Below are 55009 nucleotides of genomic sequence, written 5' to 3'. Positions count from 1 at the left end.
CGCTCGCTGCATCGCGAGTCAGAGATCCCAGTTGCCGATGTCGGCGTCGGTCCCCTCGCCGCCTTCCTGGCCGTCGGCGCCCAGCGAATACAGGTCGATCTTGCCGCGGGTGCCCGGCGACAGGTACAGGTACTGGTTGCCCCAGGGGTCGACCGGCAGCTTCTTCAGGTAGCCCTCGGCGTTCCAGTTCTTCGCCGCCGGCGTGCCGGTGGGTTTCTTCACCAGGGCCTCCAGGCCCTGCTGAGTGCTCGGGTAGTTCTGGTTGTCCAGCTTGTACATGTCCAGCGCCGCGCCGATGGCGCGGATGTCGTTCTGCGCCGCGGTGACCTTGGCCTGGTCCGGGCGGCCCATCACCTGCGGCACCACTAGGGCGGCGAGAATGCCGAGGATGACCACCACCACCATGATCTCGATCAGCGTGAAGCCTTTCTGTTTGTACATCGCTATCAACCCACCAGTTGGTTCAGAGAAAGAATCGGCAGCAGGATGGCCAGCACGATCACCAGCACCACCGCGCCCATGAATACCAGCATGAACGGCTCGAACAGCCCCACCAGCAGGCCGATGGTGGCCGCCAGGTCGTTTTCCTGGTTGCGCGCCGTGCGCGCCAGCATCTGGTCCAGCTCGCCGGAACGCTCGCCGCTGGCAATCATGTGCAGCATCATCGGCGGGAACTGCCGGCTGGCTTCCAGAGCGCGCGACAGGCTGCCGCCCTCGCGCACGCGCTGGGTGGCGTTGGCCACGTCGCTGCGAATGATCAGGTTGGACACCACCTCGGCGCCGATGGCCAGCGCCTCCACCAGCGGCACGCCGCTGCGCACCAGGATGGCCAGGGTCGAGGCGAAACGCGCCGTCTCGGTGGCGGCGATCAGCCCACCGACCAGCGGCACGCGCAGCAGGAAGGCGTGCCAGCGCCGGCGCAGATCCTCGCTGCGCAGGGCGCGGCGAAAGGCGATCACGCCGAGCACCGCCAGGACGATGGCCAGGGCGCCCCAGGACTTGACCAGCTCGCTGAGGAAAATAAGCCCGCGGGTCAGCGCCGGCAGGGTCTGCCCGGAGTCGACGAACACCCGCACCACATCCGGCACCACGTAGCCGAGCAGAAAACCGACGATGCCCAGCGAAGCGAGCATCAGGATCACCGGGTAGAGCAGCGCCATCTGGATCTTCTGCCGCGACTGCTGGCGCTGCTCGGTGTAGTCGGCCAGCTGCTCCAGCACCGGCGCCAGGTGCCCCGCATGCTCGCCGGCCGCCACCGTGGCGCGGTACAGCTCGGGGAAGGCCGCCGGGTAGGAGGCCAGGGCCTTGGCCAGGCTGTGGCCCTCGAGCACCTTGCCGCGCACCGCCAACAGCATCGACTGGATGCGCGGCTGGCGCGACTGCGCGGCGGCGGCGCGCAGCGCCTCCTCGATGGGCAGCGCGGCGCCGATCAGGGTCGCCAGCTGGCGGGTGACCAGCGCCAGGTCGCGGGCCGACAGGCCACGGCGCAGGCTGAAGCCAACACCCTCGGCCTGCTCCCTGCGCTGTACCGGCTCGACCTGCAGCGGCGACAGCTGTTTGTCGCGCAGCAGCTGGCGCACCTGGCGGGCGCTGTCGCCCTCCAGTACCCCTTTCTGCTGGCGACCCCTGGCATCCAGGGCGATGTATTCGAAGGCGGCCATCAGTCTTCCCGGGTCACGCGCAGCACTTCTTCCAGGGTTGTAACCCCTTCCAGCACCTTGCGCCGGCCGTCGTCACGGATGCTCGGGCCGAGGCTACGGGCGTGGCGCAGCAGCTCCTGCTCGCCGACGCCGTTGTGCACCAGGGTGCGCATCTGGTCGTCGAAGATCACCAGCTCGTAGATGCCGGTACGGCCGCGGTAGCCCTGCTGGTGGCACTCGGGGCAGCCCTTGGCGTGGTAGATCAGCGGCTGGCTGTGCGGGTCGAGGCCAAGCAGGCCGCACTCGGCCGCGTCGGCCGGACGCGCCTCGCGGCAGTGCACGCAGAGCACGCGCACCAGGCGCTGGGCCAGCACGCCGAGCAGGGAAGAAGACAGCAGAAAGGGCTCGACGCCCATGTCGACCAGGCGGGTGACGGCGCCGACGGCGCTGTTGGTGTGCAGGGTGGAGAGCACCAGGTGGCCGGTCAGCGAGGCCTGCACGGCGATGTCGGCGGTTTCCTGGTCGCGGATCTCGCCGACCATCACTACGTCCGGGTCCTGGCGCAGGATGGCGCGCAGGCCGCGGGCGAAGGTCATGTCCACCCGCGGATTGACCTGGGTCTGGCCGATGCCTTCCAGGTAGTACTCGATCGGGTCTTCCACCGTGAGGATGTTGCGCGAGCGGTCGTTGAGGGTGACCAGGCCGGCGTACAGGGTGGTGGTCTTGCCCGAGCCGGTGGGGCCGGTGACCAGGATGATGCCGTGGGGCTTGCGCAGGTTCTCGTCGAGCAGACGGCGGTCGCGCTCGCTCATGCCCAGGTGTGTAAGCGACAGGCGCCCGGCCTGCTTGTCGAGCAGACGCAGCACCACCCGCTCGCCATTGGCCGACGGCAGGGTGGAAACACGGATGTCGACCTCGCGGCCGCCGACCTTGAGCGAGATGCGCCCGTCCTGCGGTACGCGCTTCTCGGCGATGTCCAGGCGCGCCATGACCTTGACCCGCGACACCAGCAGCGCGGCCAGCTCGCGGCGCGGCTCGATCACTTCGCGGAGGATGCCGTCGACGCGAAAGCGCACCACCAGACGTTTCTCGAAGGTTTCCAGATGGATGTCGGAGGCGCCGGCCTTGATCGCCTCGCTGAGGATGGCGTTGATCAGGCGGATGATCGGCGCGTCGTCCTCCTGCTCCAGCAGGTCACCGGATTCGGGAGTGAGCTCGGCCAGGCTGGCCAGGTCGAGCTCGGCACCCAGGCCCTCGGCCATCTGCCGCACTTCGGAGGAATCGCGCTGGTAGGCCAGGGCCAGCTCCTGCTCGAAGGCCTCGGGCTCCAGCCAGTGCAGCGGCAGCACACGACCGGCGAAACGCTGGGCCTCCTGCACGGCCGCCAGGCTGGCGCCCCGACGCACCTGCAGCTGGGCCTGGCCGAGGGGCTCGCGCAGCAGCACGCCGTGGCGCTTGGCGAAGTGGTAGGGGATGGAGCGTGAGAGAGAGGAGTGCTTCATAAGACAAGGCGAGCCAGACATGACCTGAGCACGCCCGAAAGAGGGAAAAACAATGGCGGCGATGTTAATCGGGGCGACGGGAATGGAGACCACTCAAGAGTGCATCTGGGCAGGCTTTTGCACTGGCTGTGTGGAAGGTGGGGCTGGGGCGACAGTGCAGGCCTAGTGGTGGATGAGGCTGCGTGCCTTACAAATCGTGCAAAAGAGACTGTTAAGAGTGCGGTTCCTAGCCTCGCGGGCGTTGGCATTAATAGCGCTGTGATAGCTTCGGCCGCCTGTAAAAGCCTCAGATGTACGTTGTGATGAGCGGTGTTGTATTAGCCCATGTGGCTGCCTATGTCTTGATGCTCACTATCGGTGCCTATTTTGTCCATTGGGCCCGAATACTGACTGGTGGGCGTTGGCAGCATTTTTTGATCGGTGCTGCGGGCTTTGCCCTGGCGGCGCTGCTTTTAAAGCCGGTTATTAACGCTGGTATCAGTCTGTATACCAGCGATGCTTCGGTCTGGATTCGGGCCGTTAGCTATGCCCTTGCTGCCGCGTCGGCAGAGACTGGGGTTAAGGCGCTTTTGCTGTTGTTTGTTATGCGGAACCTACAGCACTACCAGTTCAAGGCCATGGCCCTATGTGCCGCTGTTGGGTATGCATTGGCTGAGGTGGTGGTGGTTGGATTTGTGGCCAGTGCTGGGGATCTGTATCTGAGACTAAATCCCCAGGTGCTGAGCGCCGTGATGCAGTCTATTGAGAGCGTACAGGATCAGCAGGTGCTGTCTGCGCGCATCAGTCTGCTATCCGAATTGACGGCTTGGCTCATGCTGTTGGAGCGCCTCGGTGTAGTGGTGTTGCAAGCCGGCCTTTTTGCTTTGGTCTATCTGAGCATATCAAAAGGTCAGCTCCATTATTTTGGGGCGGCAGTTGCTGCCCATTTCCTTATTGATGTACCTGCGGCCATGTACCAATTAGGTCAGATCGACTTGATGGCTGTTGAGATGTGGTTGCTGGTCCTGGTCATGATTTCAGTGTCGTTTATCTATCGATTCTGGAGTGAGCTTGATGCTTGAGCGACCAATGGATGCTGTAGAGGTAGTGCAGTTCGCGCCAGAAGACCTTGAGGTGTGTCTAGGTCTCTGGGCGGAGGCCGTTGCCATCACTTATGCATTTCTCTCGGATGAGGCCATCCAGCATCAGCGAAAGGTTGTAGCGCGGCTTTCAGGCGTCGACACCTACATCGCTCGGGTGCGTGGCCTCGTCGTTGGCTTTGTCTCGATTAATAACTTCAGCCTGCTGGGGTTGTTTGTGACTCCTGCCTTTCAGCGTCGAGGAATAGGTAAAGCACTGGTAGAGCACGTTGCTCAGTGCGCTCCGAGACTTTCTGTTGTGGTCTATCAAAGCAACATAGGTGCTTTAGCGTTTTATCGAAAGTTAGGCTTTGATATGACTGATGTCCGAAACATGGATGGGGATGGGTTTCCTTACCCAGTTTTCGAGATGAGGCGAGGTATTTGGGATGCGTAGGAATATCTTGGCGAGCAACCGAATCCTCAAAAGTGATACTAATGGTCGGCAAAGAAGATTTTTGTGATGTGGAAGGGTAGTGGTTCAACCAAGTCGCAAGAAGACGTTTTCTCGATTGCTCATGTCCTGCTTGAGTTCTCGGCCGATCTGGATCGCGTCTTTGTCTACAAAGTGGCGAAGATTATTTATGGCTCGCTGGATACCGCTGTGGGTGGTCTATCGCAGCAGCTGAAGGTGCGGCGAATAAACTCCATCAGCAGCATTAACCTCATACTGACCTTGGAGCATCAGTGCGAGCACCAAAAGAAAATTGACGTCAGTCGCATCGTGTTGAAGCGCCTGGAGAAGGCTGGACTGAGGGTTAAGAACTTCTCGATCGAGATGAAGGCGCCTGGTGATGCAGGGCGCCTGGGCTCGAGAGTCTCAATGTGCATTCCGACAATCGACTTTCAGCGCTGGTCTAAGGTTTCCTGACAGTCTCGAGCCACCCCAAGATTGCCATACACATCTGTGGGGCCATGCGGTTAATTTCCTGCCCGGTTACCAAGCCGATTCCAAGCAGTAGGCCCGTCGTCGAGCTCTGCTTGGTCAAGTCGCTGATAGGTGCAGTATGAAAGCCATGACCGAATAGGTAGCGCGACAAGGCTTTGTCATCGATAGGGCTCTTCGAGATAAGGGCATACTGCAAGCCACCCTTGGGGGGGATCAAGTGGAAGACCTCCTTGAGGGCCGGCTGGAGCAGACTGTAGAGGAGGTCCATCCTCTGGCTGTACTCGGCAGTCATCTTTTTGATGTGCTTTCTGAAGAGGCCTAGCTCGAGAAAGTCCGCCAGTGCCACCTGAACATGTACGGGTACGCTATGCCCGGATAGCGCGGCGATCGACTCCGCGGCTTGCGTCAGGTGCTTGGGAGCGATGAGGTAGGCTGTGCGCAGCCCAGGCGCCAGCGTTTTGGAGAATGTCCCCACGTAAATGACATTCCTGCCCTTATCGAGACCTTGCAGGCTCGCAATGGGAGCCCCGTCGAATTGGAAGTCACTGTCATAGTCGTCCTCGACGATCAGTGCTCCGTGCTCGCGTGATAGCTCAAGCAGGTTCAGCCTTCTCTCCAGTGAGAGCATGGCGCCGGTTGGGTATTGGTGGGACGGGCTCACGTAAATGAGCTTTGGCTGGCCCGGCAGGTTATCGAAATTGGCGCCGAACTGATCTACGGGCGCGCGCTCAATGGCCCCATCGTACGCTTGAACCAGGTTGATAAAACCGGGGTAGCCCGGGTCTTCTGCCCACACACAATCACCATGTACCAGCGCAAGCTTAGCGATGACATCGAAGGCTGCCTGTGAGGACGGAACGATGATGACTTGCTCGGGCTCAGCCGTGACGTAGCGCGCGTGAGAAACGTGTTCAATGATCTGTGCTTTGAGGGGCGTGTGCCCCGTGTAGCCGCAATAGCTGAGGTCATAATTTACGCGCCTCTTGATGGCGCGTGTGAGGCAGGCATTCCACTCTTCTTTGGGAAACAGACTGATGTCTGGTAGACCAGGTCTGAATGCAGTTAGCGAAATGGCTGTGGGCGGGTCGCTGTTGTGCCAGCGATCAAGGTTGAGGTGTTCGGTGCTTGGGTGCGGAGGCTCATCTAGGCTCGCATGCCGAGCATGCTTGAAGTGCTCAGATGCCACGGAGGAGACCCGGGTCGCAGCCCCCTGAGACGCCTCGAGGTAGCCCTCCATTTTCAGCTGGTCGAAGACGTCGACGACGGTCGAACGCGACATTCCCAGTTCCGTTGCAAGGCGTCTTGTCGAGGGTAATTTAGTGCCCGAGGGAAGCTTTCCTTGGACGATGAGCTCACGCACTTTCAGGTAGAGAGCGTCGCGGCTTGATCGGGTCTGAGTGCTGGATTCAAGCCCCAGCAGAGAGGTGAATGGCAACAACTGGTCTGGGGCTTCTGGCTGAAGTGGATCTGGCAGAGTCTAGGGAGGCTGTAGAGGATTGCAATGCCATGTGGCATGTAACCCAAGGAACAAACCGTGACCCTAACCGTAAGCCGAGCAGGTATTGATGATATCGATGCTGTTTGCTCTCTTTTCTCTGGCTACTTGGCGTTCTATGGCGTCGAGCGCGATGCCGGTGCCGTACGCGATTACCTGGCTGCAAGGCTGGGTGCCAATGAGTCGGTGATCTTCCTCTGCTCTGATGGTGCGGGCCGCAATGTCGGCTTTGCTCAGCTGTATCCCTCGTTCAGCTCTCTTGGCTTGCAACGTATCTGGATCCTCAACGATCTGTTCGTTGAGGAGGCCAAGCGCGGTCTCGGTGGCGGCCTGGCATTAGTTTTGGCTGCTCAGGGGTTTGTTGTCCGCAATGGACAGCAACGCTTGGTGCTCGAGACGGCGGTTGATAATGCGGCAGCCCAGGCGCTCTATGAGCGCTGCGGTTTCGAGCTCTCAACTGGCTTTCACTCTTACTGCTGGACTGCCCCCCGGTCCTGATGCAGAGCCTAGTGGCTGCTGCCTTTGCGCACTTAATTAGCCGCAGATGCGTCGGATGGTGGCCCCTGAGTTGAGCCACCATCCATCGGTGCACAGAACGTTTTGATTGAAAAAATTATCGTGCTGCATTAATTTCTAGATGCTTTGCATGATTCTATCTTCGTAGTGGGCATGCCCGGAGCGCAAATGGACGGTCCCAGGACCGGCTGCTGGAATGCATTTGCGTCATAACCGATACGGGTATCTGCCCGAGGAGCGGTATCAAGATGTTCATCCTCTTTGCTCTGGTGGTCGCCTCAGCGGCTGCGTGGCTCTGGGTCAAGATCCTTTCACCAATGGTGAGTGAGTGGGTCGCGCACTACAGAATCAGGAAAATGAATACACCAAGCTATGCAGCTTTCAGACTCGCCAAGTTGGCGCGGGAGCGCGTGGCTTTGCTCTACAAGCAAGAGGGGCTGTGGAGCGGCAAAACCAGCAGTGCACTGAAGGCGTGGTGTGGTTTAGATGAGCTCGAGCTCAATCGTTGTGTGAACGCCAGGTATAGGGCGTCCTTTTTGAGGGCTCTGAGTCTTGCACTGAAACATGGACAGACCACGGTGCGAGTACTGGATGATGCATGCATCAAGACCCTTAGCCTGCGGCTGGTCCGCGATGAGGCGCGTGAAGACGTCGTCTATTGCTACATCGATGAGGTCGAAAGAGGGCTGGAGCTTGCCTCACTTAAATGGAGTGTTCTGGTGGGCGAAGAGGGCCTTCAGGCGCAGTCACTACTCTTCTTGCGAGTGATGCAGGACGCTTCTTGTGTGGAGCTGTTCGAGTACGAAAAAGCTATCGCCCAGCTTTCGCGACGAGCCGAAGTGGTGGCATGCGTTGTCGCGAACAACGTCATTTGTCTGCGTCTGGAGCCTGCGCTGATCGCCGAGCGTCTTGAGGACTATGTCTGCAGCCTGAAGCGCGAAGTGAGGGATCTGCTCAACGATAGCCTGAGTGTGGCCGATGGCTACTGGTTGCCCGGATGGCTCTTTGGCGTTTTAGGAGAGGCTAAGGCTTTTGGTCTCGTTAAGCGCTGGCGATACAAAGCAGGTGACTTCAATGGCCTTGAGTATGCCTCTTTTGACCAGGGTGTGCCGGAGCATGTGGTCGAGTCACTTCGGCTTCCGCGCGTCCGGTTTGCTCTACAGCCATTGGTGGATCTCAGGCACGGAAGCGTGTGCGGATTTGAGCTGCTTTGTCGGGGCGTTGATGAGGTCGGAGAGGTCGCTGCAGCGGATCTGCTAAGGCTCTATGGCTTGCATGGCTGTGATTTCTACATCCTCTCCAAGGCGCTGGAGACATCTGCTTGGATGTTGAATGCCCTGACTCTCAATGAGTCCACGAAGTTCATCGTAAATGTTGATGCCAAGATGCTTGGCCACTCTCGTTTCTTTCAGCACCTCTCAGAGGCCATGCTGCGCTTCTCGATCAATCCTAGGCGATTGGTCATTGAGCTGGTTGAGGACAGCTCAATTGCCAGCTATTCGCAGATTGAGCAGAGCATTTCAAAAATTCGCTCCCTGGGCGTGGACCTCTCCATCGATGACTTTGGTAGAGGGTTCTCCAGTATTTCGCGTGTAGCCAACCTGGAATGGACCTGCATCAAGTTCGAGGCCGATATCTTTTTTGCGCCTGATGCTTCGCCTTTTATTAGAAAGGTTTATGCGGAGATTAAAAAGTATGCGAAAAGGCGTGGTGCCAAGGTCGTGCTTGAGCGCGTAGAGAGTACTGAAGAGTTGCTGCGCATTCTTGATGAAGGAAATGAAGTCGATTGCGTGCAGGGTTATTGCTTTGCTAAGCCTATGTATGCTGAAGAGTTGGTGAGTGGCTTTAAGAGATTGCAGCAGGAAGTTAAAGAGAAGCTTGGCGGCCTTACCCAATCGCATTCAATTTACGATATCTCTCATGTCGATGTAGCTGATCTCGAAGGTATGGAGGAGTTGGCTGAGCTGACACCTAAAGAGCGCTTGGTTTTGCTGCAGGTGGTCAAGGGCAAGGACTACACCGCCATAGCTGTGGAACAGGGGATCAATTACGCAACCATTGCCTGGCACATGAAGAAGATTTTCGTGAAGTTGGGGGTCTGCAACAAAACTGAGGCAGTGTCCTATGTGACCGGTTTGCTGATGGGCGATGGAAAGTCGCTGAGGGCTTCCTGATGCTAAATTTTGTACTGGCAGGTTGCTTCTCGCTTTTTGCTTACTATGGCTATATGCCGTCGCACTTTGCACTGGCGATGGCACTGATCTCACTGCTTTTGCCCGTTATGGCCCGCATACTTCATCTAGCTGGGTGGATTTCCAAGCAACAGGCTGGCTTGCTGTTGCAGGTGCTGATGGTAGTCGTCCTCTCGGGCAATTCATTTGGGCTTTACCCTGTACTGGCCATTGGTTTAGTGGGGCTGCTGCAGATCGGTTTTTGGCGTTCTCCCCTTCTTTTAATGGCCATTGGCGTGTGGTGCGAGGTTTACTTCGCCTCCGCCTCAGGTGAAGAGCAGCAGGATGTTGTTTTGGTTGTCTCCTGGCTGCTCTGTGCAGTTGGTACGCTTGCCATGTTGATGGATCTGTCAGGTTTCAGGCAGAAATTTCAAGGTAACTATTTACTCAAGAAGTTCGCTACACGAGAAGGTCTGGCTAACGTATATGTGGTTGATGGTGTTCTCGGTTATGAGGAGCTGACAAGCTTCTCCTGCAAGAAATTGCATGCTATGGCTGAGTGCGATCAAGGTTGTGAAAGTGTCCGTCTTTTCCTGCGAGACTCAACAAGCTTTTTGTTTGAGGTGAAGGTCGATCGTGGCTTTTACACGAAGAATATTTACCTGAGAGAGGTGCAGCGTAAAGCGGGTGAGGGCCTATCTGATGGGCAGGAGGGGCATAGTGTTGAGCATGACTGGTCTGATTTGATTACGCTCAAGGCAAAGCCTTTATTCAACTGCACTACGGGTGAGTGCGAGGGCGCTGCTTTTGACCTGTATACCAGTCGCAGTCAGCTGAGCTTGGTTGGTGATGAGGTTGCCCTGGAGCGAAAGCTATGTGCGCATGTTGAGGCCATAGCCGACAAACTGAGGCAGGAGGTGGTTTTTCTACGCTCGCCGCTGCTGATTATCCGCTCAGAGCTCTCTATGTCACAGTTCGTCAGTGACCTTTGCTGTGAGCTCAGGGCGAGCTGCTGTCGTGTGATCCAATTGGTGGCCAGTGAAGAGCAGGCTGCATCTGTTAGGTCCTTTGATATTCCCTGCCTCATGGACATCCTTAATGGCGACCATGTGGCTGCTCATGCCATTGATGAGACGTATGACCTTTTGTACGTGAATCTCCAGTCACTGCAGCGTCTGGATGACGCTTTTGTTGGGCTATTGTGGCAGCTGGTGGCCTCGCTCAAGGAGGAGAGAGCAGTGGGTGTTATTACCCAGGGCATGCTAGCTGAACTTCAAGAGCAACAAATATATGATCACTCTGATTATTTCATAATCGATGATGAGGCTTGGTCTTTAGATGTCATTCGCGAAGCGCCGCGATCATTGATGAAGGTGTCGAAAGGGCATGTGCCCGTTCAGGCGCCAGACTGGACAAAAGATATTGATCTTATTCGGTTGGCGTCTAATGGTCTCACCAACAAAGAAATCGCTGGTATGCTCAATATTTCTCAGCGCACCGTGGCGTACAGGCTGAAAGATATCTACAAGCGAGTGGATGCGAAGGGGAGGTCCGACGCGATCGCCAAACTTAAAGTGCTCGGTGTTGTGTAGGGCATTTAATTTCCATTCTCGTTGTGCTAATATCCACAAGTTTTTGGTGCTTTTATGGTGGGTCGCTCAAATGCGGCGGTGATGCGCATTAAATCCGTCAGTTTGACTGTTTTGATTATCACTTGTTGCTTAATGCCTCTGGTCTTATTGGAGGCTGTACGTTTCTGGTTTTTTAATGAAAATCTTGGGGCGCAACTTGCTGCCTACTTTTCTAGGCCGGTTTCGCTGCAGAACTTATGTGTGTGGTGCCGTTATGTTCTTGCCTTGTTTGGGTTCGCGCCATTTGCTTTGGCAGGGTGGGGTGGTTGGTTTGTGATCAGGCTCTTCTCGGAGTTTCGCAGTGGGCGTTACTTCACGGTGCAGGCTGCTCAGTATGTACGCAGTATCGGTGTAATCATGGCCTTTACACCGGTTTTGCTTATGATCGCGTCGCTGATGATATCCATACTACTGAGCATCTGGGGCGGTTTTGACAGCTATGCTGTGTCTTTAATTTTTCGACCTTACTATTTTTTGTTCATTGTTACTGGTGGGTTGATATGTGCTCTGGGGTGGGTCCTGCTGGATGCAGTTCGTCTCTCTGAAGAGAATGAGCAGTTCATTTAGTTGAGGGATTGGGATGCCGATCGTTGTTGCTCTTGACGTGATGCTGGCCAAAAGGAAGATGCGCTCGAAGGAGTTGGCAGAGCGCATTGGTATCACTGAGCAAAACGTTTCCCTGCTGAAGTCGGGAAAGGTCAAAGGTGTGAGGTTTGACACCCTCGAAAAAATTTGCGAAGTCCTGGAGTGTCAGCCTGGCGATATTCTGATCTATGACGTTAATGATCAGTGAGTGTCATGATGATTTGTGCAGGCTGTGCACTGATTGAGGGTGCCCTTGCGTAGGCTGTTGTAGCGACTCGAATCTTGTATTTTTATTCTCTGAGAAACCGTAGTGTGAGTTTCTCGAATGCGATTATCCCTCATGCAGTCTCTCAGTATGGGGGCTGTCGGAATTGCCGGTGCGGCAATCGTCTATAACACACCGCTTGTAGATTCTCTGCGCAACCCTGTGCCTGGGGCTCAAACAGCTGCTCTGTCTCCCAGCCGCGCTACTGAGCCCGTCCCTGCTGATCTAGCCGCCTACCTCGGCGACTTTCTAAGTAACTCCGACTTACTGACAAATTTTCTTCCGTTGATCTCGGGGCAAGCTCCTGATCCCGGCGGTGACAGTCCGACACAAGAAGGCGTCATTGAAGATCTGCCCGCGGTTGAGAGCAATATGATCTCCCCAGCGGGTGGTCCCGTGAGCGCTCCAGCGGTAGGGCAGTCAGTCAGTGACTCCGGTCTCCAGGAAGACCCGTCATCTCCCGCTCCTGTTGATCTAGACGACACTGCCTCTTTACCTGGCCAAGATGAGCCTCAAACTGAAGAGCCAGAGCCAGAGCCAGAGCCAGAGCCAGAGCCAGAGCCAGAGCCAGAGCCAGAGCCAGAGCCAGAGCCAGAGCCAGAGCCAGAGCCAGAGCCAGAGCCAGAGCCAGAGCCCGAACCCGAACCCGAACCTGAACCTGAACCTGAACCTGAACCTGAACCCGCTCCTGAGCCCCGCTTGATCGAGCAGCTGACGGATGTCGTTGATCTGCTCAACCAGGCCTCAATGGGGCCAACGCGAGCGGCTGTTGCGGAGTTCCAGGCGTTGGGCGCGGAAGATTGGTTCGAAACCCAGAGGGATCTGCCGCAGACCTTGCATTATCCATTGCTCGCGGCGGTGAGTGGCGCGCCGACTATGTTCGAGCGCCTGGATGTCTGGATGCGCGTCGCGCTGACGGCCGAAGATCAGCTTCGTCAGCGCGTGGCATTTGCCCTGAGCCAGCTATTCGTGGTGTCGGACAAGGACACGTTGTCCAGTCAGCAGCTGGCCCTGGCGCACTACTACGATCTTCTGGCCAGACATGCCCTAGGTAACTATCGCGATCTGCTGCTCGATGTCTCCCTGCATCCTGTGATGGGTGAGTACCTGTCGATGAAGGGCAACCAGAAAGAGAACCCCGCACTCAACATCCGGCCGGACGAGAACTACGCCCGTGAGTTGCTGCAGTTGTTCTCGCTTGGCACCGTCAGGCTGGATGACTGGGGGAGGACGCTTGAGGATGCTAACGGCATCGAGATTGCCACATACAGCCAGGCTGACATCGAAAGCATGGCCCGCGTGCTAACCGGCTGGCATTTCAGCAACGCTGAGCGCTTCAACTATCCGGTTCAGCAGAACTGGCTCGAGCCCATGGAGCCTTTCGAGGACTATCACGACGTCGGAGAAAAGACCGTCAGCTTTTGTCCGACATTTCCCGCCGGACAGACCGCTGAGCAGGATCTGCAGGCCGCAGTCGACTGCATATTCAACCACCCTAATACGGCGGTTTTGGTATCGCGCCACCTGATCCACCGACTGGTCACCAGTAATCCGACGCCGGCTTACTTGAACCGTGTGGTTCAGGTCTTCAAGAACAACGGTCAGGGCGTGAGGGGGGATTTGTTCGCCTTAGTCAAAGCCATTCTCATGGACCCGGAAGCTGCCGCGATACCGGCTGATCGAGCCAGGCGAGTCAAAGAGCCTTTGCTGCGGCTGACTCAGGTATGGCGCTTTTTCGAAGCGGCTACCTCAGACCATCGCTACCACCTAGTGGACCCTGACTGGGCCTTCTACCAGGCGCCACTGCGCAGCCCCTCGGTCTTCAACTTCTACCCAGTCTTTCACTACATCGATGCCGGCAAAACCACGAACTATCCCGAGTTCTACCTGATCGATGACCATGCCCTGACGGAATTCACCAACCTCATGACCAACAGCTCTCTATGGTGGAACAGCACGCGCACGCCTATCCCAGGGATGCCGTTTCTGGACCTCGCGCATTACAACGATGCCGCTGATGCAGAAATCCTCTCAGACCTGAATACCTACCTGTTTGCCGGCAGGTTGAGCGCCGAGGTGTTGGACGCTGTGGAAGAGCACTTGGCCAATACCGCAGGTGCCGCTTCACAGCCAACCGATCAAGTGAAAGAAGCAATGACGCTTCTACTGTCCAGTCCGGAGTTCGCCGCATGGTGATTTCTCGCCGCCAGCTGCTGCGTATGATGGCCGCATGCAGCGCCATGCCGTTTGCCGGGCGGCTCGCGCCGGCTCATGCATCCAGTGGCGACTACAAGGCACTGATCTGCATCTTCCTGTTTGGTGGGAATGACAGTTTCAATACCCTGGTCCCATCGCAGTCTGGGGAGTACGCGGCCTACAAAGCCTCAAGGGGCAACATGGCAGTAGCTCAGGCCGACCTGCACGGAAACGACTGGGCTGATCAAGCTGGCCGGCGGGTCGCGCTGCACAAGAGCATGCCGCACTTGAACCAGCTGTTGCTCGATGGTCGCGCGGCTATCGTCTCCAATGTTGGGCCTGTCATGCCGGCGGCCAGCAATGGCTTTCCGTACGGTGTGCCGCGGTTGTTCTCCCACAATGATCAGCAAATGCAGTGGATGACTGCAGCCTATGATCGGCGACTGGAAAAGGGGTGGGCGGGTAAGTTGGGGGATATCCTCAGCAACCCAGGTGGCCTTCCGCTCAACTACACGGTCGATGGCAACAATATTCTGCAGCTGGGCAACTCGAGCTCGCCCTTCATCATGTCGTCCATCAACGGCATCTCCAGCTACGTCAATTTCTACAACGCCAACTGGCCCAACGAAGTCTCCAGGCGTGCCGCCTTCGAGCGCATTCTCGCGGAGCAGTATCCGCGTGGCACAGCCGAATATGCTGCCGGCCTGCAGCGCTCGATGAGGCTGTCGAGAACGCTGGGCGATGCCTTTGCCTTGTCAGCAAACATCTATGACTCGCTATTTCAGGGCGGGGCTCATGGTGCGCTGTCTCGGCAGTTGCTGCAGGTTGTACGTCTTCTGCATGCGCAAAGCGCTCTCAACATGAGTCGGCAGATATTCTTCGTCTCGCTGGGGGGCTTCGACACCCATGATCACCAGCTCTACAAGCACCCCCTGCTATTGGGCCAGCTCGATGCCGCGCTTCAGGGGCTCACCCAGGCGCTGGATGCCATGGGGCTGGCCGACAAGGTCACCACATTCACCGCATCGGAGTTTGGTCGCAGCCTGGTCAGCAATGGTGACGGTACCGATCACGGTTGGGGAGGGCATCACTTTGTCATCGGCGATGCAGTGCGTCCTGGTCTCTATGGGCAACTGCCGGATCTGACACTGGGTAGCCCCGATGACGTAGGTGGCGGTCGGATCATTCCGTCGCTGCCGACAGAGCAATATTTTACTGCATTATTGGAATGGTTTGGTATTAGCAAAGTTGGTCTAGAGACTATTTTTCCATCACTTGCAGCATCAAATGTCGTTACTGATTTTAATAGTTTTATGTTCTGTTGATTGTTACGGGGGCTGTGGGGTCGCAGTTATGCGGCCATATCCGTGGATAATAAAAGGATTATGTTTGATTGAGTGGCTGGCATTTTATATTGCCTGGTTGGGATTTTTATGATGCAATAAATTTGCATCAAATTATATCTTTTGCTGTGTCTTTATTTTTGTGCATTTTTCGGTATTTTGCATGATTTGAAGGGGGCGTTTGAGGGGGGGGTAAGTAATATAGGGGACGGATTTCTGTCTTTGGTGAATCATGAAGTCAAAAATTAATTGTTTTAGCTTTGGCTGCATTGTCGCGACAATGGCAGTGCAAATTCATGCTGCGTCCGAAGTTCATTTGGTCCTGAAGAAGGACCCTCTCATCCCGAAAGATGACTGGGTGCGTGAGTCAATTCGTTATTTTCGTAATGGCGCCCCTACTCCGCCAGGTGGTGGTGGTGCAGGAGGGCAGTCAAGCTTTACTCTTGAAGTATCTCCTGTTGGTGCAAGCACGACTATCTCGAACCCGACAGTAACCGCGAACTTTGCACGCCCAGAGTTTGTTGGTGCGGTAAGATTTGTTCGGGATTTAACTGAAATTTGTTCGGTGAGTGCAACTCCTTTTGAGTGTGCTGACACTGTATCGCTGGTGGAGGGTACGGGCACGGATTACTACGTTACAGCAAAGTTCACCGACAACTCGGAAAATACGAAAAGAATATCTTATTCTTTCCCTTTTAATGATCCAATCCTCACTGCATCTTTCACGCCTGAGAGTGCTTCGTCAAGCACGACTAATATTTCTGTATCAGCTGCTGCAACCGATCCTAGTGGCATCCAGTCTTTGGTTTTTTATGAGGATGGCGCTGAGTTGTGTTCTACTTCAAATACAAGTTTTACCTGTAATGCCTTGCTGAATCTTGCGGAGGGGCAGCAAAAAACGATAAGTGTTGTTGCTACTGATGCAGTAGGACGAGCATCAACTGCAGAAAAAATTTATGCGCTTAGCTTAACGCCGCCGACTGTCTCTGGTACTGTAATGCCAGCTGTTGCTAGCACGTTATCGTCCGCTCCAGAGATTCGCGCTTCTGCTAGTGATTCTAGCGGTATTGAGCGTGTTGAGTTTTATCGTGATTCTAATTTGATATGCACGGATTTCGTCCCGCCTTATGCTTGCACAGACAACGTGACTTTAAGCGAGGGGGGGGCTGCAGAATACATAGTTAGAGCATTTGATCGCGCTTCTCAGTCGTCAGATGCTTCTGTGATTTATGAGCTGCCCTATACCAACCCCAGTCTGTCTCTCTCTACTACACCGCCCCAGGCTAGTACCCTGATAAGTAATCTCGAGCTTAACGCTGTGGCTTCTGACTTGAGTGGTATAAATAGAGTTGAGTTCTTTAAAGGGGGAAGTCTAATCTGTACTGATACCACATCATCTTACTCGTGCTCTGACACGGCTACGTTGGTGGAAGGTCAAGGTGTTACATATAGTGCTATTGCTTATGATAATGTAGGTAAAAGTACCACCAAGTCTTTGTCGTATAATCTTCCTTTTGGTGATCCCGCCCTGTCTTTGTCGATATCTCCATCTCAGGCTTCAACTGCTACCTCGACGCCTAGGGTTACTGCAAATGCTTCGGATATGAGTGGTATAGATCGTGTGGTCTTTTATCGTGCAGGAAATTTGATCTGTACGGATAATGTGGGTCCTTATCAGTGTGATGATATTGTGACTTTGGCTGAGGGGGCTTCTGTTACCTACGATGTCACGGCTTATGATCGAGTTGGAAGAAGTAAGGCAAGCACTATTTCTTATGTTCTTCCTTTTGGGGATCCCACCTTATCTTTATCGATATCTCCATCTCAGGCTTCAACTGCTACCTCGACGCCTAGGGTTACTGCAAATGCTTCGGATATGAGTGGTATAGATCGTGTGGTCTTTTATCGTGCAGGAAATTTGATCTGTACGGATAGTGCGGATCCTTATCAATGTGATGATATTGTGACTTTGGCTGAGGGGGCTTCTGTTACCTACGATGTCACGGCTTATGATCGAGTTGGAAGAAGTAAGGCAAGCGCTATTTCTTATTCAAGGCCTTATGTAAATTACGATCCTAGTGTTGCAGTCTCCTCTGTCTCACCTAATCCCATGACGAGAAGAGTAGAGAATGTTGCGGTTTCTGCTACGGCTTCGGATTCTAATGGAATAAATAGAGTCGTGTTTAGTAGCGGCGCGGCAACCTGTACGGATTACACGTCGCCATACTCATGTACTTTGTCTCTAACGGTTAACGAAGGTAGTAGTACTACTGTGACAGCTACTGCTCATGATAATACTGGTAAATCGGCAAGTGCTTCGACAACGGTGACTGGTGCTGCGGGCGAGCTGCCAACGGTCTCGGTCAGTATTTCGCCATCTACGGTTAGCTCTGCTAATAGCAGTGTGACCGTGACTGCAACTGCAAGTGATACGACAAGTGGTATCCAGAAGGTTGATATTAAGAAGGCCGGCTCGGTGGTTTGCTCGTCTACGACATCCTGTTCGCAGTCAGTTACTATTACTGAGGGACAAAGCGTAAGTTATACTGCGGTGGCAACCGATAATAGTGGTAGAACTAAAGAAAGCTCTTCGGCGACATTAAGCTTTCCCGCTCAGAATCCGACTGCTACTTTGACTCGGGTGAGTGGCACTACTTATAGGTGCACGGGGTCGGATAATGATAGAATAGCTTCCTTCGCTTTCATGCAAAATGGTGGTCTGGTTGGGGGGCCATATACAGCAACTGGCAATACTAGAACGTATATCTATTCGGGGACTTCATTTACTGCTCAATGCTTTGTAGCAGATCCGGGTGGGCGTACTGGTACAAGCAATCTTGTTACGCATCCTTGATTTTTGATTAGATTTTTAATCTAGTCAAAGCCCCATTGGCCAAAAGTCGATGGGGCTTTATTTTAATTCATCGAAATTTTCTATTGAGATGCTTATTAGGTGGCCTAGTGCAGCATTATGGTAGGTGGATATCAGTCACACTGACTGACGGTAATGGTGCCGTTGAGGGCTCGTCTTTTCTGGGGGGGGGGGCTAGCAAATCGACCTAAAGCAGGCGACACTAAGTTCAGTTATGAGTAGCGCCTGTCGGGCGCTCTCTAGTGATCTTTACTTATTGTTGAAGCGCTCGGCATGTCATCGACGGTATCTTTTCAGCGTGTTCAGCGTTATTCGATCTGGTTTTCGAGGATTTCGCTGCTTTTCGGTATTCTGATTCTGTTGCAAAATGTGGTGTTCTGGATTACACCTGGCTCACTGCAGCGTGGTGCGGCGATGCTACTACCTGATGGTACGCCGCATGAGGTCAATGCAGCTGTCATTACGGTAGGCTTTTTTTTGAATGCCTTAGTCATGGGGCTTCTTCTCTGGGCGTGCTGGCAAGCCCATCGATTGTTTCAAGCGTTTGCCAATGGCCAAGTGCTTGTCAGCGCAACTGGTGTGCGTCTATTTCGCATTGGCTTTGCGTTTGCGCTGGTCTTGCCTGGACAAGTGACCTCGACTGCCGTGATCACCCTGTTACTGACGTGGGGCAACCCGGAAGCTCAGCGCTTGGTTGATGTCTCTGTCGACGCCGCGCACCTGAGCATGGCTGTAGCGGGTGCGTTGATGATGGCCGTGGGCTGGGCGATGGGCGAGGCTGCGCGTATTGCTGAGGACAATGCCCAGATCATCTGAGTGCCCTAGGAGTTATACAAAGGCCGCTAGGTGCAGGAGCATCTGGCGGCCTTTTTGATTTTACTGCAGCCAGGTCTCGACCACGTCGGCGCCGAATTGCTCTTTCCACTGCTTCAGCGCTTTGTGATTGCCGCCCTTGGTTTGCACCACTTCGCCGGTTTGCGGGTTCTTGTACACCTTGGTGGCGCGCTCCTTGCGCTTGTCGGTGCTGGTCAGTGGCTTGGCGGCTGCAGCAGCCGGGTCCAGGATGGCGATAATCCCGCCCAGGTTCATCTTGTATTCGCCCATCAGGGCCCTGAGCTTTTCCTCAAACTCCACTTCACGCTTCAGGCCTTCATCTTTTTTCATGGCTTCCAGTTGCTCCAGTTGAGCAGCAAGCTGTGCCTCGAGCGCTTTGAATTGAGCGAGCTTCGACATGCGGTGTATCCCCCGGTTGATGATGGGCGGAGTCTACACAAGGGCGAATTGCACTAAAAGGCTGTTTTCGAGGCGATATTGCGCTTTGCGTCAATCGCCGAATGAAAGTTGCGCGGGGAAAGCGGGGTTCTAGTGTCAGGTAGAGCCCCGTAATCAGTGCAAAACGGCTGCTGTGCACACCTTGCCGGTTACTGAGGGTGGGGGGGGCTGACTATCGTGGCGGCAAGTCCACGAGGGATGTTCAGCCGTGTCGAGTCTTTCTCATTCCATTCGCTATATCGCCATTGCCGCTCTGGCCAGCCAGTGCGGCTTTGTAGCTGCGGCACAGCTGCCCTTTTTATCGAGAATCGATGACGCACGCTACGAGCAACTGATCAAGAAAGGCTCGGTGGCGGAAATCTATAACGAGGCTGTCCGGCTGGAGAACGGCATCGACACTACCCGCGATTATGAAATGGCTGCCCGTCTTTATGAGCGTGCTGCAGAGCTGGGCAGTATCGAAGCCACCAATAACCTGGGTTACCTCTATGAACATGGCCTGGGTGTAGATGTTGATGAAGAGAAAGCGGCCGAACTCTACAAGCATGCCGCCAAGCGCAATTACGCCATTGCTGTTTACAACCTCGGCGTCTTTTACCTGAAAGGCAAAGGCATCAAGCGCGATCTTGAAGAAGGAAAGCGGCTGTTGTTGCAAGCGCGTGCAATGGGCGTTGAGCAAGCGGATTTCTATATCTCTCGGTTCGATCGTATTGCCCGCGATGCCAAGCCGCAGCCGGTGCGTGAAGTACAACAGAAAGTAGCCAGTAACCCGCAGCCGGTTGTTCAGCAAGAGGAGGCTGTGCAGGTAGCCACTGCTGATCTCCCGGTGCAAGTAGAAGAACTCGCTGCCGCGCCTGTAATGGCCGTGCCGATCATGGATGACGACCCTGCATTTATCAATCGCAAGCTCAATGGATTTCTAAATCCATCTTCTCAGGACTTCAGCCTGTATGAGGCTGAGCAGTTACTGCTGAGTATCAAAGATACCGATGCCGAGCGTTACCAGGCCAAGCACCGGATTTTTGAAAAGTTAATGGAACAGCGCTGCCAGCGCATTGCCACCCGAGGCGCCAATGTGCGAGGAGGACCGGGTATCGAATATCCGGTGATTGGGTGGTTGCAACAAGGAGATCGTGTGTGCGCCCTGCGCGAGGTGGAGGGCTGGTCGCAGGTCAATATCTTTCACAAGGTGCCGCACGTAGGTTGGATTTCTAACTCTGTTTTACCCTGAACCCGAGGAACTACCATGAAATTTGCAAAAAAAGTACGCGGTTTCTCCATGCCGCAAATGATCGCCAGTGTGGCCATTGCCTCCGTGCTTACTGCGGTGGGTGCTAACTATTACTGGGATATCGTGGAAGAGGCTTCTACCGTGGGCGACACTCAGTCTATTGAGGTTGTCCGCGATACAGTTGCTCTTACCATGCGGGATAGTGGGGGGTTGCATAAAGTTACTCAGGCATTCGCTGACCAGGCAAACGCACGTGTAAGTGGTCTAAGTTCTGGTGTGGGTAATTTTATCTTGGCAAAGGCTAATGCCTCAACTTCTCCCACTTTCAGCTCTTGGTGGTATGTCATGGCTTTCAAAAAGTCGGATAAGAGTAAGGCTTTGGCTCTGAGTGCTAAGCTTGAAAGTATGTATGACGCGGATGATGGTGATGAGGCGGGTAATGTTGTTTACAATACTGCCTGTAGCAATACGCAGGATTCGTCTGGCACTCCCCAATATTCTGACTGCTTCGTCGCATTTAATTTGATGCGCTCTCCTAACGCCACTTCAGCTGTAGGGCTGGTAAAAACTGACATTACCTCCGCAAAGATCAGCTTTAAGGAGGATGGCGCTCCCCTAGTTGGTACCGCTGAGATTGATGAAGGGTCATCTTCTACTCTCAGCACTTTCCTTTTGAAGTGACGGATATGGCCACTCAACGAGGTTTCTCTATAGTTAGTCTCGTGGCTGCAGTGGCTATAAGTTCTGCCATTATCCTGGTAGGTAGTGCCTACTACCAGGATATGGTTGAAGAGGCTCGCGAAATTTTGATTCAGACTCAAATTAAGAGTCACCTGCTACACTTCAATTTGCATCAGGCTTCGCAGTTTCAGCATTTCAAGAGCGATTACGGTAATTCCATCGATTACCTCGACGACGCTATAGCCGCGGGTCATATCAAGCCGATTCCGAAGGATCAGTTTGCCGATCCCTCCGCTTTGCGCTGGGAGATGGGCAAGGTGCCGCCGCCGGCGAACACCAACTTTGAACCGACCTTCGTGTTGTTCATCGCCTCGAGCAATCCGAAAGATCAGGCACTGATTTCTCGGGTGATCGAAAAGATGTCGTTCGACGACGACGAAATCGAACTGGTCCCCTGAGGGCAACTATGAACAGTCCATTACCACGCAACAACAAGGAGGAAGTTGCCACCCTACAACGCATTCTGCTTGATCAGCACGTGCTTTCGCCTGAACAGGTTGAGCAGTTGAATGAGTACCTGCGCTACGACTCCCGCAATCTGGCGGACATCATTGTCTCGCTGGAAATGGCTCCGGAGATCGAGGTGATTCGAGCCATGGCCCAAGGCTTAGGTGAGATTCATGGCGTGCAGGAAACCGTCAATATCGACAGCCGTACCATCGAGTACCTGGCCAACAATGGCATGCAGCTCTCTGCGCGCGTGTCCTTCGAGCGTGACCAGGTCACCGTAGGTCGAGTAGGTTCCTCGGTACTGGTTGCTACCTCAAACGTCACCTCGGCGAGCAACATCTCGGCCACCCGTTTGTTCTTCGGAGCCATGGGGCTGGATGTGCGCTTTATCGCCACCACGCACATGATGCTCACCCGGCTGCAACAGTCGGTTTACGGCAAGGGCGGCAGCCTGCGCGAGCAAATTCACACCATCATCGCCGACCGCGAGATCTTCAATCGCCGCATTTATCATGTGGTTTGCCTGCTAGTGGAGCTGGCGATGCTCGAGCGTGCCTCGGACATCTTCATTATGCTCGGGCTCAACGATGAGCTGTCTTCGGTCTACTTCAAGGTCGGACAGGTCAAACGCTTTGCCCTGGCGGCGCCCACCTGGGCGATCGAGAGCATCAGCAAGGCCATCAAGCTCGATGCCGGCATGGATTCCGGACGATACATCGGGCATGACGATGGCGCCCTCTTGGTGCCGATCTTCCGCGGGCGCTACCGGGTCAACCTGCGTGTTTCCAGCATCACCACTGTCTCCGGTCAGCAACTGACCCTGCGTCTGCAGAATGAGTCCTCTGCCAGCCGAACACTGGTTGAGCTGGGCTTCAGCGAGCAAGACGCGGAGCGCCTCAAGCGCGCGGTGATGACCAAGCAAGGACTGGTCGTGCTCTCCGGCTCCACCGGTTCGGGCAAGACCACCACGCTGTACACCCTGCTCAATTTCTTCGATGTGGATCGCTACAACATCATCACCATGGAAGACCCGGTGGAAATCCGGCGTCGCGGTATTAATCAGATCCAGATCAACGACCGAGCTGGGCAGTCCTTCCAGGACTCCATTCGCAGCTGCCTGCGCCAAGCGCCAGACATTCTGCTGGTGGGGGAGGTGCGCGACCGTGAAACTGCCGAGAGAGCGGTAGAGGCTGCGAACACCGGTCACCTGGTGCTTTGCACTATTCACGCGAACGGCGTGCACAAAATACAAGACCGCCTCGCTGAATTGGGTGTGTTAAATGCCCAAGCCTTCATGAACAACCTGACAGTGGCCATTCATCAGGCCCTTCTTCCAGCAGCCCACGGCGTACGTCTCGACTACCAGCTGCTGATCAATCACTAAACCACCTGACGAAACGGAAAGAGCAGAAATGGGGATTTTCTCGTTACTTCGTCGCGGTGAAAAACTTCGCTACCTGGTGCCTGAGTCCGTCTACGTGACGGAAATCCGGATGGCGAAGGGGCTCAAATACCGCGAGCAGTGTGCTGCCGTTCAGGAGCACCTGAAAAAGATTGGCTACAGCCACTACCGGCACAGCTTCCACATCCTGCCGGACAACAAGTGCGAAGTCGTGTGCTTCGAATACAGCATGCGTGACCTGCTGGTGCAGAACGTCGACTGCGTCGGCGTTTATTCGCTGGCGCGCGCACTGGTCAACAAGCTGGCCGACAAAGGTGCGAAAACCGTGGCCGTGGCGCTCGAGCGCTTCGGCATCGTCGCCATCTTCAACCACGGCAAGCTGGCCGAGTACGTGGTGGTGGAGCAGGAGAAGCAGGCCGTCGAGCTGGAGCTGCGTCGCCTGTTCAAGTTCCGCCAGGTAGCGGGCACCGCCGATACCCTGGTGATCAGCGACGGCAGCCTCTCGACCTTCGAAGCCATCATTGTCGACCTGGACAAAGACCATCGCTTCAAATATCAGCGCGGCGACTACGTGTTCCGCACTCGCTGGTATGCCGGGCGGCGCAACCGCGTCTATCACCAGCTGGCTCGCAACACGGGCGGTGCGCGCAATGGCGCCAGCAACGCCAGCGCTAACGCCAGCGCGGTTGCGGCTGCCCAGAGCGCCATCTGGCAGGACTTCATGCTCATTGGTGTGCTGCTCATTCTCGGTCTGGTCAACATCATGGTCGCCGTGAAGCTGGTGTTCATGGACGAGAAAGTCACTGAGCTGGTCGGCCGCATCGACGCATTGGCCGAGCAGCAAGTGGTGCTGGAGAAGTCCCAGCGCCAGGACGCCGAAGACCGCATGGGCCGCCTGCATACCTCGCTCGAGCGCAAGATCGCCAGCGTGCTCAAGGAGATGGATCGCAGCGGCAAGACCCTGCAGGAATCCCTCGCCAAGCTCGAAACCAGCAAGCCTGTGGTGGATGGCTACGTTGGCCCCTACAACGATGCAGAGCTCAACCGCCTGATCAACGCTCCGGCGCAGCCCTCCGAACCTGAAGTGCCTGCCGAGCCAGCCGAGCCCGAGCCGGACCCGGTAAGCATCACCGTTCTCATGCGCAGCGGCAGCAGCATCCTCTGCATGGTGCGCCAGGGGCGTACCAGCCAGACCGTGCGCCTAGCCGACCAACTGCCCGTGCGCCTGCCCGATGGCAGCGAACTGCTCTATCAGCGCTCCACCAACCGGGTGGTGCACAAGCAGGGCGATGTCCTGACCACGCTCAAGCTGGATTACTCATGATGCGATATCTCATCCTCATCCTGAGCGTGCTGCTTTCGGCCTGCGCCAAGTTGCCCGACTCAGACCAATACGCCGACCCGCTGGTGGCCGAGCCCGGCTCGCTCAACAGCAAGATCCTCAGCGACTACAGCGAAGCCAGCAGCATCATGCCGCAAGAGAGCGTGATCTATCAGGTGGACCTGGAATCCAAGGACTTCGTAGGCCTGCCGCAGCGAGTGCTCGACCTGGACATGTCCAGCGTGCCGTTCTCCGTGGCCCTCAACGAGATCGCTCACCAGCTCAACGTGGGCATCCTCAACGATGCCAGCAAGGAGGCCAACGCGCGCGAAATCAGCGGCGTGAAGATGGTCGCCCCGGTGGCGGAGATCCTCCCGGCGCTGGAGAAGTACGCCAACGTCGACATCTTCTACCGCAACAAGACGCTTTATGTGGCGGACCGCATGACCATCCAGGGCTCGTTCTCGCACCTGGAAAGTCAAGGCGTCGAGGCGCTGGCCTCGCTGAAGAAGCACCTGGAAAAGGTGCTGGGCAAGAACAGCGAGGTGCTGATCGACAACCTCACCGGTGCTTTCTCCATTGCCAGCGATCCCAACACCCTGCGCAAGAGCCGCGGCATCGTTGAGAACATGATCAACGAGGCCACCGCCTATTCGCTGCTGCGCCTGAACATCTACAAGATCAACAACAACCGTGTGCGCGAGTTCGGTGTCACGGTCGAGGCCCTGGTCGACGATGTGATGAAGCTCAGCGCTGGTGCCGTGCCGGGCAATGCCAACTCCACCCTGAAGACCCTGCTCTCGCATGTGAAGGAGTCCACCACGGGCGAGGATGGCAGCACCATCATGACCAAGGGCATCAAGGCCAACCTCGAGGCTCTGGAAGAGGCGGGCATCATGCACTCGGTCGCCTCACCGACGCTGATGCTGTTCAACGGCATCAAGTCCGAGCTGTCCAACCTACGCAAGGTCGGTGCCTGGGTGCCCGGCGAAGTGCAGCAGCAGAACCAGTTCCAGGATGGTGGCGGTAATGTCGCGGTGTACACCGAGGGACGCCCGACCTTTGAGGAGGAAGAGGTGGGTACCAGGCTGCGCCTGCTGCCGAGGGTCGACCTGAGCAACAAGCGTGTGCACCTCAACATTCTGTATAGCGAGTCGAACATCTATGCGGAAACCCAGACCACCTGGAACCGCACGATCAACGATGACACCAACGTTATTACCCTGTCCAAGCCGCTCAAGCAGGAAGCCAAGATCAGTACCCGCGTGATCCTGGAAGACGGCCTGTACCAGGTGGTGTCCGGCTCCAAGCAGAAAGAGGTCAACCTCAGCGCCAGCGGCCTGCCGGGCAGCGAATACACCGGCGGAACTCTGGGCAAGGAAAGTGGCAAGACACAGATCAGCGATACCCTAATCGTGGCTCGCGCCTACTTCCCGCAGTTCTACCGTGTGCACACGGTCGGCAAGATGGAGTGATGGGCCATGTCACTCCCGCAAGTACTGTTCAGCTTGATGATCATGGGCATGCTCAGCCAGGCTACCGTCAGCCTGTCTGGCCTGGCCATCGATACTCAGAAGCGCGCGGAAATGCGCGCCAAGCTGATCGAGCTCAGCGACGCTGTGTTGCGCCACTACAATCGCACTGGCCAGCTCCCGGCGGACCTCAGCGCCCTTGAGCTTGCTAGCCCCGTGAGCGCCGCCGAGCTGCAAAATGGCTACACGGACCCATATAGCCAGGCCTTCACCCTGCTGCATCGCAACGACCCGGCGCAAACCTTCACCGCGCCCGGTAGCAGCGCGCAATTGGTGGCCGCGCTAATTGCTCGCAACGGCAACGGTCAGCTCGACAGCGCCCTTATTGGTAGCCAGCTTAGCTTGGGTGGGGATGACTATGCGGTGTTCGTCACCCGCGCCCAGTTGGAGGCCCAGCCGCGCTGGCAAACCCGCCAGCGCTTACAGCTGTGCAGTAGCGCACTGGCCCTGTACAGCGCCCAGTACGGCGTGCCAGCTGGTATCGAGCCCATGCTCGCCAGCGGCCACTTGCCTCCGGCTCAGGCGCTGGATGCTTGGGGCGGTAAGTTGCTTGTCAATGGCGTCCAATGCTACTCCGCAGGGCCAGATCATAATCCTGTTAATAGCGCAGATAATGTCGATCTTTGAGGCGCGTTAGTCTCATTAAGTGCAAGTCTTCTTGTTGGCTTTATTTTAAAGCGCTGCATGCCTGTTTATTATAAATATAATATTTTATTTAAAATTCGAACTTGTCGTTGTTCTTTTGGGTGTGCTCATGTTGACCTTTAAATATTCGGCCTTGACGCAAGTCGGTAGCAAGTTGGCTGGTGAGATTGATGGGCCAAGTCGTGAGCTTTGTATTCAGACACTTGAGCAAAAAGGATATCTTGTTCTTAAGATCGCGCCTGTCCGTTTTTCTTTTTTGCGTCCCTCAAGGTTTGACCGTCTATTGCTCATTTTGCTCTTGGAGGAGTGGGCGGGTCTTAGTGGGTATGGCTTGAATGAGTCGGCTGTAATGGGGCTTTTGACGCGCGATACAAAGCTACCTCAACGCGTGCGCATGACCGCTAGCCGCATCGGCGATGGTCTGCACAGCGGCTACCCGCTGCAGCAGTGCCTGGAGATGGTCGGTATCCCCGAGGATATTGCCCACTTCATTTCCGCCGGCCAGTACTCCGGGGTGCTCAAGGAAACCCTGGAGTCGGTTGTGGCGCGTGAGCGCGAGCGTCAGGAGATCCGCTCGGCCTGGGCCACGGTGCTGGTGTATCCGGCGCTGATGGCGCTGCTGCTTCTGGCGGTGAACGTAGTGTCGGTAATCTGGCTCATCCCCATGCAGGAAAAGATGATGCTGAACATGGTGCGCGGCGAGTACGCCGCTATCCCGTTCAGCTCTCGCGCCATTTTCTGGGCCAGCGAGCATGCGGGCTACTTCATGTTGGGCATAGTGCTGTTGGTGCTGTTTCTGGCAGCGGGCCACGCGTTGTTAAAACGCTACAACGAAGGTTATGCAGAAGGGGTTTCACGCTGGTGGAGTGGGGTGCCGCTGCTGGGCAGCCTGAGCTTCGATACCCAAGTTTCGTTCTTCTTGCGCAGTCTGGCCTTGAGTACGCGGGTGGGAGAGGGTCTGGTTGTGGCATTGAGCAACGCCAGCAAGCAAGTGGACTCTCGACACCTGAGAAAGGAGCTGAGCCAGATTCGCGAGTTGGTAGCTTACGGTGAGTGCCAGTTTGCTGAAGCGTTGCAACGGCACGAGCTGGTGCCTGGCTTGGATGTACTGGTCGCTCGCGGCGAGTACGGTGGACGCGAGGCGCTGGTCAAGGCACTGCTGGAGGCCGTGCGCTATCTCAGTGGGCGCGTCGATCGCCAGGTCGAGCGGTTGCGCCGCGCCTCCGGCTTTATCGGCGATGTGCTGGTGTACTTGGGGGCTGCGCCCACGCTGATCGCCCTGACCATTCCGCAGCTGGACGCTGTGAAACTGATGGCGCGGATGTTCTAGGCCGGTGTCAGGCTGATCGCGACTGGTAAAGGATGCATGACTCCATCTGCTGCAGGCTTTGGAGTGTAGTTGCACTGCCTGTTAGCGCCACAAAGCGTGATGTTAATCACACTTTCCCGCACTTTCAGTGTGAGGCGAATGTTGTGGAGCAGCGCGTGTGGCATGGGGCGGTTTGCCCTGGTGGAGCGGTAAAGCCGACAGAGGCCGTGCGTCGATATCAGACGGTGGCTGCAATGGCAGAACCTGCTCTGCGCCCGCTGCCCGATGCCGCGGTGCCTGTGACGGTAAAGGTGAGTGTTGGTACGCGCTTTTACCAGTTCCTCGGTGCCCTGATGGCCCTGCAGACCCTCACGCTGTTGGTGGTGTGTTTTTCGGCGTGAACTAAGCGCCTGGCAAGCCAATGTGTGCTTGGCCAGCTGTGCGAACAAGGGAGGCATGCTGATGCGAGGCAATGCAGCATTGTTGGGGCCGATGGCCTGTTGTTTTACCAGCCTGGAAGGTTTGGCAAGCGCCCTTGAGTTGGCGCCCGAAGTAACCGAGGGCCTGGTGCACTGTGGCGTTTTGCCTGCACCGAGCTACCGGGTGTACATGCGCGTGTCGGCAGGGCGTGGCTCCGCGCGCGAAGTGCACGAATTTTACAGCGTGGCGGCAGTGACTTATGCGCGCATGTATGTGAAGCCCTCCTTGGAGGTGGACGATGAAGCGGCCCAGATTCCGCTTGAAGCTCGCGTGTACAAGACCTTTCTGCAAGCCTGGGATGACTTTGAGGGCATGCAGGCGCAGCACCTGCAGGCGGATGTGCTGAATCTGTTGTTGGACCAGCCGGAGATTTTTTGCCGGCGCAGCACCTTTGACCACATCGTCGATGGCACGCTGTTGAGGGTGTTGCGATCGGTCAGCTTTAACAATCTGGCGCGCTTCATCCGGGTCGCGCAGGGGCTGCGTGAGCACGTGGCCTGGATGCTCAGTGAGGGTTCGGACAGCGCCGACCTGAACCATGAGCTGCACATCAGTGCGTTGTTGTCCGAGCTGGATGACCTGGTGGTGCCGAAGGCTCGGTTGTACCTGCCCAATCTATCCATTTGGGCGCTGCAGGCTAGGGCGCAGAAGTGGATCGATGAGCAGCAGCGGTTGTATCAGGATGGTGGCTATGCACCGCGCTACGCCTGAACGGTCAACCGCGACCACGGAACTCCTCACGGAGGAGGAGTTGGCTTACCTGCGTGAGCTGTACGCAGCCACGCCGGAAAGTCATGGTTTTTGGGAAAGGCTCGGGGCGCGTTGGCGTCTGTGGGGTGTCGGCAGATCAGTTCGGAGGGGCGCAACGCCCACCGGGCCTGCAGCTCGCTCTGCGTTCTGAGTCAGCTGTTCTCCTGTAAGGAATATTCAGAGGCTTTTTCCTCTAAACCGCGAAACGGCTGCGTGTATCCCCAACTGCTCGCTGTAGCCCGCTCGCGGTTCTTTTTTTCAGGCTCTCTATGACTTCTCCCCGATTTTTCATGGCCGATGCTTGCCATCAGGTCGAGCATGGCATGCACGCTTTTCAGTTTGCTGGGGTGATGGCGACCCCTGTTGCAGAGGCTCACTTCAACTGGCTGTGGGCCCAGCATGACTGCCGCAACATGCGCTGGTCATCGATTTCTCCGGCCAATCTGGAGCGCCAGTTTCAGGCGATCAGCGCGATCCTGAGCGTGCCGGAGCTATCCATCCACATCTCCACCAGCGTGCGTATGAAGTACACCAACTCGGGCTATCTTGGCCGTGAGAGCCAGCGCTACAACCGCATCATGTTGCAGTTTTTGGTGCCGGTGCTCACCGAGGGCAAGGTTCTTCCAGTGGTGCTGGATACCTCCAACGTGAAACGTGCCTTGCGTTTGGATCGGGCGCTCAAGTGGTTCGAGCGGCAGTGGGAGAACCCACCGATCACGATTCAACGCATCAATGGCAGCGAAGCGCCGCTGTCGCAGTTGGCGATGTTCCTGGCCAGCGCCTTTGCCTATGGCGCGCACGATGTAGCGGGAAGCGCTGCCAAGCTGACCTTCCTCTCCAGGCTTCTCAGTTTGCTGCTGACGCCTTCGCCGCGCCGGCCGGTGGTCAGTGTTCCCGAGGAGCACCTGCGCGACCAACTGTTAGAGGTCAATCGGGCTTTGAAAAGTTTGCAGCCCGCGCCGCCGCCAACGATCACCGTCAAGCCACGCCAACGCCTCTCACTGGCCAAGACGCCGGCGCTGTCCTGAGGTCCTCCCTGCGCATCACTGCGCCCTTCATTCACCTGTTAGTTAGGGTGTGACGTAATGTTGTTTCGATTGAATAGCCTTCTGGGTGTTAAAGGTCTGACGCTGGCTTTTGGCGCCAGCATGGGGGTGACGATGGTGGCCCTCGAGGTCACCCAGGAGCCACCCTCCAGCCCACCGCAACCTGCCGCGGTGAGCCGGCCAATAGCGCAGTCGACCCAACCTCAGCCCAAGCCCACTGCCCCGAAAGTGGCACCGGCTGAGCCGCGGGTGAGTGCTGAGCCTTTGGCATTGGCGCCGCTATCGAGTGGACCCTCGGAGGCTTCCACTTCCCAATCGGTTGATAGCGATAGACCTGAGGGCCGTGACGAGCCTAAGTCGAATGACAGGTCACGTGATGCGCAGCCAAGCAGTACTGCAACGCCGGCTGCAAGCGGCGTGAGTGTTGCCGCGCCAGGTGCATCGCAACCGCCGACAGCTTCTCCTGCACCAACAGTGCCAGGGGCGCCGAGCGATCCCACGGATCCGAGCGACCCCACGGACCCGACCGATCCCACGGACCCGACCGATCCCACGGACCCGACCGATCCCACGGACCCGACCGATCCCACGGACCCGACCGATCCCACGGATCCGGGCGACCCCACGGACCCGACCGATCCCACGGACCCGACCGATCCCACGGATCCGACTGATCCCACGGACCCGACCGATCCTACGGATCCTAACGATCCGCCTGGACCGGCTCCCTTCGTGCCGCGTTCGATGTCTGCCGAGATTCACGCAGTCGAGTTTCTCAACCAGGCCACATTCGGGGCCAAGGTTGATGAGGTTTCCCATTTGCTTGGGATCGGCCTTGAACAGTGGTTTGAGGAGCAGAAAGAAGCCGCCCCGACGCTACATTTTCCGAAGATCACTGCTGCTTCGCCTGGGATCATCGATCGAACCAATGTGTGGATGCACACGGCCCTCACCGCGCCAGACCAGCTGCGTCAGCGCGTTGCTTTTGCCCTGAGCCAGTTGATGGTCGTGTCGGATCGGTCGGATCGTCTGATCACTAAGCCTCAGCCCGTTGCCAACTATTACGACATTCTGGTGCGACATGCCTTCGGTAACTATCGCGAGTTGTTGGAGGAGGTGACGCTAAGCCCGGTGATGGGCGAATACCTGTCGATGAAGGGCAACCGCAAAGCCAGCATCTCCGCGAATATCCGCCCGGACGAGAACTATGCCCGCGAGATCATGCAGCTCTTTTCGCTTGGCATTTCTCTACTCAATGAAGACGGCACGGTGAAGTTGGACGGCAATGGCAGGGCGTTGCCGACCTACACCCAGCAGGACATCCAGACGCTAGCGCGGATCTTTACCGGATGGCACTTCAAAGGGCTGACGAATTTCGAGACCGATACCTCTGCGAATTGGTACGACCCCATGGAGCCTTATGCCCTTTACCACGATACGGGGGCTAAGCAGCTACTCAACTGCCCGGCATTTCCTGCGGGGCGTGATGCGCGCGCCGAACTTGAGCAGGTTCTGGATTGTCTGTTCATGCACCCTAATACCCCGGTGTTTGTGAGTAAGCACCTGATCGGCCGTTTGGTGACAACGGATCCTTCTGGCGATTACGTGCGCAGGGTCAGTGCAGTGTTCCGTGACAACGGTGCTGGCGTTAGGGGCGATCTGTTCGCGGTGGTTAAGGCCATTCTCACGGATGCTGAAGCGTCTCTTCACGATCTAAGAACGACCCGTCGTGCTAAGGAGCCTTTGCTCAAGGTGACGCAGCTGTGGCGGTTCTTTGAGGCGCAGACAGCTAGCGGTAGGTATGAGGATATCGATACCGACTGGCGTTTCTACCAGGCGCCGCTGCGCAGCCCATCGGTGTTCAACTTCTTTCCGGCGGATTACACCATTATCGATGATGAGTCGGGTGAGCGGCATTTGTTACCTGAGCTTTTCTTGCTCGACGAGCATGCGTTGACCCAGACAACCAACCTGATTACGACGCACCTTAGTACATGGTGGAAGGGAAGCACTGTGGCACAACCCAGTAATAGGCCCTATCTGGATCTCAGTCGCTATAACAACAAACCCGGCGAAGAGGTTATCCCTGATATCGACAAGTATCTGCTCTTTGGGACGATGAGTGATTTACTTAGGGACTATGCGGAAACGCATGTTGGGCAGGTGTCTAACAATGACATAAATCCCTCTTACGTGGCGCGTGAGGCGCTCATGATCATTCTGAATAGTCCGGAGTTTTCCGTGCAATGAAACGGCGTGAACTACTGAAGGTGCCATTCTATTTGGGCGCTTCGACCCTGATGGGAAGTTTGCTGCAGAAAGCATATGCCGCAAGCGATTATAAGGCTCTAGTTTGTATTTTTTTGCACGGTGGTAACGATAGTTTCAATATGCTAGTTCCCCGTAACCAAGCGCTTTATGATGTTTACCAGAGAGCGCGTGGCAATATGCATGTCTCGGAAAGTGATCTTGCGGCTCCTGCTTTTACCGACAATGATTCGGTACCCTACGCTCTGCCCCTGAGCATGCCTTTTACCCAGACCCTTGCTGACGCCGGTAAGGTCGCAGCAGTCGCCAATATCGGTCCGCGCGGTCCTGAGCCGATTGTGGGCGATGGGGGGATTCCACGTTTATTTTCACACAACGATCAGCAAAGCCAATGGATGACCCTTCAGGGGGCATCTGATCTAAGAACCGGTTGGGCCGGCCGTTTAGATGATATTTGGGATGCCCAGCCTCCGCTAAATTACTCGGTAAGCGGTAATAATCTGTGGCAGTTGGGAGAGGTCTCCAAGCCATATATAATGTCGTTACAGTCTGGCGTTAGAAAGTTTGATAATTTAAATCCTGCTTCGACCTGGCAGCTCGAGAGGAAACGTCACCAATCTATTGTTGAGTTGCTGCGTGCAGGCGGCTCCTCCCCCGCAGAGCGCTATTATGCGAAGTCTATGCTGAGAGCCATGGAGCTTTCTGAGTTGCATTATGGCGTCGTAAATTATGATCCCTTGAATGATCCATTCGCAGGTTTGTTTAATGACGTCACTAACCCTCTATTGAGGCAAATGAGGTATGTCGCCTTGACGATGAGGGGGCGTAATATTTTGGGCGCCAACAGGCATATTTTCTATGTGTCATTGGGCGGCTTCGATACGCATGATCATCAGTTGGAAAACCACCCCAAACTACTCGCGCAGCTTGATGCCGGTATCAAGGGGTTATATCAAGCCTGTGCGGGGCTTGGGATAACCGAGAACGTGACGATTTTTACCGCTTCCGAGTTCGGCCGCACGCTGACCAGTAACGGCGATGGTACTGACCATGGTTGGGGAGGGCACCAGTTGGTCATCGGTGATGCTGTTAGAGGCGGGAAAATCTACGGCAAGATGCCGTCTCTGAGCCTGGGCAGCGACGATGATTTTGGCTTCGGCCGAATCAAGCCTTCGCTGTCGGTTGAGCAGTATGTGGCGGATCTGCTGGTTTGGTTCGGGCTGAGTGAGTCGCAGATCAACCAAGTGTTACCTAATCTGCCGTCTTTTGCTCAGCGTAGCCTGGGCTACATGCAGGTATAGAGGGTCACATCCTTGTGAGAAAGCTTAGCGAGAGGGGCGTATGAACGCCCCTTTTGCTTTGAGTTCGGCGGGAATGATTGCAATCTGGTCCTGGGCTTGAGCCTGGCTCTTGTAGTAGCCAAGTACCAGGGAATAGATCGGCTGTTGCTGATCGAGAAAGCGCTCCTCGATCAGCAAAGGCAGGTTGGGGTTACGCTCGATGATCTTCTCCAGATGCGAGCGCTGTTGGCCACTCATGAGCTGGATCACATAGTTGGGCTCGGCCACCTCCATATGCACTGGGGCCGTGGCTTTGCTTGTGCTCGAGCGCTGTGTCAGGGGCTTTGCGTCGGGGGCCTTGAAGACCTTGGCGGCAGGTTCTGACTTCGACTCTGCGGGCTTGTTGGGAGCCTTGTCAAAGAGCTCCTCACGCTTGCCGGGGAGGGCGCTTTCCTTTGCCTCCTTTTGTTCGCCAATGACCCGAATGTTTTGATACTTCTGCTCGCTGATATCGGCCAGGGTTTGCTCGTCGCGGATGATGCTGGGGCGAATCAGTACCAGCAGGTTGCGCTTGATGTGCACATCCTTGGTGCTACGGAACAGGGCGCCGATGAAGGGGATGCTGCCCAGCAGTGGTACCTTGGAGACCGACTGGGTGATGTCGTCCTGAATCAATCCGCCGAGCACGATCACTTCCCCATTTTTGGCCATGACGGTGCTTTTGATGGCGCGTTTGTTGGTGATCAGGTCAACGGCGGCGACATTTTGGGCGGTGGGGGCGATCGACGAGATCTCCTGCACGATGTCCATGCGCAGAGCTTCGCCATCATTGATGTGGGGCGTTACTTTAAGGGTGACGCCCACGTCCTTGCGTTCGATGGTCTGGAAGGGGTTGGCTACGCCGCTACCGCTGGTTGCGTAGGAGCCGGTCTGGAAAGGAACGTTCTGGCCGACCAGGATTTCTGCTTCCTGGTTATCCAGGGTCAGCAGGCTCGGTGTGGAAAGCAGGTTGGTATTGCTGTTGCTGCTGAGGGCGGTGACCAGTGCGCCGAAGTTGTCATTGCCAACGCCGATGATGGCGCCGTTTGGCAACGAGGTGGGGACCTTCTTTTCATCAATGGCTTTGAGCACCGTCCCCACAGAAAGGCCCGTATCGCTGAAGTTGACGCCGCCAGCGCCGGCTGTTCCGTTGCCGCGGCCATCGATTGCCCATTGCACGCCCAGGGCCTCGCTGATGTCGCCGGACACTTCGACGATAGCGGCTTCGACCATGACCTGTGCACGTGAGACATCCAGCTTCTCAATGAGGGACTGGATGCTGTCGTGATGGTGCTTGGGCGCCATGACGATGATGGCGTTGAGCTGGGTGTCGGCGGTGACGAAGGACTTCTGGCCCTCATCGGTATTAATACCCAGGGAGTCCGCCAGCTTTTCAATGGAGGAAACGATGTTCTTTGCGTCGCCATGACGTAGGCGAACTACCAGGGGGCCATTACTGCGGCTGGCTGGGATGTCGAGCTGCCTGACCACCTTGAGCACCTTCTCTTTGTCCTGAGCGGCGCCGCTGAGCAGGAGGCGGTTGGAGCGAGTGTCTGCAGTTATCTGCATTTCTCGGCCTCCTTTCTTGGAGATCTGCTCTGCCAGGTCATTAAGCGTCTCAAGCAGCTGGGTGACTGATGCGTACTTGAGGCTGACGACACTCACATCGCTGCTCGCCTTCTCTTCGATTGAGCGAATTACATGCTCGATCCGCTCAATGTTGGCAGCTTGATCGGTGACGATGACAGAGTTCGAGGTTTTCTCAGCGCTGATATTGGCGTGGCCCGGAAGCAGGGGGCGGAGGACCGGAATCAGCTCTTCGGCCGGCATCTGAGAGACCTTGATCAGGCGGGTTTCGAAGTGCTCGGGCTCGCCTGTCTGGGTGACGCTCGCTTCAACCTTCGCCATGTTAAGCGGCGCGATCTTGCTCTGTGCACCCTGCGGAATGATGGTGAAGCCATGGGCGTTGAGCGTGCTCACGAAGAGCTTGAGGAGCTCACGTTTGTTCAAGGGGTCTTGCGACAGTACCGTGACCTTGCCACTCACCCGGGGATCAACAATAAACGTTTCGCCCGTAAGCGAAGAGACCTCTTCGATGAACGTCTTGATATCGACATCTTTAAGGCTGATGTGCCATGGCTCTTGGGCGCGGACAGCCTCCAGGGGGGCGGAGTGGATGAAAGATGAGTGAACGAGCAGCAGAAGTGCGCTACTGCCAATAATTAGACTGCGCATCAGAGAGATAACCGATTTTCAGCAAGTATATGGAGGTTGGGTTTGAATTCGATGATGTACTCTTGGGTACCATCAATTAGGGTGAAATAGTTAGGGGCGATATGGTTAAGCGTTAGGGACGGATTTAAATGGTCGCCTGCTTTGAGCATTTTCATCTGGCCGCCTATCTCGATAATTAATTTTGAGGATTTATCATCTCTGGTCACGATGCGGCCAAGAATCCGAACATCTTTGAGTAATGATGTCGGGTCTTTTTTTACGGGCTTTGTGGGTTGAGGGAAAAGCTGAGAAACCTGGTTGAGATTTACCTCCGGCTTTTGGGTTCTAGGGGTGAGAACTTCACTCTCAATTGGCAGTAAAGGAGTGCTGAATGTGGTTCGAAGGTCGAATATTTCACTGGCTAGCCATATGCCAATAGCCGTGACCACAAATAAAGGAAGGGTTGAGCGTAAAAGTTGCATATCTAGACCCGGATAAGTCGAAGCGCTGGATTCTAGGTGCTGCCATAGGGCGTCCTCGCCCCCTATCAGCGCAACCAGCCATGGTCTCCCAGGTCATGATGCGCAAAGCCGCAAAGGCGCTCCCGGCCACTGCATTCATCGCACTGTCAGGCAGTGCATGCCTGCCTCTGTTGCACTGCTTGCCATAGTCGTTCAGTCGGGAGTCGTGCAAATTTGAGCAGTTCTAAATGCGGTTGGGGCTGCGCCAAGTGTTCAAAAAAATCTATTTCATCGCCGTTCTAGGCATTCTGCTTTGGCCGGCTTCTGCTGTCGCGATTGAATTGCCGGCGGTAGATAAGGCAAAGGACTGCTCTAGGTATTTAAATTCAGATCTTATTCAAGATCGAATGTTGAGCTTCTATTCGACCTCAAGCGAGCCTGTCTGGATACTGGCAGAGTTTGATGTGCTGGAGTCTGGGCGGGTTAATGCTTTGAGGCTGGTCGATAGTCAGCCGAAGAAAATTAACACTGAAGAAATCAATGACTTCTTTGCAGGAGTTTTGTTTCAGAAAGAAAAGCCTAGGCAGGGTTGTCAGCTTCTGTTGGCCCACTTACCGGTCACGGTACGTTAATGGAGAGTATTGAAGTGATGATCGGTTCTAAAAAAAGCACCGTGATGGGAGTGATGATGCTCCTGGGTCTGGCTTTTGTCTCAATGGCTGTTGCCAACGTAGAGCAGCAAGGTGGCTCTGAGGGCAACCAGTCTCTTGCCGATGCATACCGACAGCAGAAGCAGGAACTAGAGGTGATCGAGGCGGAGCTGAGCGATGTCGGTGCGCAGCTGGACAGTGCACGTTCGGATTATGAGTCAGCCCTAGCAAAACGCGACTCGATCAAGTCCGGCGTCTCTTCACAGTTAGAGCAGTTTTTTGAGACTGCTATGGGGCAACAGCAGATCACTATGCTTCTGACGCAATATGCCGAGCAGCTGCAAGAGCTTGAAGCACATAAGGGATTGATGCAGGCGCGCGAAAGCGCCTTTAACGACGTTGAGAAGCGTAAGGTCAAGCAAGAGAGCAAGGTGGCTTTCCTCGAAACACAGATGTCACTGCTTAAAGAGGCTGAAGACCGGAAGTTGGTTGCTCAACTGGCGGGTAGCCTCAGGCAGGATGTTAGCTTCTCTCGCGACCTGACGTTCCGTTGCGATTTTGGTTCGACACTTAGGCAATGCCTTGAGCAGAAAAACTTCAATGCTGATATTCCTTCTTGGCTTGCGGAGCATTACGTACAGAAAATGTCTGACTTCGAGGGTGTGGATGTTTCAACCCTTGCAGTTAATAAGGACTACTTTAAGTTCAGCGCTAAGCATCAATTCACGAGTGCCCAGATTGATCTGAATAATATCGTGTCAGCTAAGGTGGACTTCACCGTTAAGGTTGAGCCGCATCGTGCTCTTCCTTGCATTCTGTTATCTGTTGATAAAAAACTGTGTGATTTTGTCACCCATCGACTGCAGGTTAGAAGTAATCGCCATGGTGACGAGGTTTTAATTAATGGGAAGTCATACGGGTCAACTCCCTTGGTGGTTTCACTGGAGGGAGGGAAATATGATCTGGTGGTAAAACATCAAAATAGCTCCCGCGCTCGGCAGATTGAATTGGCCTCGGATAAAAAGCTGTTCTTTAGATTCTAAAGGTTAGGGTGATAGACGTTGAGGTCTGTTGCGGCAAGAGAGGCACTTGGTCGCCCTGTAGAGTGGCACGATTTACGGGGAGAATATACATGGAAGCCTTACTCCAAAGTCCAAGTGCGTAGTCTGGATGTTATCGATGAAGGTGATTTAGAGCTTGATGACGGTCATGCGGTGGTCGGCTTCATCAATGCGTTTATGCGCAAGCATGGCTTGGTTCGTGTACAGGCAGTACACAAAATTGAAAGCTTGATTCAGTCTGCACCTAGGGACCAGGTCCTGACGCGTCTAGCGCTATGCCGTTGGCTGGAGACTAAGTGGTAATGCTGAGTGAGTTCTTTGTCTCGATTCCTGAGCTTTCTAATGAAGCAGTGACATTATTGCCTTTGACTTATACCAGTCGAGTCGATCTTGACGGTATTCTCGCATCCGATGCCTATTACTCACTCGGGATCTTCTCGCGTGAGACTGTGATGAGTTGCACTGTGCCTGAGTTTGCCATGGGTTCGTGGCTGCTCAATAGTTATGGTCTTCTGTCCATATATAGCCAGCAGCATCAGCGTTGCGTGGGGTACGTCGGCGCTATGTGGAGCGAGGCGCATGGCGAGCATATGCTTTGGGCGATTGTAGATTGCGAGCGAGGCCAATCCATCTGTATTGCCGCGGCTGAAGCGTATTCTTGCTGGTTCTTGAACAGATTTCGTCAGCACTCCCTCGGTGTCGTACTGGTGGGTGCGGGACTGCTTCCTGCGTTTACCTCTATATCACTGAGTCTGCGCAGTGATTTAGATGAGATTAAGGGCGCCCGTTTCTATCAAGTTGCACTTGCAAGTGTGTGATGTGCAGCTTAACCACCCAGTGCTGAGTAGCTTTCAATGACTTCATCTTGGATAAACCTGATTTCAGTTTCATTGCTGTTGGTTGTCCTGGTTAGCGTACTTTGGGCTTCTTTTCGGCTTGGTCGAGGGGCAGCTCCAAGTGTTGCTGCGCTGCTGGTATGTCCAGCAGTTTATTTCCTTTGGTATTGGCTAAAAACTATTGTGGTTTGGGACGGTTTGATGGCCGTCATGAGCAAGGTTCACTCTTTAGCATTGATGCTGTGTTTTTTGGCTGCACTTGAGGCTCTGTCGAAATTTATTGTGTTTAAGTGGTGTCAGGAACGTTACTCGATTGATCCTATTTGGGTCTTGTCATTTTCAATTACTGCCGCAGTCGTTGAGGTGGTTCTTGTTTATGTCTATGGTTTTGTTCTGCTGGTTGCATTCTCGCTAGATAGCAACTTTGCGCAGATGGCCCTTGCTGAGATGCACGAGCAACGAGCTGCATTCTTGTTTAATCAGCTGAATTCACTGGTTTCTTCTTCTGCCCTGGGTTTGTGGATGCTTGTTTTTGTTCTCGTAATGGTCAAGGTATTTTCTACGCTGTTTATATATCGCGCTACGGCTGAGCGATTCTACTTGTGGCTGCCGCTTTCTTTTGTTGCAGGACTAATTGCACTGCTGCCGTATTTTGCATTTGATATGGGGTTCGCGAGCTACTCAGAAACCTCCTGGGTTCTTGAGGCTGCAGCTGGCGGCTTTCTGATATTTCTTTGGTGGGTGCTGTACATAGACAAAGATGTCGCTGTGAAAGGCTGAGCGCAAAGTATTATGGATATCAGGATAGCTGCGGCGCAGTCGAGATCTATTTCCGGTGATATTGCAGGAAATATTCAGGAGCATCTTAAGTTCATAGATCAGGCGCATGCGCGAGCAGTGGACTTGATTGTGTTCCCTGAGTTGTCGCTGACGGGGTATGAGCTCGAATCTCTGTCGCGTTCTGCTATTCGTGCCGATGATTGTTTGTTAGATCCGCTGGCAAATGCTTCACAGAAGTACGGAATGGTAATTGTGGTGGGCTTGCCATTACTTTCATTAAGCAAGCTGCCACACATTGCATCACTTGTATTCTTTCCAGATGGATCACGGGAAATTTATGCAAAAGCTTTCCTACACTTAGGAGAAGAGGCTTTTGCTGCTCCTTCAAATTCGCCCCCGTTGGTGATTAACGTTAATGGTTTTTCTTGTGCACTTGCGATCTGTGCCGATACCGCTTATCCAAGCCACTTACAGGCGGTAGCTGGGGAGTGTGATTTGTATCTGGCTAGCATGCTGGTCTCGGATTTTGGGTTTCCGATAGACGCTGAGAATCTCCGCTCCAGTGCTTTCAGGCATCGTGTGGGTGTCCTGATGGCGAATCATGCTGCACGCTCCGGAAATTTTGATAGCGCTGGGCGTAGCTCTTTCTGGTCCGCCGAGGGGTGTTTGGTTGAGCAAGTGCCTGGAAGAGGAAACTACTTGCTGGTCATGTCTTACTCGTCGGGGGATTGGAGTGGAGAGTGCATTCAGGTGGAGTGATTTAGCGTGAGTGTTGCCTGGGCGATCATCGAATGATGAGGTGCTGCATGTTCTCGGTTTCGAATAAATGGTCCAGTATTTCTAGGGGGCGCAGATCCAGATTGCGTAATTGTTCAATAGGGAACCAGCAAAAGATCAAGTTCTCATTTTTTTCGGCCCCTGGAAAATCACCGTGTTGTAGTAGGGCTGCGGATTCCTCTGTCAGATAGGTGGGATGGTAGAAGCAGATTTCATGATGCGGTCTACCGAGGTACTCATAGAAGTGTTCGGTTACTAGTGTTGGGCGTGCGACTGTCACTGTCTCAGCAAGCTCCTCATGGATTTCTCTAGCGATCGCCTCAGCTGAGGATTCTCCTGCATTTATCCTACCTCCCGGCAGGGTCCAGAAATGTGCTCCAGTGAATTTATGTAGAAGTACTTTTTGGTTGTGCTGTATTAGGCCTGCTGCGCGAAGGTTGAAGGTGATACCTGTTGTCTCGAAATTAATCATGGTTATGTCCGCTGTTTGGGTTTCTATATTTTCTCATGAGTAATTCGAGTGCGGTCCAGGCATTTTTGTGCATGAATGAAATATCTGTCCCATAGTCTACTGTTTCGGGTCGACTGAGGTGTCGATGAGTGATCAAGTTCTTTCTACGGAAAGATTATGGGTGCGTCGCGTTATCAGGTCCGACGTTGAATGGTTTTATCGTGTTTACTCCCAGCCTGAAGTGACGCGCTGGGCTGGTGACGGTAAGCCACTTACCTGGGATGACTGTGCAAGATGGGTTGATGTAACCCTGGAAAACTATGCCAAGTATGGTTATGGCATGTTCTGTGTGCTCGAGCAGGAGCTGGATCAGGTAGTGGGATTTTGCGGTCTGGTTCACCCGGAGCCGGGTGCTTTACCTGAGTTGAAGTATGCGTTCGCGCCTGAGTATTGGGGGCGAGGTTATGCCTCGGAGCTCGTTCCTAAATTTTTATCAGCTCTTGTAAGAGAGTTTTCTTTGCAGAAGTTAATTGCGACTGTTGCGGTTGAGAATAAAGCCTCCCAGAGAGTTCTTGCTAAGTCGGGCATGATCAATGTTTCATCTCGAGCTGAAGGTGATTCGCTAACTCTTGTCTTTGAGCGCTCTTGCACGTTTGACTGAATTAAATTCTGAGACTGGTTTAGGGTTGGGGCTGTAAATGCTGTTGTTTAAGTTGATTTTTGTTCCGATGCTTATTGGGCTAATAGCTCATTGCGGCCGTCGCTATGGCGTTTCTGTTTCTGGGGTAATGAGTGGCTTTCCTGTTATCGCAGGACCAATTACATTGTTCATTTATTTCGAACAGGGGGAGTCATTTGTCAGGCAATCTGTCGAGGGCTCTCTGATTGGCGTGATTGCGCTTTCGGTATTTTGTTTCTCTTATGCGGGTCTCGTGGGTGTTGCGGGCTTGTTGGTTTCGTATTTGCTTGCTTTGCTGTCTTTCTTTTCGTTATCAATGTTGCTATCGCTGATTGATGTTTCCTCCTATGTGCTGGCGTTCGTGGCGATTATTTTGATCTTTATTCAAATTAGGCTTCTGCCAACTCCAGAGGTTTTAAGGCCCGGCGGAACTTCGGTCGAGCGTGAGATGTACCTCAGAATGTTTTTTGCTGCTGCTTTGGTTTTGTTGGTGACATATGGGTCGTCTTTTATAGGCGGCGAGTATAGCGGTGTGCTTGCAACATTCCCTGTTGCGGGGTCGACGCTAGCCATTTTCCTGACGCGGTATCACTCTGCCGATCATGCGGTGTCTGCCCTAAGAGCAATGCTCTTTGGGTTGATAGGTATGGTGGTCTTCTTCTTTTGTGTTTCTTTGTTGTCTGAACATGGTTGGCCGTTCCTTGAGGCATTCAGTATATCGATAGCTTTCGCTCTACTGGTGCAGTTCTTGGCTTTGCAAGTTCGTTCTTTCTTGATGTATAGGTGAGATTGCTTTATGCCGCACTGCATTGTTGAGTATTCGATCGGGCTAGAGCCTGAGTTACTAATGGCGGCGGTAGTTTCCGAGTGCCGCAATTCTGGTCTATTTTCATCTGATGGTGGCGATATAAAAGCCAGGGCTATTGGTTATGCGCGCTTTAGCCTGGCAGAGGCTGAACACTTTGCTCATGTGCAGATTCGTATGCTTTCGGGTAGGACCATTGCTCAAAAAGCAATGCTTTCGGAGTGCGTGCGAGAACGCATCTTCTACGCCATGAATCGTAGCTGTTCGGTCTCTGTCGAGATTGTGGACATGTGCCGCGAAACGTATGCGAAATCGCTCTGCTCCCAGCAAGATGCCGATGCTTGATCCGGTGTGGTTCCTCTAGTTTTGCGACTCTGCTAGCAAGCACCCTTGCGCGGGTGCTTGCTAGCTTTTGTAGGCGGCTTACTTCTCGGCGTTCGATGCGATGTCATGCCCTGAGCAGAATTCGGCCCAGTCATCCATCAGCTTTCTGCGCTTTTCCAGTAGATCGCTTCTCGAGTAGGCAGCTTCCGTCTGTCCTCGCTCGTCATGCGCGAGTGCCAGCTCGCAGACATCCCTAGGATAGTGTGTGCATTCGTTCGCCCAGTCGCGAAACGTCGAGCGGAATCCATGGCCTGTTATGTCTGCGTACCCTAGACCGTGGAGCAGGTTCCGGATCGCATTCGCATGCATGACGCCACTCTTTCCCTGGCCTGGAAAAAGGTAGATAGCGTGGGTTCTTGGCATGCCTTCCAGTAGCTCAATGACCTGCTGCGGAATCGGGATGGCGAAGGCTTTGCGCATCTTCATACGCTCGGCAGGCAGTGCCCAGACAGCTCGCTTCAGGTCGAATTCTTTCCATTGCGCGAATCTGATCATTTGTAGCCTGGCTCCGGTCAGTATGAGCAGGCGAGCCGCAATGGCATCGCGACTGTCCATTGCCGCCAGCTTTCCCATCAGTTCGGGAAGCTGCTGCCAGTGAAGTGCTGGGTAATGCTGTCGTAGTCTGGCCTTTCTCTTTTCCGCCTTGCTGAGCAGATTTTCTAGATGTCCACGCCAGCGTGCTGGATTATCGCCCTGGCGAAGACCGCGGGATTTTGCTGCATCTAGAATCTGCTCGATCTGGCCTCTGACCTCATCGGCTGTCCGGGTCTTGGTCTTCCAGATAGGTTTCAATACGGCAAGCACGTGGTCTGTATCGATGCTCTCTGCCGTCTTTTTTCCGAGCACTCTAAAGGCGTAGAGCTCAAGCTTCCGCAGCCAGCCCTTTCGCCATTTTTCAGACCAGCTACTTCCGTGCGCTTCCTGGTAGTCGAGCGCCAGATCTCTGAACGTCATCCGGCGCGCTGCTGCCTGTCGCTCAGCTTCACGTTTGGCTTCCTTAGCGGCATCTCTTGTCGCAAGCGGATCCTCGCCAGCGGCCAGCAGTCTGCGCTGATCGGCGGCGAGTTGGCGAGCCTCGCTGAGTGTTACGGTGGGGTAGGCACCGAGCCCCATCTCGCGACCGCGGCCATCGACCTTGTATCTGAAGATCCAGCTCGTACCGCCGCTTTTCGAGATCTGAAAATAGAGCCCATCACCGTCGTTGGTCTTGCCTGGTGCTGCGGCCTTTGCCAGCGACTCGATTGTCTTGATTGTCAGTTTTCCCATCTCGGCACTCCCTCAGTCCAAGCTCTCTGACCCACACTCTGACCCACACCTTGGGCGTGGTTTCAGCGGAATTGTGTTGGACGATTTTGGACTGATCCTAAGCTGTAAGCCTTGATTTTACTAGGGTCTGAGGATTTCCTAAGATTTCTCTGGACAATAAAAAGGCCGGCTTGTGGCCGGCCTTCAGGGGGTGGTGTTGGCTTACTTCTGGTATGCCGCTACCGCCTTCAGAATCATTTGGCGAGCGGCGTCGGCGCCTGCCCAGCCTTCGACCTTGACCCACTTGCCCTTCTCCAGATCCTTGTAGTTCTCGAAGAAGTGCTTGATCTGCTCCAGCAGCAGGGCCGGCAGGTCGGTGTATTCCTGCACGTCCTTGTACAGCACGCTCAGCTTGTCGTGCGGTACGGCGACCAGCTTGGCGTCGCCGCCGGCTTCGTCGCTCATGTTCAGCACGCCGACCGGACGGCAGCGGATGACCGAGCCCGGGGCGACCGGGTAGGGGGTCACGACCAGCACGTCGAGGGGGTCACCGTCGTCGGCCAGGGTGTGCGGGATGAAGCCGTAGTTGGCCGGGTAGAACATCGGGGTGGCCATGAAGCGATCGACGAACAGGCAGTCGGTGTCGTGATCGATTTCGTACTTGATCGGCGCGTGGTTGGCCGGAATCTCGATGGCGACGTAGATGTCGTTCGGCACGTCTTTGCCGGCCGGAACTTTGCTGTAGCTCATGGGCGACTCCCCTGGGGTGGGCCAAAAAAAGTGGGCGGATTATAGGCACATTCCCCAGGCGTTACTACGCCTGGTCGATTATCCGTTGGTCGTGTCGCGGTAATCCGGGTGGTTTTGCTGCAGGGCCCGCAGGCGTGCCAGCGGGTCCTGGCGGTAGAAGGCCTGCAGCTGCTGATAGACGGCCGGGAAGGCTGCGGCCAGCAGGTCCGGGGCGGTGAAGAAGTATTCGCTGGTGACGGCGAAGAATTCCGCCGGGTTCTCGGCGGCATAGGGGTCGATGGCGGTCTCGGCCTCGGGGTCGGCATCGAGGGTGGCGTTGAGGCCATCGTAGGCCGCCTGCATGGCGGCGGCCCAGTCCTGGATGCGCATGTCGCGGTGCAGTGGCGGCAGGCCGTTGGCGTCGCCGTTGAGCATGTCCAGCTTGTGCGCCAGTTCGTGGATCACCAGGTTGTAGGCATCCCAGCCGCCGCTGCTCTGCACGCCGGGCCAGGCGAGGATCACCGGGCCCTGCTGCCAGGCCTCGCCGCTGCGCTCGTCGTCCCACTCGTGCTCGACGCCGGCGGCATCGCGATGGCGCTGCGGGCTGACGAAGTCGTCCGGGTACAGGACGATCTCGTGGAAGCCCTGGTACCAGTCCAGGTCGGCCAGGTGCAGCAGCGGCAGCTCGGCCTGGGCGGCCAGAGTCAGGCGATCAATTTCATCCAGCTCGATGCCGGGCAGGCTGGTCAGGCGCTTGCGGTGCAGGAACAGCACGGCGCGCTGGAACAGGCGCTGCTCCTCGGCCTCGGCGAGGCCGTCGAGGATCGGCAGGCGGGCGCGCACCGCCTGCCAGTGCTGGGTGGTGTAGGGCGAACGGGAGAGGATGCGCCGGCGGCGCCAGGCGCGGAACGACCACATGCGGGATGCTCGGCAGCAGGCCGGGGCAGGGGGGCTGCCCCGACGGCGCTCAGTCGCCCAGTTCCAGGGTGTAGTTCTTGAATTTCTCGTCTTCGCGGAAGCCGATGGACTCGTAGGTCTTCTGCGCCACCACGTTGTCCACGCTGGTGGCCACGCGCAGGCGCACGGCGTTGGTTTCCTTGGCCATCTGCTTGGCGGTCTGCAGCAGGCGGTCGGCGACCAGCATGCGCCGGGCGTCCTCGGCCACATAGATGTCGTTGAGAATCCATACGCGCTTGAGCGACAGCGAGGAGTAGCTGGGGAACAGCTGGCAGTAGCCGAGCAGCTTGTCCTCGTCGTCCGCCAGGGCCAGGTAGATCACCGATTCCTTGCGCTTGATGCGGGTCTCGAGGAACTTGCGCGACGAGTCCGGGAAGGGCAGCTGGCCATAGAATTCGCGGTACTTGATGAACAGCGGGGTCAGCAGGTCCAGGTGCTCCAGGGTGGCTTGGACAATGCGCATGGCGGGCCTCGGCGTCTGTGGACTGATGTGGATGGCACTGCAGATGCTGTGCCAGCGGTCAGTTCGATGCTGCCCAAACCGGCTGGAAAGCGCAATCCAAGCAAGCGTTTGATTTTGCGTGGCGCCCGCCGTCCACCGCGCCCGCCGCTCTGCGGCGGGGCCTGGCGGTATCACAGGGTGCCGTGCAGGGCGGCACTGAAAATCGCGGCGGTGTCGGTTTCCTGCAGTGGCCTGGGGTTGCCGCCCGCGGAAGGGTCGACCACGGCCATCTGGGCGATCTGCGTGCTGCGCTGGTCATCCACCCCGAGACCGGCCAGGGTATGCGGCACGCCGCTGTCCTCTCGCAGGCGCATGACCAGGTCGAGGAAGCTGGCGAAGCCGGGATTGGCCAGGCCGAGATAAGCCGCCAGGCGGGTGATGCGCTCCTCGATCACGCCGCGGTTGAACTGCAGCACGTAGGGCATCAGCACCGCGTTGGTCATGCCGTGGTGGGTGTCGTACAGCGCACCGATCGGGTGCGCCAGGGCGTGCATGCCGCCCAGGCCCTTCTGGAAGGCGGTGGCGCCCATGGCGGCGGCGGCCAGCATGTCGGCGCGCGCATCGAGATCGTCGGGCTGGCGCACGGCGCGGATCAGCGATTGCTGCACCAGGCGCATGCCCTCCACGGCGATGCCGTCGGCCAGCGGGTGGAAGCCCGGCGCGCAGTAGGCTTCCAGGCAGTGCGAGAAGGCGTCCATGCCGGTGCCGGCGGTGACCCAGGCGGGCATGCCGACGGTCAGCTCGGGATCGCTGATGACGATCTTCGGCATCATCTGCGGGTGGAAGATGATGCGCTTGGTGTGGGTGCGCTCGTCGGTGAGGATGCCGGCGCGGCCGACTTCCGAGCCGGTGCCGGCGGTGGTTGGCACGGCGATGATCGGCGCTATGCCCCTCGGATCGGCGCGGGTCCACCAGTCGCCGACATCCTCATAGTCCCAGACCGGGCGCGCCTGGCCGCTCATGAAGGCGATCAGCTTGCCCATGTCCAGGCCGCTGCCGCCGCCGAAGGCGACCACGCCGTCGTGCTTGCCGGCGTGGTAGGCGGCCAGGCCGGCGTCGAGGTTGGCGCCCACCGGATTGGGCTTGAGATCGCTGAAGATCGCCGCGCCGAGGCCGGCGGCCTTGAGCGAGTCGAGGGCGGCGCTGGTGATCGGTGCGCTGGCCAGGCCGCGATCGGTGACCAGCAGTGGGCGCTGCATGCCGAGGCTCTGGCACAGCGCCGGCAGCTCCTTGATGCGCCCGGCGCCGAAGCGCACCGAGGTGGGGTAGTTCCAGTTGGCGGTCTTGCTCATGGCACACTCCTTGTTGGGTTTGGGTAGCCCGGATGCAATCCGGGGCTGGGCCATCCCGGATTGCATCCGGGCTACAGGGGCGTTGTTCGCGGAGCTCGCTCCTACAGACAGCTGCTGGCGCTCGCCATGACCTCAGAGCTGGTGGCGCAGATGGAACGACTTGGGCCGGGTCAGGTGCTCGTAGCCCAGGCGCGACAGGGTGGCGCCGCGCCCGGTGTGCTTGACCCCGGTCCAGGCCAGGGCCGGGTCGAGGTAGTCGCAGCGGTTCATGAACACGGTGCCGGTCTCCAGTTGGCCGCCGAGGCGCTCGGCGGCGTCCAGATCGCTGCTCCAGATGGCCGCGCTGAGACCGTAGGGGCTGTCGTTCATCAGGGCGATGGCCTCGGCGTCGTCGGCCACCGGCATGATGCCGACCACCGGGCCGAAGCTTTCCTCGCGCATCACCGCCATCTCGTGGTCGACCTGTACCAGCACCTGCGGCGCCATGTAGGGCGTGCCGGGGGCGTCGGCGGCGAAGCTCTTCGCGTCGATCAGTGCCCGCGCGCCCTTGGCGGTAGCCTGGGCGATCTGCCCGCGGACGAACTCGGCGGCCTGGGCGCGCACCAGCGGGCCGAGGGTGGTGGCCTGGTCCAGCGGGTTGCCCAGCACGTACTGGCGAGTCAGTTCGACGAAGCCTTCGACGAAGGCCGGGTAGAGCTTGTGGTCGACGTAGATGCGCTCGATGCCGCAGCAGCTCTGCCCGGAATTGAAGAAGCTGCCGTCGACCAGGTTCTCCACCGCGTGGGCCAGGTCGGCATCGGCGCGCACGTAGGCCGGGTCCTTGCCGCCCAGCTCCAGGCCGACGCCGATGAAGTGGCCGGCGGCGGCGCTTTCCATCATCCGCCCGCCTTCCACCGAGCCGGTGAAGTTGACCTGCTGCACCTGCCCGGAGGCGATCAGTGCGCCGGTCTGGCCGTGGTCCAGCACCAGGTTGTGGAACAGCCCGTCCGGCAGGCCGGCGCGGGCGAAGGCCTGGGCGAAGCGCTCGCCGACCAGCAGGGTCTGGCTGGCGTGCTTGAGCAGCACGGCGTTGCCGGCCATCAGTGCCGGGATGATGGCGTTCACTGCCGTCAGGTAGGGGTAGTTCCACGGCGCGATGACCAGCACGGTGCCCAGTGGCTCGCGGCGGATGAAGCGGCGAAAACCCTCACGGGGCTCGGGCAGCACATCGGCCAGGGCGCTTTCGGCGATGCCGATCATGTAGCGTGCGCGCTCCTCGAAGCCGCGCAGCTCGCCGGCGCCGAAGCGCACCGGGCGGCCCATCTGCCAGGCCAGCTCGGGGACTATCTCGTCCTGCATCGCCAGCATCGCGTCCACCGCCTTCAGGCAGTAGCCGGCGCGCTGCGCGATGGACAGGGTGCGCCAGGCGCGCTGGGCTTCCTGGGCCTGGTGCAGGACCTGTTCCAGTTGGTGGCTGCCGATGATGGCTCGCTCGGCGTAGAGGCTGCCGTCGACCGGCGAGATCAGGCGGATATGGTTCATGCTCGATAGGACTCCTGTGATCGTCCCTCCCCCGAGGGAAGGTCAGTAGCGCTCGAAGCCGCGGCGCAGTTCCCAGTCGGTCACCCGGCGGTCGTATTCGGATTGTTCCCAGCGCGCGGTGTGCAGGTAGTGCTCGACCACCTCGTCGCCGAAGGCCGCACGCAACATGTGCGACTGCTCCAGGGCGCTGGTGGCGCCTCGCAGGGTCTTGGCCACCTCGGGCAGCTCGTCGTGCTCGTAGGCATCGCCGGAGAAGGGCGGCGGCAGCTCCAGCTGTTCGTCGATGCCGGCCAGGCCGGCGGCGATCAGCGCGGCGAAGGCCAGGTAGGGGTTGAGGTCGGCACCGCCGATGCGGCATTCGATGCGGATGCCCTTGCCGCCCTCGCCGCACAGGCGAAAGCCCGCGGTGCGGTTGTCGTTGCTCCACACCGCGCGGGTGGGGGCGAAGGTGCCGGCCTGGAAGCGCTTGTAGGAGTTGATGTAGGGGGCGAGGAAGTAGGTGATGTCGCCGGCGTACTTGAGCTGGCCGGCCACCCACTGGCGCATCAGCTTGGACATGCCGAACTCGGCCTTGGCGTCGAAGAACAGCGGCTTGTTGCCCTTCAGGCTCCACAGCGAGTTGTGGATATGGCTGCTGGAGCCGGCCAGGTTGTAGTTCCACTTGGCCATGAAGGTGATGGCCTTGCCCTGCAGCAGGGCGATTTCCTTGCAGGCGTGCTTGATGATGCTGTGGCTGTCGGCCATGGTCAGCGCGTCGGCATAGCGCACGTTGATCTCTTCCTGGCCCGGGCCCCATTCGCCCTTGGAGTTTTCCACGGCGATGCCGGCCGCCTGCAGGTGCTTGCGGATGGCGCGCAGCACCGGCTCGTCGCGGATGGTCTGGAGGATGCCGTAGTCCTCGATGTGGTAGTTGGCCGTGCGCGGCTCGCGGTAGTGCTGGGCGTGGATGCTCTCGTAGCTCTGGTCGAACAGGTAGAACTCCAGCTCGGAGGCGAACATGCCCTTGTAACCGCGCTCGGTGAGGCGGGCGATCTGCCGCTTGAGGATGCCGCGCGGGCTGTGCGGCAGGTCCTGGTGGTGGTGGTCCTGCACGTCGCACAGCACCAAGGCGGTGCCCTCCAGCCAGGGCACCAGGCGCATGGTGGAGAGGTCGGGCTTGAACACGAAGTCGCCGTAGCCGCGTTTCCAGCTGGCGGCGGCGTAGCCGGGCACCGGCTCCATGTCGATGTCGTCGGCCAGCAGGTAGTCGCAGCCGTGGGTTTCCTCGTGGGCGCTGTCGAGGAAGAACTCGACCTGGAAGCGCTTGCCGATCAGGCGGCCCTGCATGTCGACCATGCAGGCCAGGACGGTGTCGACGCTGCCGGCTTCGGCCAGCTGGCGCAGTCGGGCAAGGGTGAGCGGGGCGGTCATCCGTAGTACTCCCATCCGGACCTTCTGTGGTCCTTGGTTCTTGTTGTCGGGAATCGGGCCGGTACGGCCGGCTGCCTTTGACTCTAGACGAAATTTCAGCAGCGTCCGGAACCGCCGGCACGGGGCCTCAGTCCGATTGCGCTGTGCTAACCTGCGGCCAATTTCGCCCCGGCCCACGGGCCGGTATCCAGAGGTCATCCATGCATATCCACATCCTCGGCATCTGCGGCACCTTCATGGGGTCGCTGGCCGTGCTGGCCAAGGAGCTTGGCCACCGCGTCACCGGCTCCGACGCCAACGTCTACCCGCCCATGAGCACCCAGCTCGAAGCCCAGGGCATCGAACTGATGCAGGGCTACGACCCGGCCCACCTGCAGCCGGAGCCGGACCTGGTGGTGGTCGGCAATGCCCTGAGCCGCGGCAACCCGGCGGTCGAGTACGTGCTCAACCAGGGCTTGCCCTACGTGTCCGGCCCGCAGTGGCTGGCCGACCATGTGCTGCAGGGTCGCTGGGTGCTGGCCGCTGCCGGTACGCACGGCAAGACCACTACCAGCAGCATGCTGGCCTGGGTGTTGGAGCATGCCGGCATGAGCCCGGGCTTCCTCATCGGCGGCGTGCCGCAGAACTTCGGGGTGTCGGCGCGTCTGGGCGGTACGCCGTTCTTCGTGGTCGAGGCCGACGAATACGACAGCGCCTTCTTCGACAAGCGCAGCAAGTTCGTCCACTACCGTCCGCGCACGGCCATCCTCAATAACCTGGAGTTCGACCACGCGGACATCTTCCCGGACCTGGCGTCCATCGAGCGGCAGTTCCATCACCTGGTGCGTACCGTGCCGGGCGAGGGGCTGATCATCCATCCGCAGGCCGAAGAGGCCCTGGTCCGTGTGATCAAGATGGGCTGCTGGACCCCGGTGCAGACCACCGGCGACGGCGGCCAGTGGCAGGCGCGCCTGCTCAGCGAAGACGGCTCGCGCTTCGAGGTGCTCTTCGACGGCCAGGTCGAAGGCGTGGTCGAGTGGGAGCTGACCGGCCAGCACAACGTGGCCAACGCCCTGGCCTGCCTGGCGGCGGCGCGGCATGTCGGCGTGGTGCCGGAGCTGGGCATCGCCGGGCTGTCGGGCTTCAAGAGCGTCAAGCGGCGCATGGAGAAGGTCGCCGAGGTCGCTGGCGTGACCCTCTACGACGACTTCGCCCACCACCCGACGGCCATCGCTACCACCCTCGACGGCCTGCGCAAGCGCGTCGGCGCCGCGCAGGTGATCGCGGTGATCGAGCCGCGCTCCAATTCGATGAAGCTCGGTGCCCACCGCGACGGCCTGGCCGACTCCGTGGTGCAGGCCGACCGGGTGTTCTGGTACGCGCCATCGAACCTGGGCTGGGACCTGGCGGCCAGCGTGGCCGGCTCGACGGTGCCGACCGAGGTCTGCGACTCGCTGGAAGCCATCATCGAGGGTGTGAAGGCCGTGGCTGCGCCCGGCACCCAGGTGGTGATCATGAGCAACGGCGGCTTCGGCGGCCTGCACGGCAAGCTGGCGGCGGCGTTGGACAATTAATGCCTGTGTAGCCCGGATGAAAATCCGGGTGGCCCCTCCCGGATTGCATCCGGGCTACGGACGAGAGGGAAACTTCGATGAACGGCCCCGAACGCATCACCCTGGCCATGACCGGCGCCTCCGGCGCCCAGTACGGCCTGCGCCTGCTCGATTGCCTGGTGCAGGAAGACCGCGAAGTGCACTTCCTGATCTCCAAGGCCGCGCAGCTGGTGATGGCCACCGAGACCGACGTGACCCTGCCGGCCAAGCCGCAGGCCATGCAGCAGTTCCTCAGCGAGTACACCGGCGCCGCGCCCGGGCAGATCCGCGTCTACGGCAAGGAAGACTGGATGGCCCCGCCGGCTTCCGGCTCCGGCGCGCCCAGTGCCATGGTGGTGGTGCCGTGCTCGACCGGCACCCTCTCGGCCATCGCCACCGGCGCCTGCAACAACCTGATCGAGCGGGCGGCCGACGTGGTGCTCAAGGAGCGCCGCCAGCTGATCCTGGTGCCGCGCGAGGCGCCGTATTCGAGCATCCACCTGGAGAACATGCTCAAGCTGTCCAACCTCGGCGTGACCATACTGCCGGCCTCGCCGGGCTTCTATCACCAGCCGCAGACCCTGGACGACCTGGTCGACTTCGTCGTCGCGCGCATCCTCAACTGCCTGAACATCCCCCAGGACATGCTGCCGCGCTGGGGCGAGCACCACCTGCTCAGCGATGAATAGGGCCCTGTTCCTGCTGCTGGCCGGTGCGCTGCTGCCCGGCTGCGCCAGCGTGCGCACCCTGGACGCGGCCAAGCCCGGTGCGCCGATCATCTACTCCGGCACGCGCCTGGACTGGTATGCGCTGCAGGGTGGCTGCTGCCCGGTGCAGCGCTTCGGCGCCGAGGCGCCCCGGTATGCTGGGCTCGACCTGCCCGCCAGCGCCCTGCTCGACACCCTGCTGCTGCCCTTCGCCATCGCCGCCGAGCTGGGGGTCGGCCTCGGGGTTTCCGGCGGCATTTGAGTTTCGCCGCGCGCCCCAGGAGCTAGAGCCTTCGCCGTCGACTTATTGGTCAAATTCTGCGCAGCGAGGGTTGGCATCGGCCAATCCTCGTCTAGGCTGACGAAAAAAATGTCGGCTTCGCAGGCAAGGACATGCATAAGGCAATCCGAGCGTATGTGCGTGCAGTAGACCGGATGAACAGGTTCATCGGGCGCTGCGCCATGTACCTGATTTTCGTCATGCTGGGGGTGCTGCTCTACTCGTCGCTGAGCAAGGCGCTGTTCGAGCCGGCGATCTGGACCCTGGAAACCGCCCAGTTCCTCATGGTCGCCTACTTCCTGCTGGGCGGCGCCTACTCCATGCAGCTCGACGCCCATGTGCGCATGGACCTGCTCTACGGCCGCTGGTCGCCGCGTACCCGCGCCTGGCTGGATGTGCTGACCGTGGCCTTCCTGCTGTTCTACCTGGGCGTGCTGCTGTACGGCGGCATCTCCTCCACCCAGTACGCCATCGAGTACGACGAGACCAGCTACTCCTCCTGGTCGCCGCGCATGGCGCCGATCAAGGTGCTGATGGTGATCGGCATCGCCCTGATGCTGCTGCAGGCCATCGCCATGTTCTTCAAGGACGTGGCGATCATCCGCGGGGAGCGCCTGGAATGAGCTACGAGCTGATCGCCCTGCTGATGTTCTCCTCGATGATGCTCCTGCTGCTCACCGGCAAGCGGGTGTTCGGCGCCATCGGCTTCGTCGCCGCCGCCGCGGCCCTGCTGCTGTGGGGCGACGGCGGCGTCGAGCTGCCGTTCAGCGCGGCGATGAAGCTGATGAAGTGGTACCCGCTGCTGACCCTGCCGATGTTCGTGTTCATGGGCTACATGCTCTCCGAGTCGGGGGTGGCGGACGACCTTTACCGCATGTTCCACGTGTGGATGGGGCCGCTGCACGGTGGCCTGGCCATCGGCACCATCGCCCTGATGGTGCTGATCTCGGCGATGAACGGGCTGAGCGTGGCCGGCATGGCCATCGGCGCGACCATCGCCCTGCCCGAACTGCTGCGCCGTGGCTACGACAAGATCATGGTCACCGGGGTGATCCAGGCCGGCAGCTCGCTGGGCATCCTCATCCCGCCCAGCGTGGTGCTGGTGCTGTACGGCATGATCGCCCGCCAGCCGGTGGGCCAGCTGTGGCTGGCCGGGGTGCTGCCAGGCCTGCTGATGGCCGGCCTGTTCGTGCTCTACATCGCCGTGCGCTGCCGCCTGCAGCCGGACATGGGGCCGCCGCTGAGCCCGCAGGAGCGCGCCGAGATCAGTCCGGGCGAGAAGCTGCGCCTGCTGCGTGCGGGGCTGCTGCCGCTGTTCATCTTCGTGTCCATGACCGGGCTGTTCATGCTCGGCATCACCAGCCTGGTGGAAAGCTCGGCGGTCGGTGCCCTGGCCGCTACCCTGGCGGCGCTGGTGCAGGGCCGGCTGACGCGCAAGGTGATGGAGGAGACCCTGCGCAAGACGCTCGGCATCACCTGCATGTTCATGTGGATCATCCTCGCCGCGCTGTGCTTCGGCGCCGTGTTCGACGGCCTCGGCGCGGTCAAGGCGATCGAGGGCTTCTTCGTCGGCGAGTTGGGCCTGGGGCCCTGGGAAATCCTCATCCTGATGCAGCTGTCGTTCATCCTCATGGGCATGTTCCTCGACGACACCGCCATGCTGGTAATCGTCGCGCCGCTCTACGTGCCGCTGGTGGGCAGCCTGGGC

General features: G+C 57.3%; 56 protein-coding genes (2 of these 56 running past the window's edge). 39 read left to right on the top strand and 17 right to left on the bottom strand.

The window, feature by feature from the left end:
* The 4 genes in view from gspH to gspE are tightly spaced (at most 6 nt apart) and all read right to left on the bottom strand, a layout consistent with a single transcriptional unit that may run on beyond the window.
* Positions 1-12: the 5' end (the start) of a type II secretion system minor pseudopilin GspH gene (gspH, locus tag DMO17_RS18725; RefSeq protein ID WP_110683997.1), read on the bottom strand. 513 nt of this gene lie to the left of the window's left edge; only the first 12 of its 525 coding nucleotides appear in the window; it begins with the start codon at positions 10-12; its stop codon lies off the left edge, out of view.
* Positions 13-18: 6 nt separating this feature from the next.
* On the bottom strand, positions 19-441 hold the full coding sequence (gspG, locus tag DMO17_RS18720; RefSeq protein WP_110682057.1) for a type II secretion system major pseudopilin GspG: 423 nt from the start codon (positions 439-441) through the stop codon (positions 19-21).
* A gap of 5 nt (positions 442-446) precedes the next feature.
* Positions 447-1661, bottom strand: a complete 1215-nt coding sequence (gene xcpS, locus DMO17_RS18715; protein ID WP_110683996.1) for a GspF family T2SS innner membrane protein variant XcpS — start codon at positions 1659-1661, stop codon at positions 447-449.
* Complete coding sequence (gene gspE, locus DMO17_RS18710; protein WP_181418825.1) at positions 1661-3142, bottom strand: type II secretion system ATPase GspE; 1482 nt, start codon at positions 3140-3142, stop codon at positions 1661-1663. The genes xcpS and gspE overlap by 1 nt, the downstream gene beginning before the upstream one ends.
* A gap of 290 nt (positions 3143-3432) precedes the next feature.
* On the opposite strand from gspE, the gene DMO17_RS18705 reads away from it, so the two are divergent.
* From DMO17_RS18705 to DMO17_RS18695, 3 genes are all read left to right on the top strand, one after another.
* Positions 3433-4203: a YhfC family glutamic-type intramembrane protease gene (locus DMO17_RS18705; protein WP_110683994.1), complete on the top strand. Its 771-nt coding sequence runs from the start codon at positions 3433-3435 to the stop codon at positions 4201-4203.
* 7 nt (positions 4204-4210) lie between these two features.
* Positions 4211-4657, top strand: coding sequence for a GNAT family N-acetyltransferase (locus DMO17_RS18700; protein ID WP_181418824.1), 447 nt, complete (start codon positions 4211-4213; stop codon positions 4655-4657).
* 66 nt (positions 4658-4723) lie between these two features.
* The gene (locus DMO17_RS18695) at positions 4724-5131 is read left to right on the top strand and encodes a hypothetical protein (RefSeq protein WP_110683992.1); all 408 of its coding nucleotides are present in this window, start codon (positions 4724-4726) and stop codon (positions 5129-5131) included.
* Here the strand turns inward: DMO17_RS18695 and pdxR are convergent.
* Positions 5118-6584 carry a MocR-like pyridoxine biosynthesis transcription factor PdxR gene (gene pdxR, locus DMO17_RS18690; protein ID WP_258371575.1) on the bottom strand — a complete coding sequence of 489 codons (1467 nt, stop codon included), beginning with the start codon at positions 6582-6584 and terminating at the stop codon, positions 5118-5120. The two genes, DMO17_RS18695 and pdxR, sit on opposite strands and share 14 nt — an antisense overlap.
* A 99-nt stretch (positions 6585-6683) precedes the next feature.
* Here pdxR and DMO17_RS18685 point away from each other — a divergent pair, with 99 nt between their 5' ends.
* The 10 genes from DMO17_RS18685 to DMO17_RS18650 all read left to right on the top strand — a co-directional run bounded on the left by DMO17_RS18685 (position 6684) and on the right by DMO17_RS18650 (position 19039).
* The gene (locus DMO17_RS18685) at positions 6684-7142 is read left to right on the top strand and encodes a GNAT family N-acetyltransferase (RefSeq protein ID WP_110683990.1); all 459 of its coding nucleotides are present in this window, start codon (positions 6684-6686) and stop codon (positions 7140-7142) included.
* Positions 7143-7408: 266 nt separating this feature from the next.
* Positions 7409-9334: an EAL domain-containing protein gene (locus DMO17_RS18680; protein WP_110683989.1), complete on the top strand. Its 1926-nt coding sequence runs from the start codon at positions 7409-7411 to the stop codon at positions 9332-9334.
* Positions 9334-10923 carry a helix-turn-helix domain-containing protein gene (locus tag DMO17_RS18675; RefSeq protein ID WP_110683988.1) on the top strand — a complete coding sequence of 530 codons (1590 nt, stop codon included), beginning with the start codon at positions 9334-9336 and terminating at the stop codon, positions 10921-10923. Before DMO17_RS18680 ends, DMO17_RS18675 begins: the two co-directional genes overlap by 1 nt.
* A 54-nt stretch (positions 10924-10977) precedes the next feature.
* Positions 10978-11529 (top strand): DUF2975 domain-containing protein, encoded by a 552-nt coding sequence (locus DMO17_RS18670; RefSeq protein ID WP_110683987.1) that lies wholly within the window; start codon positions 10978-10980, stop codon positions 11527-11529.
* Positions 11530-11542: 13 nt separating this feature from the next.
* Entirely contained in the window at positions 11543-11755 is a 213-nt protein-coding gene (locus DMO17_RS18665; protein ID WP_110683986.1) for a helix-turn-helix domain-containing protein, read from the top strand.
* Between the two features lie 562 nt (positions 11756-12317).
* On the top strand, positions 12318-12515 hold the full coding sequence (locus tag DMO17_RS19760; RefSeq protein ID WP_181418823.1) for a hypothetical protein: 198 nt from the start codon (positions 12318-12320) through the stop codon (positions 12513-12515).
* Positions 12512-14008, top strand: coding sequence for a DUF1800 domain-containing protein (locus DMO17_RS18660; protein WP_181418822.1), 1497 nt, complete (start codon positions 12512-12514; stop codon positions 14006-14008). Before DMO17_RS19760 ends, DMO17_RS18660 begins: the two co-directional genes overlap by 4 nt.
* Complete coding sequence (locus tag DMO17_RS18655) at positions 14002-15333, top strand: DUF1501 domain-containing protein (protein WP_110683984.1); 1332 nt, start codon at positions 14002-14004, stop codon at positions 15331-15333. Before DMO17_RS18660 ends, DMO17_RS18655 begins: the two co-directional genes overlap by 7 nt.
* A 250-nt stretch (positions 15334-15583) precedes the next feature.
* Positions 15584-18205 (top strand): Ig-like domain-containing protein, encoded by a 2622-nt coding sequence (locus tag DMO17_RS19635; RefSeq protein WP_146224939.1) that lies wholly within the window; start codon positions 15584-15586, stop codon positions 18203-18205.
* A 291-nt stretch (positions 18206-18496) separates the two neighbouring features.
* Complete coding sequence (locus DMO17_RS18650; RefSeq protein WP_110683983.1) at positions 18497-19039, top strand: hypothetical protein; 543 nt, start codon at positions 18497-18499, stop codon at positions 19037-19039.
* 60 nt (positions 19040-19099) lie between these two features.
* On the opposite strand, the gene DMO17_RS18645 is transcribed toward DMO17_RS18650, so the two are convergent.
* On the bottom strand, positions 19100-19456 hold the full coding sequence (locus DMO17_RS18645) for a histone-like nucleoid-structuring protein, MvaT/MvaU family (protein ID WP_110683982.1): 357 nt from the start codon (positions 19454-19456) through the stop codon (positions 19100-19102).
* Between the two features lie 247 nt (positions 19457-19703).
* Here DMO17_RS18645 and DMO17_RS18640 point away from each other — a divergent pair, with 247 nt between their 5' ends.
* The 10 genes from DMO17_RS18640 to DMO17_RS18605 all read left to right on the top strand — a co-directional run bounded on the left by DMO17_RS18640 (position 19704) and on the right by DMO17_RS18605 (position 29317).
* Entirely contained in the window at positions 19704-20726 is a 1023-nt protein-coding gene (locus DMO17_RS18640; protein ID WP_110683981.1) for an SH3 domain-containing protein, read from the top strand.
* A gap of 15 nt (positions 20727-20741) precedes the next feature.
* Positions 20742-21407, top strand: a complete 666-nt coding sequence (locus DMO17_RS19630) for a hypothetical protein (RefSeq protein ID WP_146224938.1) — start codon at positions 20742-20744, stop codon at positions 21405-21407.
* Positions 21408-21412: 5 nt separating this feature from the next.
* Positions 21413-21865: a type II secretion system protein gene (locus tag DMO17_RS18635; RefSeq protein ID WP_146224937.1), complete on the top strand. Its 453-nt coding sequence runs from the start codon at positions 21413-21415 to the stop codon at positions 21863-21865.
* Positions 21866-21873: 8 nt separating this feature from the next.
* Positions 21874-23301, top strand: coding sequence for a GspE/PulE family protein (locus DMO17_RS18630; RefSeq protein ID WP_110683979.1), 1428 nt, complete (start codon positions 21874-21876; stop codon positions 23299-23301).
* Positions 23302-23410: 109 nt separating this feature from the next.
* A complete protein-coding gene (locus DMO17_RS18625; protein WP_110683978.1) occupies positions 23411-24643 on the top strand; it encodes a hypothetical protein in 1233 nt (410 codons plus the stop codon).
* A complete protein-coding gene (locus DMO17_RS18620) occupies positions 24640-26115 on the top strand; it encodes a hypothetical protein (RefSeq protein ID WP_110683977.1) in 1476 nt (491 codons plus the stop codon). The genes DMO17_RS18625 and DMO17_RS18620 overlap by 4 nt, the downstream gene beginning before the upstream one ends.
* A 6-nt stretch (positions 26116-26121) precedes the next feature.
* A complete protein-coding gene (locus tag DMO17_RS18615) occupies positions 26122-26799 on the top strand; it encodes a hypothetical protein (RefSeq protein ID WP_110683976.1) in 678 nt (225 codons plus the stop codon).
* Positions 26800-26926: 127 nt separating this feature from the next.
* Positions 26927-28147 carry a type II secretion system F family protein gene (locus DMO17_RS18610; protein ID WP_110683975.1) on the top strand — a complete coding sequence of 407 codons (1221 nt, stop codon included), beginning with the start codon at positions 26927-26929 and terminating at the stop codon, positions 28145-28147.
* Between the two features lie 233 nt (positions 28148-28380).
* Entirely contained in the window at positions 28381-28527 is a 147-nt protein-coding gene (locus DMO17_RS19755; protein WP_181418821.1) for a hypothetical protein, read from the top strand.
* A gap of 55 nt (positions 28528-28582) precedes the next feature.
* The gene (locus tag DMO17_RS18605; RefSeq protein ID WP_110683974.1) at positions 28583-29317 is read left to right on the top strand and encodes a hypothetical protein; all 735 of its coding nucleotides are present in this window, start codon (positions 28583-28585) and stop codon (positions 29315-29317) included.
* 191 nt (positions 29318-29508) lie between these two features.
* Here the strand turns inward: DMO17_RS18605 and DMO17_RS19750 are convergent, their stop codons facing one another.
* Positions 29509-29676, bottom strand: coding sequence for a hypothetical protein (locus DMO17_RS19750; RefSeq protein WP_181418820.1), 168 nt, complete (start codon positions 29674-29676; stop codon positions 29509-29511).
* A 3-nt stretch (positions 29677-29679) separates the two neighbouring features.
* Between DMO17_RS19750 and DMO17_RS18600 the strand changes: the two genes are divergently transcribed.
* The 3 genes from DMO17_RS18600 (at position 29680) to DMO17_RS18585 (ending at position 33971) form a co-directional block, all read left to right on the top strand.
* Complete coding sequence (locus DMO17_RS18600; protein ID WP_146224936.1) at positions 29680-30384, top strand: hypothetical protein; 705 nt, start codon at positions 29680-29682, stop codon at positions 30382-30384.
* A gap of 762 nt (positions 30385-31146) precedes the next feature.
* Positions 31147-32652: a DUF1800 domain-containing protein gene (locus DMO17_RS18590; RefSeq protein WP_110683971.1), complete on the top strand. Its 1506-nt coding sequence runs from the start codon at positions 31147-31149 to the stop codon at positions 32650-32652.
* Positions 32649-33971: a DUF1501 domain-containing protein gene (locus tag DMO17_RS18585; protein ID WP_110683970.1), complete on the top strand. Its 1323-nt coding sequence runs from the start codon at positions 32649-32651 to the stop codon at positions 33969-33971. Before DMO17_RS18590 ends, DMO17_RS18585 begins: the two co-directional genes overlap by 4 nt.
* A 24-nt stretch (positions 33972-33995) precedes the next feature.
* Here DMO17_RS18585 and gspD read toward each other — a convergent pair whose 3' ends face one another.
* Together gspD and DMO17_RS19625 are read right to left on the bottom strand one after the other, a co-directional pair.
* Complete coding sequence (gene gspD / locus DMO17_RS18580; RefSeq protein ID WP_110683969.1) at positions 33996-36224, bottom strand: type II secretion system secretin GspD; 2229 nt, start codon at positions 36222-36224, stop codon at positions 33996-33998.
* Positions 36224-36685 (bottom strand): hypothetical protein, encoded by a 462-nt coding sequence (locus DMO17_RS19625; RefSeq protein WP_146224934.1) that lies wholly within the window; start codon positions 36683-36685, stop codon positions 36224-36226. The genes gspD and DMO17_RS19625 overlap by 1 nt, the downstream gene beginning before the upstream one ends.
* A gap of 227 nt (positions 36686-36912) precedes the next feature.
* On the opposite strand from DMO17_RS19625, the gene DMO17_RS18575 reads away from it, so the two are divergent.
* The 5 genes from DMO17_RS18575 to DMO17_RS18560 all read left to right on the top strand — a co-directional run bounded on the left by DMO17_RS18575 (position 36913) and on the right by DMO17_RS18560 (position 40750).
* Entirely contained in the window at positions 36913-37296 is a 384-nt protein-coding gene (locus tag DMO17_RS18575; RefSeq protein ID WP_110683968.1) for a hypothetical protein, read from the top strand.
* Positions 37296-38357, top strand: a complete 1062-nt coding sequence (locus DMO17_RS18570; protein WP_110683967.1) for a PEGA domain-containing protein — start codon at positions 37296-37298, stop codon at positions 38355-38357. Before DMO17_RS18575 ends, DMO17_RS18570 begins: the two co-directional genes overlap by 1 nt.
* Positions 38358-38677: 320 nt before the next feature.
* A complete protein-coding gene (locus DMO17_RS19620) occupies positions 38678-39193 on the top strand; it encodes a hypothetical protein (RefSeq protein WP_146224933.1) in 516 nt (171 codons plus the stop codon).
* 36 nt (positions 39194-39229) lie between these two features.
* Positions 39230-39991, top strand: coding sequence for a hypothetical protein (locus DMO17_RS18565; protein WP_146224932.1), 762 nt, complete (start codon positions 39230-39232; stop codon positions 39989-39991).
* 12 nt (positions 39992-40003) lie between these two features.
* Positions 40004-40750 (top strand): carbon-nitrogen hydrolase family protein, encoded by a 747-nt coding sequence (locus tag DMO17_RS18560; RefSeq protein WP_110683965.1) that lies wholly within the window; start codon positions 40004-40006, stop codon positions 40748-40750.
* Between the two features lie 25 nt (positions 40751-40775).
* On the opposite strand, the gene DMO17_RS18555 is transcribed toward DMO17_RS18560, so the two are convergent.
* Positions 40776-41240, bottom strand: coding sequence for an NUDIX hydrolase (locus DMO17_RS18555; RefSeq protein WP_110683964.1), 465 nt, complete (start codon positions 41238-41240; stop codon positions 40776-40778).
* A 124-nt stretch (positions 41241-41364) separates the two neighbouring features.
* Here DMO17_RS18555 and DMO17_RS18550 point away from each other — a divergent pair, with 124 nt between their 5' ends.
* From DMO17_RS18550 to DMO17_RS19615, 3 genes are read left to right on the top strand one after another with little or no spacing between them, the layout of a single operon-like run.
* On the top strand, positions 41365-41880 hold the full coding sequence (locus DMO17_RS18550; RefSeq protein ID WP_110683963.1) for a GNAT family N-acetyltransferase: 516 nt from the start codon (positions 41365-41367) through the stop codon (positions 41878-41880).
* A 37-nt stretch (positions 41881-41917) separates the two neighbouring features.
* Complete coding sequence (locus tag DMO17_RS18545) at positions 41918-42685, top strand: hypothetical protein (protein WP_146224931.1); 768 nt, start codon at positions 41918-41920, stop codon at positions 42683-42685.
* 9 nt (positions 42686-42694) lie between these two features.
* On the top strand, positions 42695-43048 hold the full coding sequence (locus DMO17_RS19615) for a 5-carboxymethyl-2-hydroxymuconate Delta-isomerase (RefSeq protein WP_146224930.1): 354 nt from the start codon (positions 42695-42697) through the stop codon (positions 43046-43048).
* Positions 43049-43126: 78 nt separating this feature from the next.
* Here DMO17_RS19615 and DMO17_RS18540 read toward each other — a convergent pair whose 3' ends face one another.
* From DMO17_RS18540 to DMO17_RS18510, 7 genes are all read right to left on the bottom strand, one after another.
* Complete coding sequence (locus tag DMO17_RS18540; RefSeq protein WP_110683961.1) at positions 43127-44353, bottom strand: tyrosine-type recombinase/integrase; 1227 nt, start codon at positions 44351-44353, stop codon at positions 43127-43129.
* Positions 44354-44554: 201 nt separating this feature from the next.
* Entirely contained in the window at positions 44555-45082 is a 528-nt protein-coding gene (gene ppa / locus DMO17_RS18535; RefSeq protein WP_110683960.1) for an inorganic diphosphatase, read from the bottom strand.
* A 78-nt stretch (positions 45083-45160) separates the two neighbouring features.
* Positions 45161-45979, bottom strand: coding sequence for a M90 family metallopeptidase (locus DMO17_RS18530; protein WP_110683959.1), 819 nt, complete (start codon positions 45977-45979; stop codon positions 45161-45163).
* Positions 45980-46028: 49 nt separating this feature from the next.
* Positions 46029-46481, bottom strand: a complete 453-nt coding sequence (locus DMO17_RS18525) for a GNAT family N-acetyltransferase (protein ID WP_110683958.1) — start codon at positions 46479-46481, stop codon at positions 46029-46031.
* Between the two features lie 170 nt (positions 46482-46651).
* Complete coding sequence (locus DMO17_RS18520; RefSeq protein WP_110683957.1) at positions 46652-47812, bottom strand: iron-containing alcohol dehydrogenase; 1161 nt, start codon at positions 47810-47812, stop codon at positions 46652-46654.
* Between the two features lie 132 nt (positions 47813-47944).
* Positions 47945-49333, bottom strand: coding sequence for an aldehyde dehydrogenase family protein (locus DMO17_RS18515; RefSeq protein WP_110683956.1), 1389 nt, complete (start codon positions 49331-49333; stop codon positions 47945-47947).
* A 42-nt stretch (positions 49334-49375) separates the two neighbouring features.
* Positions 49376-50743, bottom strand: a complete 1368-nt coding sequence (locus DMO17_RS18510; protein ID WP_110683955.1) for a glutamine synthetase family protein — start codon at positions 50741-50743, stop codon at positions 49376-49378.
* A gap of 200 nt (positions 50744-50943) precedes the next feature.
* Between DMO17_RS18510 and mpl the strand changes: the two genes are divergently transcribed.
* The 5 genes from mpl to DMO17_RS18485 form a co-directional block, all read left to right on the top strand.
* A complete protein-coding gene (gene mpl, locus DMO17_RS18505) occupies positions 50944-52296 on the top strand; it encodes a UDP-N-acetylmuramate:L-alanyl-gamma-D-glutamyl-meso-diaminopimelate ligase (RefSeq protein ID WP_110683954.1) in 1353 nt (450 codons plus the stop codon).
* Between the two features lie 77 nt (positions 52297-52373).
* The gene (ubiX, locus tag DMO17_RS18500) at positions 52374-53003 is read left to right on the top strand and encodes a flavin prenyltransferase UbiX (RefSeq protein WP_110683953.1); all 630 of its coding nucleotides are present in this window, start codon (positions 52374-52376) and stop codon (positions 53001-53003) included.
* Positions 52996-53283 (top strand): YceK/YidQ family lipoprotein, encoded by a 288-nt coding sequence (locus DMO17_RS18495; protein ID WP_110683952.1) that lies wholly within the window; start codon positions 52996-52998, stop codon positions 53281-53283. Before ubiX ends, DMO17_RS18495 begins: the two co-directional genes overlap by 8 nt.
* Positions 53284-53414: 131 nt before the next feature.
* Entirely contained in the window at positions 53415-53924 is a 510-nt protein-coding gene (locus DMO17_RS18490) for a TRAP transporter small permease subunit (protein WP_110683951.1), read from the top strand.
* On the top strand, positions 53921-55009 hold the 5' portion of the coding sequence (locus DMO17_RS18485) for a TRAP transporter large permease (RefSeq protein ID WP_110683950.1). The gene runs 237 nt beyond the window's last position; only the first 1089 of its 1326 coding nucleotides appear in the window; the start codon lies at positions 53921-53923; the stop codon falls past the right edge of the window. Before DMO17_RS18490 ends, DMO17_RS18485 begins: the two co-directional genes overlap by 4 nt.

The organism is Aquipseudomonas alcaligenes (assembly GCF_003205495.1).
Taxonomy (GTDB): domain Bacteria; phylum Pseudomonadota; class Gammaproteobacteria; order Pseudomonadales; family Pseudomonadaceae; genus Aquipseudomonas; species Aquipseudomonas alcaligenes_B.
The sequence above is the reverse complement of the archived record's forward strand: the minus strand, read 5'-3'. Positions and strand labels throughout refer to the sequence as shown.

What these genes read in the sequence shown, in the direction of transcription:
- DMO17_RS19635 (WP_146224939.1), top strand. Translation starts at nt 15,584, where the DNA reads ATGAAGTCAAAAATTAATTGTTTTAGCTTTGGCTGCATTGTCGCGACA.
- DMO17_RS18585 (WP_110683970.1), top strand. Translation starts at nt 32,649, where the DNA reads ATGAAACGGCGTGAACTACTGAAGGTGCCATTCTATTTGGGCGCTTCG.
- xcpS (WP_110683996.1), bottom strand. Translation starts at nt 1,661, where the DNA reads ATGGCCGCCTTCGAATACATCGCCCTGGATGCCAGGGGTCGCCAGCAG.
- DMO17_RS18625 (WP_110683978.1), top strand. Translation starts at nt 23,411, where the DNA reads ATGGCGAAGGGGCTCAAATACCGCGAGCAGTGTGCTGCCGTTCAGGAG.
- DMO17_RS18520 (WP_110683957.1), bottom strand. Translation starts at nt 47,812, where the DNA reads ATGAGCAAGACCGCCAACTGGAACTACCCCACCTCGGTGCGCTTCGGC.
- mpl (WP_110683954.1), top strand. Translation starts at nt 50,944, where the DNA reads ATGCATATCCACATCCTCGGCATCTGCGGCACCTTCATGGGGTCGCTG.
- DMO17_RS18545 (WP_146224931.1), top strand. Translation starts at nt 41,918, where the DNA reads ATGCTGTTGTTTAAGTTGATTTTTGTTCCGATGCTTATTGGGCTAATA.
- DMO17_RS18635 (WP_146224937.1), top strand. Translation starts at nt 21,413, where the DNA reads ATGGCCACTCAACGAGGTTTCTCTATAGTTAGTCTCGTGGCTGCAGTG.
- DMO17_RS18695 (WP_110683992.1), top strand. Translation starts at nt 4,724, where the DNA reads ATGTGGAAGGGTAGTGGTTCAACCAAGTCGCAAGAAGACGTTTTCTCG.
- DMO17_RS18590 (WP_110683971.1), top strand. Translation starts at nt 31,147, where the DNA reads ATGTCTGCCGAGATTCACGCAGTCGAGTTTCTCAACCAGGCCACATTC.
- DMO17_RS19615 (WP_146224930.1), top strand. Translation starts at nt 42,695, where the DNA reads ATGCCGCACTGCATTGTTGAGTATTCGATCGGGCTAGAGCCTGAGTTA.
- DMO17_RS19750 (WP_181418820.1), bottom strand. Translation starts at nt 29,676, where the DNA reads ATGCTCGACCTGATGGCAAGCATCGGCCATGAAAAATCGGGGAGAAGT.
- DMO17_RS18600 (WP_146224936.1), top strand. Translation starts at nt 29,680, where the DNA reads ATGCACGCTTTTCAGTTTGCTGGGGTGATGGCGACCCCTGTTGCAGAG.
- gspD (WP_110683969.1), bottom strand. Translation starts at nt 36,224, where the DNA reads ATGCGCAGTCTAATTATTGGCAGTAGCGCACTTCTGCTGCTCGTTCAC.
- DMO17_RS18575 (WP_110683968.1), top strand. Translation starts at nt 36,913, where the DNA reads ATGCGGTTGGGGCTGCGCCAAGTGTTCAAAAAAATCTATTTCATCGCC.
- DMO17_RS18630 (WP_110683979.1), top strand. Translation starts at nt 21,874, where the DNA reads ATGAACAGTCCATTACCACGCAACAACAAGGAGGAAGTTGCCACCCTA.
- DMO17_RS18515 (WP_110683956.1), bottom strand. Translation starts at nt 49,333, where the DNA reads ATGAACCATATCCGCCTGATCTCGCCGGTCGACGGCAGCCTCTACGCC.
- DMO17_RS18540 (WP_110683961.1), bottom strand. Translation starts at nt 44,353, where the DNA reads ATGGGAAAACTGACAATCAAGACAATCGAGTCGCTGGCAAAGGCCGCA.
- DMO17_RS18615 (WP_110683976.1), top strand. Translation starts at nt 26,122, where the DNA reads ATGTCACTCCCGCAAGTACTGTTCAGCTTGATGATCATGGGCATGCTC.
- DMO17_RS18700 (WP_181418824.1), top strand. Translation starts at nt 4,211, where the DNA reads ATGGATGCTGTAGAGGTAGTGCAGTTCGCGCCAGAAGACCTTGAGGTG.
- DMO17_RS19620 (WP_146224933.1), top strand. Translation starts at nt 38,678, where the DNA reads ATGCTGAGTGAGTTCTTTGTCTCGATTCCTGAGCTTTCTAATGAAGCA.
- DMO17_RS18565 (WP_146224932.1), top strand. Translation starts at nt 39,230, where the DNA reads ATGACTTCATCTTGGATAAACCTGATTTCAGTTTCATTGCTGTTGGTT.
- DMO17_RS18705 (WP_110683994.1), top strand. Translation starts at nt 3,433, where the DNA reads ATGTACGTTGTGATGAGCGGTGTTGTATTAGCCCATGTGGCTGCCTAT.
- DMO17_RS18525 (WP_110683958.1), bottom strand. Translation starts at nt 46,481, where the DNA reads ATGCGCATTGTCCAAGCCACCCTGGAGCACCTGGACCTGCTGACCCCG.
- DMO17_RS18560 (WP_110683965.1), top strand. Translation starts at nt 40,004, where the DNA reads ATGGATATCAGGATAGCTGCGGCGCAGTCGAGATCTATTTCCGGTGAT.
- DMO17_RS18570 (WP_110683967.1), top strand. Translation starts at nt 37,296, where the DNA reads ATGGAGAGTATTGAAGTGATGATCGGTTCTAAAAAAAGCACCGTGATG.
- DMO17_RS18510 (WP_110683955.1), bottom strand. Translation starts at nt 50,743, where the DNA reads ATGACCGCCCCGCTCACCCTTGCCCGACTGCGCCAGCTGGCCGAAGCC.
- DMO17_RS18605 (WP_110683974.1), top strand. Translation starts at nt 28,583, where the DNA reads ATGCTGATGCGAGGCAATGCAGCATTGTTGGGGCCGATGGCCTGTTGT.
- DMO17_RS18550 (WP_110683963.1), top strand. Translation starts at nt 41,365, where the DNA reads ATGAGTGATCAAGTTCTTTCTACGGAAAGATTATGGGTGCGTCGCGTT.
- DMO17_RS19630 (WP_146224938.1), top strand. Translation starts at nt 20,742, where the DNA reads ATGAAATTTGCAAAAAAAGTACGCGGTTTCTCCATGCCGCAAATGATC.
- gspG (WP_110682057.1), bottom strand. Translation starts at nt 441, where the DNA reads ATGTACAAACAGAAAGGCTTCACGCTGATCGAGATCATGGTGGTGGTG.
- ppa (WP_110683960.1), bottom strand. Translation starts at nt 45,082, where the DNA reads ATGAGCTACAGCAAAGTTCCGGCCGGCAAAGACGTGCCGAACGACATC.
- DMO17_RS18675 (WP_110683988.1), top strand. Translation starts at nt 9,334, where the DNA reads ATGCTAAATTTTGTACTGGCAGGTTGCTTCTCGCTTTTTGCTTACTAT.
- DMO17_RS19755 (WP_181418821.1), top strand. Translation starts at nt 28,381, where the DNA reads ATGGCAGAACCTGCTCTGCGCCCGCTGCCCGATGCCGCGGTGCCTGTG.
- DMO17_RS18655 (WP_110683984.1), top strand. Translation starts at nt 14,002, where the DNA reads ATGGTGATTTCTCGCCGCCAGCTGCTGCGTATGATGGCCGCATGCAGC.
- gspE (WP_181418825.1), bottom strand. Translation starts at nt 3,142, where the DNA reads ATGAAGCACTCCTCTCTCTCACGCTCCATCCCCTACCACTTCGCCAAG.
- ubiX (WP_110683953.1), top strand. Translation starts at nt 52,374, where the DNA reads ATGAACGGCCCCGAACGCATCACCCTGGCCATGACCGGCGCCTCCGGC.
- DMO17_RS18555 (WP_110683964.1), bottom strand. Translation starts at nt 41,240, where the DNA reads ATGATTAATTTCGAGACAACAGGTATCACCTTCAACCTTCGCGCAGCA.
- DMO17_RS18645 (WP_110683982.1), bottom strand. Translation starts at nt 19,456, where the DNA reads ATGTCGAAGCTCGCTCAATTCAAAGCGCTCGAGGCACAGCTTGCTGCT.
- DMO17_RS18670 (WP_110683987.1), top strand. Translation starts at nt 10,978, where the DNA reads ATGGTGGGTCGCTCAAATGCGGCGGTGATGCGCATTAAATCCGTCAGT.
- DMO17_RS18610 (WP_110683975.1), top strand. Translation starts at nt 26,927, where the DNA reads ATGTTGACCTTTAAATATTCGGCCTTGACGCAAGTCGGTAGCAAGTTG.
- DMO17_RS18495 (WP_110683952.1), top strand. Translation starts at nt 52,996, where the DNA reads ATGAATAGGGCCCTGTTCCTGCTGCTGGCCGGTGCGCTGCTGCCCGGC.
- DMO17_RS18530 (WP_110683959.1), bottom strand. Translation starts at nt 45,979, where the DNA reads ATGTGGTCGTTCCGCGCCTGGCGCCGCCGGCGCATCCTCTCCCGTTCG.
- DMO17_RS19625 (WP_146224934.1), bottom strand. Translation starts at nt 36,685, where the DNA reads ATGCAACTTTTACGCTCAACCCTTCCTTTATTTGTGGTCACGGCTATT.
- DMO17_RS18665 (WP_110683986.1), top strand. Translation starts at nt 11,543, where the DNA reads ATGCCGATCGTTGTTGCTCTTGACGTGATGCTGGCCAAAAGGAAGATG.
- DMO17_RS19760 (WP_181418823.1), top strand. Translation starts at nt 12,318, where the DNA reads ATGAGCCTCAAACTGAAGAGCCAGAGCCAGAGCCAGAGCCAGAGCCAG.
- DMO17_RS18490 (WP_110683951.1), top strand. Translation starts at nt 53,415, where the DNA reads ATGCATAAGGCAATCCGAGCGTATGTGCGTGCAGTAGACCGGATGAAC.
- DMO17_RS18680 (WP_110683989.1), top strand. Translation starts at nt 7,409, where the DNA reads ATGTTCATCCTCTTTGCTCTGGTGGTCGCCTCAGCGGCTGCGTGGCTC.
- DMO17_RS18650 (WP_110683983.1), top strand. Translation starts at nt 18,497, where the DNA reads ATGTCATCGACGGTATCTTTTCAGCGTGTTCAGCGTTATTCGATCTGG.
- DMO17_RS18620 (WP_110683977.1), top strand. Translation starts at nt 24,640, where the DNA reads ATGATGCGATATCTCATCCTCATCCTGAGCGTGCTGCTTTCGGCCTGC.